The 52,997-nt window shown below is 72.2% G+C and carries 59 protein-coding genes and 1 pseudogene (1 of these 60 running past the window's edge); 37 read left to right on the top strand and 23 right to left on the bottom strand.

Annotated features, from left to right (window positions below; all coding sequences use genetic code 11):
• Window positions 1–11, top strand: partial view of an SAM-dependent methyltransferase gene (locus ACWEOZ_RS33365; RefSeq protein WP_451914684.1) — the 3' end only. It extends 772 nt beyond the left edge of the window; the window shows 11 of its 783 coding nt (coding positions 773–783); its start codon lies beyond the left edge, outside the window; its stop codon occupies window positions 9–11.
• On the opposite strand, the gene ACWEOZ_RS33360 is transcribed toward ACWEOZ_RS33365, so the two are convergent.
• Window positions 12–659, bottom strand: a complete 648-nt coding sequence (locus tag ACWEOZ_RS33360; RefSeq protein ID WP_451914656.1) for an alpha/beta hydrolase — start codon at window positions 657–659, stop codon at window positions 12–14.
• 107 nt (window positions 660–766) lie between these two features.
• Between ACWEOZ_RS33360 and ACWEOZ_RS33355 the strand changes: the two genes are divergently transcribed.
• The gene (locus ACWEOZ_RS33355) at window positions 767–1,531 is read left to right on the top strand and encodes an NAD-dependent epimerase/dehydratase family protein (protein WP_451914655.1); all 765 of its coding nucleotides are present in this window, start codon (window positions 767–769) and stop codon (window positions 1,529–1,531) included.
• 153 nt (window positions 1,532–1,684) lie between these two features.
• Here the strand turns inward: ACWEOZ_RS33355 and ACWEOZ_RS33350 are convergent, their stop codons facing one another.
• Window positions 1,685–2,593 (bottom strand): AraC family transcriptional regulator, encoded by a 909-nt coding sequence (locus ACWEOZ_RS33350; RefSeq protein ID WP_451914654.1) that lies wholly within the window; start codon window positions 2,591–2,593, stop codon window positions 1,685–1,687.
• 160 nt (window positions 2,594–2,753) lie between these two features.
• On the opposite strand from ACWEOZ_RS33350, the gene ACWEOZ_RS33345 reads away from it, so the two are divergent.
• The 4 genes from ACWEOZ_RS33345 to ACWEOZ_RS33330 all read left to right on the top strand — a co-directional run bounded on the left by ACWEOZ_RS33345 (window position 2,754) and on the right by ACWEOZ_RS33330 (window position 7,165).
• Window positions 2,754–3,527 (top strand): SDR family NAD(P)-dependent oxidoreductase, encoded by a 774-nt coding sequence (locus tag ACWEOZ_RS33345; protein ID WP_451914653.1) that lies wholly within the window; start codon window positions 2,754–2,756, stop codon window positions 3,525–3,527.
• A 404-nt stretch (window positions 3,528–3,931) separates the two neighbouring features.
• Window positions 3,932–5,068 (top strand): hypothetical protein, encoded by a 1,137-nt coding sequence (locus tag ACWEOZ_RS33340; RefSeq protein ID WP_451914652.1) that lies wholly within the window; start codon window positions 3,932–3,934, stop codon window positions 5,066–5,068.
• Between the two features lie 170 nt (window positions 5,069–5,238).
• On the top strand, window positions 5,239–5,460 hold the full coding sequence (locus tag ACWEOZ_RS33335; RefSeq protein WP_451914651.1) for a hypothetical protein: 222 nt from the start codon (window positions 5,239–5,241) through the stop codon (window positions 5,458–5,460).
• Window positions 5,461–5,986: 526 nt separating this feature from the next.
• Window positions 5,987–7,165 (top strand): amidohydrolase family protein, encoded by a 1,179-nt coding sequence (locus tag ACWEOZ_RS33330; RefSeq protein WP_451914650.1) that lies wholly within the window; start codon window positions 5,987–5,989, stop codon window positions 7,163–7,165.
• A 54-nt stretch (window positions 7,166–7,219) separates the two neighbouring features.
• Here the strand turns inward: ACWEOZ_RS33330 and ACWEOZ_RS33325 are convergent, their stop codons facing one another.
• Entirely contained in the window at window positions 7,220–7,975 is a 756-nt protein-coding gene (locus tag ACWEOZ_RS33325; RefSeq protein WP_451914649.1) for an NIPSNAP family protein, read from the bottom strand.
• 53 nt (window positions 7,976–8,028) lie between these two features.
• On the opposite strand from ACWEOZ_RS33325, the gene ACWEOZ_RS33320 reads away from it, so the two are divergent.
• Window positions 8,029–8,586: an Rrf2 family transcriptional regulator gene (locus ACWEOZ_RS33320; RefSeq protein WP_451914648.1), complete on the top strand. Its 558-nt coding sequence runs from the start codon at window positions 8,029–8,031 to the stop codon at window positions 8,584–8,586.
• On the opposite strand, the gene ACWEOZ_RS33315 is transcribed toward ACWEOZ_RS33320, so the two are convergent.
• Window positions 8,528–9,019, bottom strand: coding sequence for an Lrp/AsnC family transcriptional regulator (locus ACWEOZ_RS33315; protein ID WP_451914647.1), 492 nt, complete (start codon window positions 9,017–9,019; stop codon window positions 8,528–8,530). The genes ACWEOZ_RS33320 and ACWEOZ_RS33315 overlap by 59 nt on opposite strands.
• Window positions 9,020–9,130: 111 nt before the next feature.
• On the opposite strand from ACWEOZ_RS33315, the pseudogene ACWEOZ_RS33310 reads away from it, so the two are divergent.
• Window positions 9,131–10,177: pseudogene (locus tag ACWEOZ_RS33310) on the top strand (APC family permease); the annotation flags it as partial.
• Window positions 10,178–10,337: 160 nt separating this feature from the next.
• Here ACWEOZ_RS33310 and ACWEOZ_RS33305 read toward each other — a convergent pair.
• Window positions 10,338–11,180, bottom strand: a complete 843-nt coding sequence (locus tag ACWEOZ_RS33305; protein ID WP_451914646.1) for an alpha/beta hydrolase family protein — start codon at window positions 11,178–11,180, stop codon at window positions 10,338–10,340.
• A gap of 74 nt (window positions 11,181–11,254) precedes the next feature.
• Here ACWEOZ_RS33305 and ACWEOZ_RS33300 point away from each other — a divergent pair, with 74 nt between their 5' ends.
• Entirely contained in the window at window positions 11,255–12,202 is a 948-nt protein-coding gene (locus tag ACWEOZ_RS33300; protein ID WP_451914645.1) for an LLM class F420-dependent oxidoreductase, read from the top strand.
• A 24-nt stretch (window positions 12,203–12,226) separates the two neighbouring features.
• Here ACWEOZ_RS33300 and ACWEOZ_RS33295 read toward each other — a convergent pair whose 3' ends face one another.
• Together ACWEOZ_RS33295 and ACWEOZ_RS33290 are read right to left on the bottom strand one after the other, a co-directional pair.
• Window positions 12,227–12,784 carry a hypothetical protein gene (locus ACWEOZ_RS33295; protein WP_451914644.1) on the bottom strand — a complete coding sequence of 186 codons (558 nt, stop codon included), beginning with the start codon at window positions 12,782–12,784 and terminating at the stop codon, window positions 12,227–12,229.
• Between the two features lie 9 nt (window positions 12,785–12,793).
• Window positions 12,794–13,003: a hypothetical protein gene (locus tag ACWEOZ_RS33290; protein ID WP_451914643.1), complete on the bottom strand. Its 210-nt coding sequence runs from the start codon at window positions 13,001–13,003 to the stop codon at window positions 12,794–12,796.
• A 185-nt stretch (window positions 13,004–13,188) separates the two neighbouring features.
• Here ACWEOZ_RS33290 and ACWEOZ_RS33285 point away from each other — a divergent pair, with 185 nt between their 5' ends.
• Window positions 13,189–13,584, top strand: a complete 396-nt coding sequence (locus ACWEOZ_RS33285; RefSeq protein ID WP_451914642.1) for a (R)-mandelonitrile lyase — start codon at window positions 13,189–13,191, stop codon at window positions 13,582–13,584.
• A 100-nt stretch (window positions 13,585–13,684) separates the two neighbouring features.
• Here ACWEOZ_RS33285 and ACWEOZ_RS33280 read toward each other — a convergent pair whose 3' ends face one another.
• A complete protein-coding gene (locus tag ACWEOZ_RS33280; protein WP_451914641.1) occupies window positions 13,685–14,326 on the bottom strand; it encodes a hypothetical protein in 642 nt (213 codons plus the stop codon).
• A gap of 177 nt (window positions 14,327–14,503) precedes the next feature.
• On the opposite strand from ACWEOZ_RS33280, the gene ACWEOZ_RS33275 reads away from it, so the two are divergent.
• From ACWEOZ_RS33275 to ACWEOZ_RS33265, 3 genes are all read left to right on the top strand, one after another.
• Window positions 14,504–16,585, top strand: a complete 2,082-nt coding sequence (locus ACWEOZ_RS33275; protein ID WP_451914640.1) for a sensor histidine kinase — start codon at window positions 14,504–14,506, stop codon at window positions 16,583–16,585.
• Complete coding sequence (locus ACWEOZ_RS33270) at window positions 16,582–17,232, top strand: response regulator (protein ID WP_451914639.1); 651 nt, start codon at window positions 16,582–16,584, stop codon at window positions 17,230–17,232. The genes ACWEOZ_RS33275 and ACWEOZ_RS33270 overlap by 4 nt, the downstream gene beginning before the upstream one ends.
• 119 nt (window positions 17,233–17,351) lie before the next feature.
• Window positions 17,352–17,780, top strand: coding sequence for a hypothetical protein (locus ACWEOZ_RS33265; protein ID WP_451914638.1), 429 nt, complete (start codon window positions 17,352–17,354; stop codon window positions 17,778–17,780).
• Window positions 17,781–17,935: 155 nt separating this feature from the next.
• Here ACWEOZ_RS33265 and ACWEOZ_RS33260 read toward each other — a convergent pair whose 3' ends face one another.
• On the bottom strand, window positions 17,936–18,646 hold the full coding sequence (locus ACWEOZ_RS33260) for a DUF5317 family protein (RefSeq protein ID WP_451914637.1): 711 nt from the start codon (window positions 18,644–18,646) through the stop codon (window positions 17,936–17,938).
• Between the two features lie 150 nt (window positions 18,647–18,796).
• Between ACWEOZ_RS33260 and ACWEOZ_RS33255 the strand changes: the two genes are divergently transcribed.
• From ACWEOZ_RS33255 to ACWEOZ_RS33235, 5 genes are all read left to right on the top strand, one after another.
• Window positions 18,797–20,851 carry a prolyl oligopeptidase family serine peptidase gene (locus tag ACWEOZ_RS33255; RefSeq protein ID WP_451914636.1) on the top strand — a complete coding sequence of 685 codons (2,055 nt, stop codon included), beginning with the start codon at window positions 18,797–18,799 and terminating at the stop codon, window positions 20,849–20,851.
• A 136-nt stretch (window positions 20,852–20,987) separates the two neighbouring features.
• On the top strand, window positions 20,988–21,452 hold the full coding sequence (locus tag ACWEOZ_RS33250) for a hypothetical protein (protein WP_451914635.1): 465 nt from the start codon (window positions 20,988–20,990) through the stop codon (window positions 21,450–21,452).
• Between the two features lie 199 nt (window positions 21,453–21,651).
• Window positions 21,652–23,211, top strand: a complete 1,560-nt coding sequence (locus ACWEOZ_RS33245) for a pectate lyase family protein (protein WP_451914634.1) — start codon at window positions 21,652–21,654, stop codon at window positions 23,209–23,211.
• 86 nt (window positions 23,212–23,297) lie between these two features.
• Window positions 23,298–23,885 carry a hypothetical protein gene (locus tag ACWEOZ_RS33240; RefSeq protein ID WP_451914633.1) on the top strand — a complete coding sequence of 196 codons (588 nt, stop codon included), beginning with the start codon at window positions 23,298–23,300 and terminating at the stop codon, window positions 23,883–23,885.
• Window positions 23,886–23,909: 24 nt separating this feature from the next.
• Window positions 23,910–24,695 carry a hypothetical protein gene (locus ACWEOZ_RS33235; RefSeq protein ID WP_451914632.1) on the top strand — a complete coding sequence of 262 codons (786 nt, stop codon included), beginning with the start codon at window positions 23,910–23,912 and terminating at the stop codon, window positions 24,693–24,695.
• A gap of 12 nt (window positions 24,696–24,707) precedes the next feature.
• Here ACWEOZ_RS33235 and ACWEOZ_RS33230 read toward each other — a convergent pair whose 3' ends face one another.
• Both ACWEOZ_RS33230 and ACWEOZ_RS33225 read right to left on the bottom strand, forming a co-directional pair.
• Window positions 24,708–24,836 (bottom strand): hypothetical protein, encoded by a 129-nt coding sequence (locus tag ACWEOZ_RS33230; protein WP_451914631.1) that lies wholly within the window; start codon window positions 24,834–24,836, stop codon window positions 24,708–24,710.
• 88 nt (window positions 24,837–24,924) lie between these two features.
• Window positions 24,925–25,395 (bottom strand): DUF4262 domain-containing protein, encoded by a 471-nt coding sequence (locus ACWEOZ_RS33225; RefSeq protein ID WP_451914630.1) that lies wholly within the window; start codon window positions 25,393–25,395, stop codon window positions 24,925–24,927.
• Window positions 25,396–25,563: 168 nt separating this feature from the next.
• Here ACWEOZ_RS33225 and ACWEOZ_RS33220 point away from each other — a divergent pair, with 168 nt between their 5' ends.
• A complete protein-coding gene (locus ACWEOZ_RS33220; protein ID WP_451914629.1) occupies window positions 25,564–26,091 on the top strand; it encodes a YsnF/AvaK domain-containing protein in 528 nt (175 codons plus the stop codon).
• Here ACWEOZ_RS33220 and ACWEOZ_RS33215 read toward each other — a convergent pair.
• A complete protein-coding gene (locus ACWEOZ_RS33215) occupies window positions 26,067–27,164 on the bottom strand; it encodes a PQQ-dependent sugar dehydrogenase (RefSeq protein ID WP_451914628.1) in 1,098 nt (365 codons plus the stop codon). The two genes, ACWEOZ_RS33220 and ACWEOZ_RS33215, sit on opposite strands and share 25 nt — an antisense overlap.
• 59 nt (window positions 27,165–27,223) lie before the next feature.
• Entirely contained in the window at window positions 27,224–28,012 is a 789-nt protein-coding gene (locus tag ACWEOZ_RS33210; RefSeq protein WP_451914627.1) for a DeoR/GlpR family DNA-binding transcription regulator, read from the bottom strand.
• Between the two features lie 109 nt (window positions 28,013–28,121).
• Here ACWEOZ_RS33210 and melA point away from each other — a divergent pair, with 109 nt between their 5' ends.
• From melA to ACWEOZ_RS33185, 5 genes are all read left to right on the top strand, one after another.
• Entirely contained in the window at window positions 28,122–29,414 is a 1,293-nt protein-coding gene (gene melA, locus ACWEOZ_RS33205) for an alpha-galactosidase (protein ID WP_451914626.1), read from the top strand.
• An 82-nt stretch (window positions 29,415–29,496) separates the two neighbouring features.
• Window positions 29,497–30,384 carry an SIS domain-containing protein gene (locus ACWEOZ_RS33200; RefSeq protein WP_451914625.1) on the top strand — a complete coding sequence of 296 codons (888 nt, stop codon included), beginning with the start codon at window positions 29,497–29,499 and terminating at the stop codon, window positions 30,382–30,384.
• Between the two features lie 17 nt (window positions 30,385–30,401).
• Entirely contained in the window at window positions 30,402–31,718 is a 1,317-nt protein-coding gene (locus tag ACWEOZ_RS33195; protein ID WP_451914624.1) for an ABC transporter substrate-binding protein, read from the top strand.
• On the top strand, window positions 31,718–32,662 hold the full coding sequence (locus ACWEOZ_RS33190) for a carbohydrate ABC transporter permease (RefSeq protein WP_451914623.1): 945 nt from the start codon (window positions 31,718–31,720) through the stop codon (window positions 32,660–32,662). Before ACWEOZ_RS33195 ends, ACWEOZ_RS33190 begins: the two co-directional genes overlap by 1 nt.
• On the top strand, window positions 32,662–33,504 hold the full coding sequence (locus tag ACWEOZ_RS33185) for a carbohydrate ABC transporter permease (RefSeq protein WP_451914622.1): 843 nt from the start codon (window positions 32,662–32,664) through the stop codon (window positions 33,502–33,504). Before ACWEOZ_RS33190 ends, ACWEOZ_RS33185 begins: the two co-directional genes overlap by 1 nt.
• On the opposite strand, the gene ACWEOZ_RS33180 is transcribed toward ACWEOZ_RS33185, so the two are convergent.
• The 3 genes from ACWEOZ_RS33180 to ACWEOZ_RS33170 are packed head-to-tail and all read right to left on the bottom strand — an operon-like array spanning window position 33,485 to window position 35,590.
• Window positions 33,485–33,961, bottom strand: a complete 477-nt coding sequence (locus ACWEOZ_RS33180) for a DUF3291 domain-containing protein (RefSeq protein ID WP_451914621.1) — start codon at window positions 33,959–33,961, stop codon at window positions 33,485–33,487. The genes ACWEOZ_RS33185 and ACWEOZ_RS33180 overlap by 20 nt on opposite strands.
• 32 nt (window positions 33,962–33,993) lie before the next feature.
• The gene (locus tag ACWEOZ_RS33175; protein ID WP_451914620.1) at window positions 33,994–34,653 is read right to left on the bottom strand and encodes a helix-turn-helix transcriptional regulator; all 660 of its coding nucleotides are present in this window, start codon (window positions 34,651–34,653) and stop codon (window positions 33,994–33,996) included.
• Between the two features lie 37 nt (window positions 34,654–34,690).
• Window positions 34,691–35,590 carry a carbohydrate kinase family protein gene (locus tag ACWEOZ_RS33170; RefSeq protein ID WP_451914619.1) on the bottom strand — a complete coding sequence of 300 codons (900 nt, stop codon included), beginning with the start codon at window positions 35,588–35,590 and terminating at the stop codon, window positions 34,691–34,693.
• Between the two features lie 252 nt (window positions 35,591–35,842).
• On the opposite strand from ACWEOZ_RS33170, the gene ACWEOZ_RS33165 reads away from it, so the two are divergent.
• The 4 genes from ACWEOZ_RS33165 to ACWEOZ_RS33150 are packed head-to-tail and all read left to right on the top strand — an operon-like array spanning window position 35,843 to window position 39,744.
• Window positions 35,843–36,673, top strand: a complete 831-nt coding sequence (locus ACWEOZ_RS33165; protein WP_451914618.1) for an endo alpha-1,4 polygalactosaminidase — start codon at window positions 35,843–35,845, stop codon at window positions 36,671–36,673.
• Window positions 36,674–36,677: 4 nt separating this feature from the next.
• Window positions 36,678–37,637, top strand: a complete 960-nt coding sequence (locus ACWEOZ_RS33160) for a 1-phosphofructokinase family hexose kinase (protein WP_451914617.1) — start codon at window positions 36,678–36,680, stop codon at window positions 37,635–37,637.
• 13 nt (window positions 37,638–37,650) lie between these two features.
• Entirely contained in the window at window positions 37,651–38,502 is an 852-nt protein-coding gene (locus ACWEOZ_RS33155; protein ID WP_451914616.1) for a class II fructose-bisphosphate aldolase, read from the top strand.
• Entirely contained in the window at window positions 38,503–39,744 is a 1,242-nt protein-coding gene (locus ACWEOZ_RS33150) for a Gfo/Idh/MocA family protein (protein ID WP_451914615.1), read from the top strand.
• A gap of 4 nt (window positions 39,745–39,748) precedes the next feature.
• Here ACWEOZ_RS33150 and ACWEOZ_RS33145 read toward each other — a convergent pair whose 3' ends face one another.
• Entirely contained in the window at window positions 39,749–40,393 is a 645-nt protein-coding gene (locus tag ACWEOZ_RS33145; protein WP_451914614.1) for a hypothetical protein, read from the bottom strand.
• A gap of 153 nt (window positions 40,394–40,546) precedes the next feature.
• Between ACWEOZ_RS33145 and ACWEOZ_RS33140 the strand changes: the two genes are divergently transcribed.
• From ACWEOZ_RS33140 to ACWEOZ_RS33120, 5 genes are read left to right on the top strand one after another with little or no spacing between them, the layout of a single operon-like run.
• The gene (locus tag ACWEOZ_RS33140; protein WP_451914613.1) at window positions 40,547–41,524 is read left to right on the top strand and encodes a metal ABC transporter substrate-binding protein; all 978 of its coding nucleotides are present in this window, start codon (window positions 40,547–40,549) and stop codon (window positions 41,522–41,524) included.
• Between the two features lies 1 nt (window position 41,525).
• Window positions 41,526–42,296 (top strand): metal ABC transporter ATP-binding protein, encoded by a 771-nt coding sequence (locus tag ACWEOZ_RS33135; RefSeq protein ID WP_451914612.1) that lies wholly within the window; start codon window positions 41,526–41,528, stop codon window positions 42,294–42,296.
• A complete protein-coding gene (locus tag ACWEOZ_RS33130) occupies window positions 42,293–43,141 on the top strand; it encodes a metal ABC transporter permease (RefSeq protein WP_451914611.1) in 849 nt (282 codons plus the stop codon). Before ACWEOZ_RS33135 ends, ACWEOZ_RS33130 begins: the two co-directional genes overlap by 4 nt.
• Entirely contained in the window at window positions 43,138–43,950 is an 813-nt protein-coding gene (locus ACWEOZ_RS33125) for a metal ABC transporter permease (protein WP_451914610.1), read from the top strand. Before ACWEOZ_RS33130 ends, ACWEOZ_RS33125 begins: the two co-directional genes overlap by 4 nt.
• Complete coding sequence (locus ACWEOZ_RS33120; protein ID WP_451914609.1) at window positions 43,947–44,240, top strand: ArsR/SmtB family transcription factor; 294 nt, start codon at window positions 43,947–43,949, stop codon at window positions 44,238–44,240. Before ACWEOZ_RS33125 ends, ACWEOZ_RS33120 begins: the two co-directional genes overlap by 4 nt.
• A 13-nt stretch (window positions 44,241–44,253) precedes the next feature.
• On the opposite strand, the gene ACWEOZ_RS33115 is transcribed toward ACWEOZ_RS33120, so the two are convergent.
• Together ACWEOZ_RS33115 and ACWEOZ_RS33110 are read right to left on the bottom strand one after the other, a co-directional pair.
• The gene (locus ACWEOZ_RS33115; RefSeq protein WP_451914608.1) at window positions 44,254–44,697 is read right to left on the bottom strand and encodes a GTP-binding protein; all 444 of its coding nucleotides are present in this window, start codon (window positions 44,695–44,697) and stop codon (window positions 44,254–44,256) included.
• Window positions 44,634–45,362 carry a hypothetical protein gene (locus ACWEOZ_RS33110; RefSeq protein WP_451914607.1) on the bottom strand — a complete coding sequence of 243 codons (729 nt, stop codon included), beginning with the start codon at window positions 45,360–45,362 and terminating at the stop codon, window positions 44,634–44,636. The genes ACWEOZ_RS33115 and ACWEOZ_RS33110 overlap by 64 nt, the downstream gene beginning before the upstream one ends.
• Before the next feature lie 344 nt (window positions 45,363–45,706).
• Here ACWEOZ_RS33110 and ACWEOZ_RS33105 point away from each other — a divergent pair, with 344 nt between their 5' ends.
• Window positions 45,707–47,023, top strand: a complete 1,317-nt coding sequence (locus ACWEOZ_RS33105) for a cytochrome P450 (protein WP_451914606.1) — start codon at window positions 45,707–45,709, stop codon at window positions 47,021–47,023.
• Window positions 47,024–47,417: 394 nt separating this feature from the next.
• On the opposite strand, the gene ACWEOZ_RS33100 is transcribed toward ACWEOZ_RS33105, so the two are convergent.
• Genes ACWEOZ_RS33100 through ACWEOZ_RS33090 form a run of 3 tightly spaced genes read right to left on the bottom strand, consistent with a single transcriptional unit; the run spans window position 47,418 to window position 49,041 of the window.
• Window positions 47,418–48,389, bottom strand: a complete 972-nt coding sequence (locus ACWEOZ_RS33100) for an NAD(P)-dependent alcohol dehydrogenase (protein ID WP_451914605.1) — start codon at window positions 48,387–48,389, stop codon at window positions 47,418–47,420.
• Window positions 48,386–48,619, bottom strand: coding sequence for a helix-turn-helix transcriptional regulator (locus tag ACWEOZ_RS33095; RefSeq protein ID WP_451914604.1), 234 nt, complete (start codon window positions 48,617–48,619; stop codon window positions 48,386–48,388). Before ACWEOZ_RS33095 ends, ACWEOZ_RS33100 begins: the two co-directional genes overlap by 4 nt.
• Complete coding sequence (locus tag ACWEOZ_RS33090) at window positions 48,613–49,041, bottom strand: hypothetical protein (protein WP_451914603.1); 429 nt, start codon at window positions 49,039–49,041, stop codon at window positions 48,613–48,615. Before ACWEOZ_RS33090 ends, ACWEOZ_RS33095 begins: the two co-directional genes overlap by 7 nt.
• Window positions 49,042–49,207: 166 nt before the next feature.
• Between ACWEOZ_RS33090 and ACWEOZ_RS33085 the strand changes: the two genes are divergently transcribed.
• Window positions 49,208–50,233: a sigma-70 family RNA polymerase sigma factor gene (locus tag ACWEOZ_RS33085; RefSeq protein ID WP_451914602.1), complete on the top strand. Its 1,026-nt coding sequence runs from the start codon at window positions 49,208–49,210 to the stop codon at window positions 50,231–50,233.
• Complete coding sequence (locus ACWEOZ_RS33080) at window positions 50,217–51,098, top strand: PhzF family phenazine biosynthesis protein (RefSeq protein WP_451914601.1); 882 nt, start codon at window positions 50,217–50,219, stop codon at window positions 51,096–51,098. The genes ACWEOZ_RS33085 and ACWEOZ_RS33080 overlap by 17 nt, the downstream gene beginning before the upstream one ends.
• Before the next feature lie 71 nt (window positions 51,099–51,169).
• Here the strand turns inward: ACWEOZ_RS33080 and ACWEOZ_RS33075 are convergent, their stop codons facing one another.
• Window positions 51,170–51,766: a DUF4360 domain-containing protein gene (locus ACWEOZ_RS33075; protein ID WP_451914600.1), complete on the bottom strand. Its 597-nt coding sequence runs from the start codon at window positions 51,764–51,766 to the stop codon at window positions 51,170–51,172.
• A gap of 465 nt (window positions 51,767–52,231) precedes the next feature.
• Between ACWEOZ_RS33075 and ACWEOZ_RS33070 the strand changes: the two genes are divergently transcribed.
• On the top strand, window positions 52,232–52,876 hold the full coding sequence (locus ACWEOZ_RS33070) for a DUF4360 domain-containing protein (protein WP_451914599.1): 645 nt from the start codon (window positions 52,232–52,234) through the stop codon (window positions 52,874–52,876).
• The last annotated feature ends 121 nt before the right edge of the window (window positions 52,877–52,997 follow it).

Here is a 52,997-nt window from a genome sequence, read left to right as displayed (position 1 = left end):
TCCGCCGCTGATCACCCGTACGACGCCAGGCGTTCCGCCAGCTCACGGGGACGGCTCAGCGCCGGGGTGTGTCCACCGTCGATCTCGTCCGGGATGATGGCCAGGCGTTCCCGGGCGACGCGGCGAAGATAGCCGGGCGGGAGCAGCCGGTCGTCACGGCAGATCAGCACCCGGGTGGGTACGGCGGGCCAGGCCTTCAGCGGCGACGGTTCACCCATCCGGGTCTCGGACTGGCGGCGGCCCCGGCGGAGGGCCTCGGCGGCCAGCCCCGGTGGGACATCGTGGTAGAAAAGGGCAATCTCGTCGTCGTATCGGCCGGTGACCTCGTCGCTGTAGCCGGTGTGCTCCCAGTAGTCGGCGGGTGCCTCACCCGGGGCGGGGATCATGGGCGCGACCAGCACGAGCAGGCGCGCCGCCACCCGCTCGCAGACGAGCGGGGCGACGAAACCGCCGGCTGACTGGGCGACCACGATCAGGTCGCCGCGGTCACCGATCGTGTGGACCACCGCGTCCACGTAGTCGGGCAGGCCGGCGGAGTCGTCATCGCAGGGCAGGTCGGGGGCGACGGTGTCGTGGCCGAGGGCTCGTAGCTCAGCCTCGACCAGGTGCCAGTACCAGCCGACGTCGCCGGCACCGTGGATCAGGACGAAGGTGGCCACGACCGAAATCTACGCCCCGCTGGTCGTGCTGGGTCCGGTGCGTTTCCCGGATCTGGCGGTCTTTCTGGACCTGGCATGGGATGGCGTCGGGTGGGCACACCTCGGCCATGGCAGTGATCCTCCTGACCGGCGCGTCCGGCTCCATCGGGCACATGCTTCGCCGGCGACTGGGCCGCCACGAGCTGCGCCTGACCGACGTGCGGGCCGGCGAAGGGGTCGAGGCGCTGGATGTCACCGACGCGGCCGCCGTCGAGCGGGCGTGCCGGGGCGTCGACGCGGTGGTACACCTGGGCGGGATCGCCGGCGAGGGGCCGTTCGAGGACGTGCTGGCGGTCAACGTGCGCGGCACCGAGCGGGTGCTGCAGGCCGCGCACGACACCGGGGTGCCGCGGGTGGTGCTGGCGTCGAGCAACCACGCGGTCGGGCTGTACGACCGTGCCGAGGCCGGCCCGGAAGGCCTGGCCGACGACGTGCCGCCGCGGCCGGACTCGTACTACGGCTGGAGCAAGGCGGCCATGGAGGCGCTGGGCCGGCTCTACCACGACCGGTACGGCCTGCACGTCAGCTGCCTGCGGATCGGCTCGTGCACCGAGCAGCCCGGCGACCCGCGTGACCTGTCGGTGTGGCTCTCGCCCGATGACGTGGCCCGGCTGGTGGAGGCGTCCCTCACGGCGACCGGGTGGCGGCTGGTGTGGGGAGTCTCGGCGAACACCCGGCGGTGGTGGTCGCAGGCGGGCGGCCAGGCGATCGGCTACGAACCGCGCGACGACGCGGAGCCGTGGGCAGCCACGGTGGGGGAGCCGGACCTGACCCTGCCGGAGCACCGGCTCGTCGGGGGAAGGATGGCCGAGAAGCCGCTCGGAAAGCCGTGACTTCCGGAGGCGGCCGCTCAGGGAGCGGGGCCACCGCCGCAATGCGGTCCGGGCAGGACGGCCTCGGCGTGATTTCCCGGGATGCCCGCACCTGCTCGCCGACCGCGGCTGCCCGGGCCGAGCGTCGGAACGGACAGGTCAGCGCTGGACAGATCAGGGCATGGACAGCTCGGAAGGCTGTGTGGAGCCACGGAGGCGGGCGGCGTCCTGGCTCGGTGGAGCGCCGAACTGGCGGCGGTATTCGCGGCTGAACTGCGACGGGCTGTCATAGCCCACCTGGTGGCTGACCGCCGTGACATCGCCCGGCTGGGTCGCCAGCAGGAGCCGGGCCTGCTGGAGCCGGAACTGCTTCTGGAACTGGATCGGGCTCATCGCGGTGACCGCCTGGAAGTTGCGGTAGAACGCGGACACGCTCATGCCGGACATCCGGGCCACGTCCTGCACGCGGAACGATTCGCGGTAGTTGTCGCGGATCCATCGCACCGCGCGGGCCACGTGGGCCAGGCTGCTGTCGGCCAGGCCGAGCTGGCGTACCGTGGCGCCCTGCTCGCCCGTGATGAGCCGCCACAGGATCTCCCGGGCGATCAGCGGGGCCAGCACCGGGATGTCGCGGGGCCGGTCGAGCAGGCGCAGCATCCGGACGGCCGCGTCGATGAGCTCGGGTGGTGCGTCGCTGACGGCCATCGCGGACGGTGTGCCGCCGCCGGGGGCCCGGGGCAGGTCGCCGGGCGGTGCGTCGAGCAGCAGCTGGGCGATCGCCGACGGTTGCAGGACGAGGCCGAAGCCGAGCGCCGGCCGTTCGGGGCTGGCCTCGGTGTAGTAACCGGTGACCGGCAGGTCGACCGAGGCGATCAGGTACTGCCCGGCGCGGTACTCGTACACCCGGTCGCCCAGCGCGAGCATCTTCGCGCCCTGGGCGACCAGGGCCAGCACCATGCCGGACATCGAGGTGGACGACTGGAAAGCCTGTTCGGCCCGGCCGATCAGCACACCGTCGATGGGGGTGGTCCCGTCTTCGCGGGCATGGCGGGCCAGCAGGGCGCGCAGTTCGTCGAGGGGCACACTGCGATTAGAGCATCCCGCCGCACTCCTCACAAGAAGAGGATCAGGCAAGGGTACGGGAGCATCACTCTACTGTTCGAGCTGCTCACGATGGTGTGATGGATCCATCGAGATCGCAGGAAGCCGAACACGGCTCCACGAATGAACAGGTGGGCACAGCATGAAGGTCGCCATCGTCATCGGCGCCAGCTCGGGCATCGGGCAGAACACAGCGATCCAGCTGGCCAAGCGGGGGACGGACGTCATCCTCACCTACAGCGGCAACGAGGCCGGCGCGCGGGACACGGTCGCCGCGATCGAGAAGGAGGGTGGCACCGCCGTCGCCCTGCGGCTCGACATCGGCCGCAGCGAGACGTTCCCGGCGTTCCGTGAGCAGGTCGTGGCCGCTCTGCGCGACACCTGGCAGCGGGAGACGTTCGACTACCTGGTCAACAACGCCGGGTTCGGTGGGATGTCCATGTTCGAGGACACCACCGAGGAACTGTTCGACCAGTTCATGCGAGTGCTGCTCAAGGGACCGTACTTCATGACCCAGACCTTGCTGCCGCTCCTGACCGACGGCGGCGCCATCGTCAACGTGAGCAGCAACTCGGCGCTGCCGACCGGGCTGGTGGATGCCGGCTTCTCCGCGTACGCCACGATGAAGGGCGGCCTGAACGTGCTGACCCGCTACCTGGCCAAGGAGTTCGCGCCGCGGGGCATCCGGGTCAACGCCGTTTCGCCCGGCCCCACGCGGACCCGGCTCTCCGACTCCTCCGGGGTCGCGGCCTTCGAGGCGTACCCGGAGGTCATCCCGGCTCTCGCGGCCAAGACCGCTCTCGGCCGCATCGGTGAGCCCGACGACGTCGCCATGGTGATCGCCACCCTGCTCGGCGAGGACGGCCGCTGGATCACGGCACAGAACATCGAGGTCTCCGGCGGCTACGACCTCTGATCGAGCCGAGCAGGCCCTCGGCCGCGGCCGGGCCAGGTGCGCCGGGTCCGACCCCGAACTGGCTGCGCATCCGGCCGCCAGGAACGCCGCCGGGACCGGACGCCTCGGCGTCCCGGCGCCCCGGCGTCCCGGCGTCCCGGCGCCCCGGCGTCCCGGCGTCCCGGCGGCTGGCGTCCCGGCTCCGTACGGTCGCGGCCGACGAAGGCGGCGTGCGCCGCCTGATCGACCGTGCGACGAGCCGCGGCGCCTACATCGACGCCAACCCGGCTGCGGAAGGCACGCCTTCGACGACTGACCCAGGGTCCCGGTCCGCTGAGTCGGCGAAGCGACAGAGCGTTCCGTGAACAGAACCGCCGCCGGCGGTGACGAACAAGGTGACATGGCCACCGACCGAGGAGCCGACCTTGTACGCGATCCGAAGACTGAGTCTCGTCCTGACCGCCGGCACCGTGGTGCTGGCGGCCGCTGCTGTCCCGTCCATGGCGACCGCGGCCGCGCCACCCGCCGCCGGCACGGGGCGGCTGATCCAGCTGCGCTCGTTGGGTGGCGTGGGTTCGTTCGCCACCGCCATGAACGAGCGTGGCGACATCATCGGCGCCAGCGTCGACGCCGCGGACAACTACCGGGCCGTGGTGTGGTGGCACGGCCGGCGTACCCCCACCGCCCTGCCCGTCAAGGGTGCCACCGCCGGCGACATCAACGAGAAGGGGCACATCGTCGGGGGTGTCGAGGGTGGACTGTTCCTGTGGCGTGGCCGGTCCGTCAGCTATCTGAAGCGGCCCGCCGGGACCTCGTTCGGGGCGACCGTCGTCAACGAGCGCGACCAGGTCGCCGGCACCGCGACCGACGGCAACGACACCACCCGCGCCTTCGTGTGGGCACGCGGACGGATGACCATGCTGGCGACTCCGAAGGGAATGGACAGCCGGGCCGTCGGGATCAACAACCGGGGTCAGGTCATCGGTGTCCTCACCACGCCCGGCGTCTCCACCGAGCGGGCGGTGCTGTGGCAGCGGGGACGGATGACCGAGTTGGGCACCCTGGGTGGCGGCAGCAGCACGCCGGTGGCGATCAACGACCGGGGTCAGGTGGCCGGCACCAGCGCGGTCGCCGGATCCGCCGGTGACCATCCGTTCCTCTGGCAGCGTGGCCGGATGACCGATCTGCTGGCCGGTACGGCCGCCACGGCCGGCCGGGTCGAGGACCTCAACGAGGCCGGGATGATGACCGGCGCCGCCACCTTCGGCACCGGTGACTCGCGGCCGGTGCTCTGGCGGGCCGGCCGGATGCTCGACATCGGTCTGACCGGGCACGTGGGCGGGGCCATGGACATCAACGAGCGTGGCGACGTCACCGGTTACACGTGGGCGGACCCGCAGAGCTTCGCGGTGCCGTTCCGCTGGCGCAAGGGGCAGACCACGCTGTTCCCCGAGCCGGCCACCGACATCGCGTTCACGGTCATCGGCATCGACCGGCGCGGCGTCATCGGGGTGGACCAGGAAACCTCGCAGTTCGGCAACATCGTCCTGCGGTCAGCCTGATCAGGCGAACCCACGCCGGGTGCTCAGCGCCCGGCGTGGGTCGTGCGCGCCGGAACCGGTCAGGAATCGAGAAGCGGCCGCCACCGCACGACAAATAGCGTGACCGCCGTGAGATCCCATCGCGGCGGTCAGCCGCACGTTGGGGTCAGCCACTTCAGGAGGAGGTCCCCATGAACAAGTGGATCCGGCAGTTCCACCGCTGGCTCGCCATTGCCTTCACGGTGACGGTCATCGTCACTTTCGTCGCGCTCGCGCAGGAGGACCCGGTGGTGTGGGTGTCCTACGTGCCGCTCCTTCCGCTGGCGCTGCTGCTGTTCTCCGGCCTGTATCTGTTCGCGCTGCCGTATCTCACCAAGCGGCGCACCAGACGGCACCTCACCGCCGAAAGCTGACGCCACGCGCGGTGCCTCGCCGTTTAAGGCTGAGGCCACGGGCGGTGCCTCGCCGTTGAATGCTGAGGCCACGGGCGGTGCCTCGCCGTTCAAGGCTGAGGCCACGGGCGGTGCCTCGCCGTTGAACGCTGAGGCCACGGGCGGTGCCTCGCCGTTCAAGGCTGAGGCCATGCGCGGTGCCTCGCCGTTGAACGCTGAGGCCATGCGCGGCGCCTCGCCGTGGAAAGCGAGGCCGCGTGCGGCTGCTCACCGCTGAAGCTGAGCTGCCCCCGAAGGTCAGCGGCTGGCAGCGTCCCTGAGCGCCCGCTCCACCGGAACAGGCCGCCCGAGAAAGAACCCCGCCGAGCGGCACCCCCACTCAACCAGCGCATCACGCTGCTGAGCCGACTCCAGCAACCGACCGACCCGTGGCAGCCGCTGTTCACGGTGCCGGGTGAGCCTCCGACGAACTGACTCCTCCAGGCGTGGCATTCTGCTCCTTCGATGTGTTCGATGCGCGCCGGGTACTCATGGGGGAGGAGCTCGTATGCTTGCGGTTCGGGTGGCGAGGGTGTTCGACGGCGAACGGATGCACGACGGTGGCGCGGTGGTGCTCGTGTCCGGCGGCCGGATAGCTGAGGTGCGGTTCGGGACGGATGCGGTGCCCGACGGTCTGACAGTGTCCGAAGCGCCGGACGGCACGTTGCTGCCGGGGCTGATCGACGCCCATGTGCACCTGTGCGCGGACAGCGGGCCGGGTGCGCTCGACCAGCTCGCCGCTCGGCCGGATGCCGAGGTGTCCGGGGTGATCGAGGCGTCGTTGCGGGCCCAGCTGGCTGCGGGCGTGACCACGGTCCGAGACCTAGGGGACCGCCGCGATGCGGTCCTGCACTGGCGGGCCTCGGCGGTTGCCGGGCTGCCCGCCGTGGTGGCGTCGGGCGCCCCGCTGACCACGGTCGGCGGGCACTGCTGGTCGCTGGGCGGCGAGGTCAGCGGCGCGGCCGAGGTCCGTGCGGCGATCAGGCAGCGGGCTGCCGCGGGCGCCGACCTGGTGAAGATCATGGCAAGCGGTGGCGTGTTCACCCCGGGGACGGACACGACGAGGCCGCAGTTCACCGACGACGAGCTGGCCGCGGCCGTACGGGAAGCTCACGACCACGGCTTGCCGATCACGGCGCACGCGCATGCCACCGCCGCCGTCCGGCAGGCGGTGCGGGCCGGGGTCGACGGCATCGAGCACTGCACCTGCGTGACGGCCACCGGCACCCGGGTCGAGGACGACCTGGCGACCGCGCTCGCCGAGGCGGGGATCGCGGTGTGCGCCACGCTCGGCTCGGATCCCGCCGTGGTGGTGCCGCCGGCCGTGCTGGCCATGGCCGAGCGCGCCGGCCTCACCCAGGCCGGCCTCCAGAACGGGGTGGCGCGGCTGTATAGGGCCGGGGTGCGTCTCGTGGCCGGCTCGGACGCCGGGATCGGCCCGGCCAAACCGCACGGCATCCTGCCGGTCACCGTCGCTGAATATGTCGACTCCGGCGTCGACCCGGCCGCTGCCCTGGCCGCGGCCACGTCGGTCGCCGCGGAGGTCTGTGGCCTGGGTGAGCGCAAGGGCCGCATCCGCCTGGGCTTCGACGCCGATCTGCTGCTCGTGGACGGCGACCCCACCCGGGACATCGCGACCCTGGCCCGGCCGCGGGTGGTGTACCTGGCCGGGGAGCCGGCTGCCTGAACCTCAGGTCGTCATGCCCCGGCCGGCTCCACCGGATCGTTTCCGCACTGCGGCTCAGGCCGGCCCCGGCCGCGGATGACGCGACGTGGCTGTCGGCTCGAGACGCATCAGCTCGGCGGTCACCCCGGCGTTCCCGAGCCGCTCACCGAGACGCTGCCATTCGGCGTCGGCGCCGAGCCGCTTCTCCGCCTGCGACCACTGCTCTCGATCGCCGAAGGCCGCCAGCGCTACCACGTGATCGCCGTCGCGCACCGGCAACCGCGGGAACGTGTTGGCGCTCGGCTCGGTGCGCCACATGGCCACCGGCACGCCGAGTGCCCGCTGGAGCACCTCGTGTCCGTGGGAGGTCAGCGCCGGCTCCAGGTCGGAGCCGGCCGGGAGCGACCACGCCAGAGCGATCACCCACGCCGGGCCGGCCGTCGGTCCGGGAGCTCCGGCGGTGACCGCGGGACCCGGGCGGTGGGCCGGCTCGGTCGGGCGCAGCAGCAGCACGTCATCACTGTCGATCATGGTGGCGTTGGCGACGTCCCGATGCTCCTGCCACACCGGCCCGAGGTAAAAGTCCTCCAGTGCCGCATGGCGTTGCGCCATGGACGTGAAGCCGCGGAACCAGACGAAGCGATCCGGGTCGTCCCGGTCCCGGAACTGCCCGCCCAGCCGCATGCCCGACCGCTCCTGGCCGTCGACGAGCCACCGCTGGAACACCTCCTGGAGCTCGTCGAACGTGCCCGGCCGCAACGTGTAGCGGCGCATCTCGACGATGTCGCAGCCGGCCAGGTCGGCAGCCACGGTGTTCGACTGATTCGGCACGGGTTCCCCTTTCTGTAACAATGAGTGTTACTCATTATGAGGGGAGGCCGGTCATGGCCGGCAACAGTCGTCTCACCGTGGCCGTGCATGCCCTGTGCTGGCTCGCGTTCGCCCGCCGGCACGGCCACCCGGGGCTGACCAGCGACCAGATCGCCGCGAGCCTGGACAGCAACCCGGTCGCCGTACGCCGGGCCCTCGGGCCCTTGCGCGACGCCGGTCTGGTCACCGCCGGCCTCGGCCCCGGCGGTGGCTGGTCGCTCGGCCGGCCGGCCGCCGGGATCACGCTGGCCGACGTGTACGCCGTGGTCGAGCCGGGCGCCGTCTTCGCCCTGCACCCGCACCGGCCCAGCCAGGAATGCCCCGTGGGCTACGGCATCGGGCCGGTCCTCGAGGGCGTCTACGACGAGGTGGCCCGGGCGGTGGCCGCCGAGCTGTCCCGGCACACGATCGACCACCTGCTGGACACCTTGCTGCGCACGCACCCCCTGCCCACCGAGTGGGCCGGGATACCTGACGCCGGCGGCCGACCGGCCACCGCAGCGGCCGGCGTGTCTAGCGGTCGTCCCGGCGCGGCGCGAGGTGGTCCAGCGGCAGCGGTCCCCGGCTCTTGACGGTACGGATCGCGAAAGTGCTGCGCGCGTCGATGACGGACGGGATCGCGAGGATGCGGTCCAGCAGCAGCCGTTCGTACGCGGCGAGGGTCGGCACCGCCACCTCCACCAGGAAGTCCGAGTGGCCGGAGATGACGTGACAGGCCACCACGCCAGCGATGGCGGTCAGCGCGCGTTCGATCCGCTCGGAGGTCTCCTGCGAGTGCCGTTCGGCCTTCAGCTCGACGAAGACGGTGAGCTCCAGCCCGAGCCGGGCCCGGTCCAGCTCGGCCCGGTAGCCGGCGATGATCCCGGTCTCCTCCAGGGCCCGCAGCCGGCGCAGGCACGCCGACGGTGACAGTGACACCGCATCGGCCAGGTCGACGTTGGCGATGCGTCCGTCCTGCTGGAGCCGCTCCAGGATGGCGCGGTCGGTGGCGTCGTACAGAGGCATTCGCACATTATGGCGTGACCTAGCCCTCTGACGACATAATCGTGCACCAGCGGCCCACGGACGCGGCATCTTTGCCATCGCGTGCGGTCCGGTACGGAACAAAATTGCGGCATGAAGCTCAGCGTCACCCGGGGCGTGGCCCTCTACGTCGGTGCCCTGCTCGGCCCCGGTCTGCTCGTCCTGCCCGGACTGGCGGCGGGGGCGGCCGGCCCGGCCTCGATCCTCGCGTGGATCGGTCTGCTGGTCCTGTCCGGCCTGCTCGCCGTGGTCTTCGCCGCCCTGGGCGTGGCCCGGCCCTCGGACGGCGGGGCCGCCACGTACGTGCGGGCCGGGCTCGGGATGCGGGCCGGCCGCGCCGCCTCCTGGTGCTTCCTCGCCGGCATCGTCACCGGAGCACCCGTCGTGTGCCACATGGGCGCCGGCTACCTCGCCGCCCTGCTCGGCGCCGGGCGGGAGGCCACCGCGCTGGCCGGCGCGGCCCTGCTCCTGGTCGTGCTGGCCGTGACCATGTGCGGAGTGCGGGCCTCGACGACGGTGCAGCTCGCGCTGATCGGTGTGCTCGTCGTCGTGGTCCTCGTGGCCGTCGCCGGCGCGGTGCCGAGCTCGGCCGCCCGCAACTGGCAGCCGTTCGCGCCGCACGGCTGGCTGGCCGTCGGGTCGGCGGCCGCCCTGCTGATGCTGTCCTTCGTCGGCTGGGAGGCCATCGCCCCGCTCACGGCCCGGTTCACCGATCCACGCCGGCAGCTGCCCAAGGTCATCGGTATCGCGTTCGCGGTGACGACCGTCGTCTACCTGTCGCTGGCGGCCGTCACCGTCGCCGCGCTCGGTCCGCGCGCCGGTACGGAGGTGCCGCTGGCCGCCCTGCTGTCGCTGTCCTTCGGCTCCGCGGGCTCAGCCGTGGCGGCGGGTGCCGCGATCGCCCTGACCGTCGGCACGACGAACGCGTACTTCACCGGCGGCGCCACGCTGGCCCGGACCCTCACCGCCCGCGGCCACCGGCGCCGGGCCGATCGCCTGGTCATCCCGCCGTGGCTGCTGACCGTCATGCTGGCCGCCGAGCTCGTCGCGACCTGGCTGCTCGGCACCGGCACGGTTCCGGTGTCGGCCATGGTCACCGTGCCGAGCGCCTTCTTCCTCGCCGTCTACCTCGGCTGCACCGTCTCCGGCTGGCGCACCCTCACCGGAACCCCGCGCACGGTCGCCGCCGTCGCCACGGTGGCCGTCGCCGCCGTCCTGCTCCTCACCGGATACGCCCTGATCCCGGCCCTGATCGTGACGGCTGTGACAACGATGTGGCCGGCCGGCGGAACGGGTGCGGTCACGCCCCGGCCCGCAGCTGCCGGTCGAGGAAGTCGACGACAGTGCGAGCCAGCGCGGTCCGATGATCGGACAGCGCGTGATCGGTATCGAAGAGCCGGTGTTCCAGCCGGTCGATCGGAAACTCCCGGTACTGCCGTACCAGCGGATGGTGATGCGTGTCGGCGGGCGTGACGGGATCGCGGCCCGTGCCGACGAGCAGCACCGGCCGGTCGGCCAGCCGCGGCGCGAGGCCGCCTAGGCGCCACGCCGGGCCGGCGGCCTCCATCTCCCGCACGAGCGCCTCGCCGCTGGTGTCCGTCAACGGCAGCAGATCGTCGTCGAAAGCTTCGACGTAGCCGGCCCGGACCGCCGGGTCCTGGCCGGCCGCCGCGGCGGCGCCGAGGTCGAACCCGGCGATCGAGGCCACCGCGCCGACTCGCGGGTCCGCGGCGGCGGTCATCAGCGCGGCGAACCCGCCGAGGCTGTGACCGGCCACGGCGACCCGGGAAGGGTCCAGCCGGTGGGCCCCGGCCATGGCGTCCCCGCGTACGGCGTCCACGACGGCGGCCGCGTCCTCGAGCACGTGGTGCCAGGACCAGGAACCGCCCGCGCCCCAGGAGCCGCGGTAGTGGAACACGAGGGCCGCGTAGCCCGCCCGCCGCAAGGCCTGGGCCAGGTCGAAGTTGCGCTCGTTGCCCGGGAACCCGTGCAGGAGCACGACCACCGGGTGGGGGCCGGGCCCCGCCGGCAGATGCAGCACGCCCGGCAGCGTGTGGCCGCCACTGGCGAACCGCACCGCGGGCGTGGTGGCCGCCGGCTTGAGGGACGACGGAAAGTCCGCCTCGGAAGAAGGGGCTGTCATGGCGATTCCTTTCCGGTGCGCGCTCGGTCGGTACTACGCAACCACCGGCATCCGAGCGGAAGGACCGTCGTACCGTGGCCCTGACTTTCAGTATCTTTCTTCCCACCGGTTTCGGGCAGGAGTTCGCCCGCTTCACCGACCCGGTCCAGGCCTACGCGACGCTGACCCGGATCGCCCGCACGGCGGACGAGCTCGGCTACGGGACGCTGTGGGCACCCGACCACCTCACCACGATCCCGCCGTCGGCGGAAATGCTCTTCGAGTCCTGGTCCGTGCTGACCGGCCTGGCCCGCGACACCACCCGGATCCGGGTCGGGCAGCTGGTCACCGGCAACAGCTACCGCAACCCCGCCCTGCAGGCCAAGATGGCGTCCACCGTGGACGTGCTCTCCGGCGGCCGGCTCACGCTGGGGATCGGCGCGGGCTGGTACGAGCCCGACTACATCGGGTACGGCTACGAGTTCGGCACCGCGGGCGACCGGCTCCGGCGGCTCGGTGAGGCAGCGCAGATCATCCTCTCGCTGTGGACCGAGAAGGAGACGACCTTCCAGGGCAGGTACTACCAGCTGCGCGGAGCGGTCAACGAGCCCAAGGGTGTCCAGTCGCCGCACATCCCGCTGATGATCGCCGGCGGCGGCGAGAAGGTCACCCTGCGGCTGGTGGCGAAGTACGCCGACGCCTGCAACGTGATGGACTCGCCCGCGGTCCTGGCGCACAAGTACGCCGTGCTGCGCGCGCACTGCGACGAGGTCGGGCGTGACTACGACAGCATCCTGCGTACGGCGACGACCGTGTGCATCATCCGGGACACCGACGCGGAGGCCCGGGCGGCGGTGCCGCCCGGCATCGATTTCGCCTACCCGGGCGACCTGGGCGGATACGGGCTCGTCGGCACGGTGGACACGATCCGTGAGCGGATCGCCGCCTACGAGGCCGCCGGCGTCCAGGAGCTCATCGTCGGCTTCGACGATCCGACCGACGTGGCGCAGGTCCACCGCTTCGCGGAGGAATTCCTCAGCTGACACAGGCGGGGATGCCGGGCGTGATCAGGCCGCCGACCGCAGCCACGCCTCGAACTCCCGCGGCGTGGCCACGCCGTGCTCCAGCACGGCGGTGTAGATCTCGAAACCGCTCACCTCGTCCGGATACTCCGGACGCCGGTGCCAGACGTCCTTGATGCGCAGGATGGCCAGCCGCTGGGCGGCGGTGAGGGAGGCGGCCAGGTCCCGGTGATACGCCGTCACGTTCGCGTGGTCGTCGTACAGCCAGACGGACAGGTCGACCCGCCACTCGCCGACGCGCAGCGGCACATGGAAACGCTCGTCGCGCTGCTCGCCGGTGGGTGAGCGTTCCCCGCGCTCGTCGGCGCAGGCGAAGCTGGTGAGGCCGGGCAGCTCGACCGCGTGCCCGAGCAGTTGCAGCACGTCGTGCGGTCCGAACGACGGCCCGCCCAGCAGCATCACGTCGAGGTCGCGCCACACCATCAGGCCGGATACGAAGCTGCCGGTCGGCGCGAGCGGTCCCAGGCGGTCGAGCCGAGCCAGCAGCTCGGCTCCCTCGGCCTGCAGGGCGGCCTGCCGCTCGAGCAGTTCCGGGTCACTCACGGTGTCGCCCTACACCTGGGGGCAGTCCCAGGCCGCCGGGGCGCTGTGCCGGTTCGGCTGCGGGGCCGCCCACGTCGCCGGGACGTCGTCCGGCTCGGTCACGATCACCAGTGACTGCGCGGCCTCGGGCTGCTCCGCCGGGCCGGGGCCGGCGACGACCATGGTGAGCACGGCGGCGAGGGAAACGAGTGCGGCACTGACGGCGGTTCTCATCCGCATGGCACAGCTCCTGACGTCTTCGGGCGAGGCGCGGTGGGCGTCAACCGTGCGTTCAAGGTTAGGCGGACCGCACGAGCGGCTGGGAGGACCTGATGGCAGAGGTACTGACAGACCCTCCCAGGCCGGCCGGCCGCGGCATAGCGTCGATCCCGGGACGACGAAGCGCACCGATCCAGGGGGAGACCGTGGAGATCCTGAGCAAGCAGCCGACCACCAAGGGCCCGGCGCAGATGTTCACCGGCGACGTCTGGTTCGACGTCGTCGCCAAGGGCGAGCCGCCGTCCCGGCTGCGGGTCAACACGGTGCGGTTCTCGCCCGGTGCGCGCACCGCCTGGCACTCGCACGCGGTCGGCCAGACGCTGTACGTCACCGAGGGCCGCGGCCTGGTCCAGGCCCGCGGCGGCAAGATCATCGAGATCTCCCCGGGCGAGTCGATCTGGACGCCGCCGGGGGAATGGCACTGGCACGGCGCGGCTCCCGGTCACTTCATGACGCACCTGGCGATGTGGGAGGGGCCCGGCCAGGGTCCGGAGTCCGAGTGGGGCGACCTGGTCACCGACGAGGAATACCTCGCCCACTGAGGACGGCGACGAGGAGGACGACCACGGCCGGCCGGTCCCGCGCAGCTGAACGCCCCGGGCGCCCGCGGTGGCGGGGGACCGGGGCGGGCCGGATCGGGGATCAGTCGCGGGCGCCGGTCAGGTGCGGGCGCAGCGCCAGGATCAGGCCGAGGCAGCCGTAGCCGAGCGCGGCGTGGGTGGCGCCGATGTACTGGCCCACCCCCATGCCGAGGATGGCGAAGGACGGCACGGTCACCACGGCCCAGCTCTCGGCGACCAGCGGCCACACCCGGGCCGGGCCCCGCCAGCGGCCGGCCACCGCGATCTTCACGCCGATCACGAACATGCCGACCATGGACAGCGGCCAGAACGCGTCCAGCACCGACAGCCACAGGTCGTCGCGGAAGGCGGGCACGGCCCCGTGCAGGATCGTCCAGAGTGTGGCCAGGGCGAGCAGCACGTACTCGACGCGCAGCATGCCCCGGGCGACCCGGGTGATCCCGGTGGCGCCGGTCCGCAGCTGAGCGGTGACCAGCGCGAACAGGCTGAACTGGAAGGGCAGCGAGCCGAGGTCGATGAGGGTGATGCCGCTCGGGTCGGTGGTCTGCGGGTTGACCGCGTACATGGTGGCGGCCCAGATCGCACCGCCGGCGGCGACGAACCAGCCGGTGCGGCGCACGCTCGCCGCGGAGGCGGCGGGCCGGTCCGGGCCGGCGGCGGAGACATCGGTACGGGCCGGCACGGCGCTGGTGCTGATCGACATGGTGAGTCCTCTCGGTGAGCGGCGGTGCGGTGTGCGCCGCGACGAGGAGAACTCTGTCCGGGACGCGTCCCGGGCCGGCAGGGCCGCGCGCCCCCGACCCGGTCCCGTCGGTTGTCCCGGGTCGCCCGGGACACCGGTCTCGGGACCGCGGGACGCCCGGCCTGCGACGATGAGCCCGTGGAAGAGCACGGACGCGCGCGTCCCGCGCACACCGCGGTCGGCGTGTCGGCCGTCCTGCTGTCGATCGCCGCCACCGTCATCGCAGCGGTGCTGGACCTCGCCGTGCCGGCCGCGCACCGGACTGTCACGGTGCTCGAGCCCGGCTCGATCTCCGGCATCCCCGGTCTGGCCCTGGCCGTGCCGGGCGCCCTGCTGCTGCGCCGCCGGCCCCGGCACCCGCTCGCCTGGGTGCTGCTCGTGACCGGGGTGCACTGGAGCCTCGACGGGCTCGCCTCGTCCTGGCTGGCCTACGCCACGCTCACCGATCCGGCCCGGCCCGGCGCCGCCCTCGCCTTCTGGGTCTACCAGCGGCTGGGTGCCGCGCTGCTGCTGTCGCTGCCGGTGGTGCTGCTGCTCTACCCGTACGGGCGGCTGCCGCGCGGCCGGTGGCGGATCGCCTCGCTGATCGGGCTGGCCAGCACCGCACTGCTGCCGGTGGTGCTGCTGCTGGTGCCGTCCGGCCTGGCCCAGGCCGACGCGGGCGGCCCGATCCCGCCGCCGTTCGCCGGGCTCGACCTCGACCTGACCACGGTGTGGCTGCCCGACGGCGTCTGGACCGCGCTGCTCGCCGTGGCCGGTGCGCTGGTGCCGGTCAGCCTGATCGTGCCGGTCGCGGTGGTGGTGGGCCGGTACCGCCGCTCGGCCGGCGACCCGCAGCGCCGGGCCCGGATGCGCTGGCTGCTGTGGGCCGCCGTGGTGGCCGCCCTGGTGATGCTGTCCACCCGGGTGCTGCCGGCGGCGTGGACGTCGATCGGGTTGACCACCTCGGTCGCGCTGACCGGGATCGCCCTGGTGATCGGCATCGTGCGCCCGCAGCTCGTCGACATCGACCGGCTGCTCGGCGCGACCGTGCTCTACGGCGCCCTGGCGGTCAGCGTGCTCGCCGTCGACGCCTGCGTCCTGGGCCTGACCAGTGCCGTGCTGGGTGAACGGCTCGCCGAACGGGACGCGGCGGTGCTGGCCCTGCTCGTGGTGGCCGCCGGGTACGGGCCACTGCGGCACCGGCTGTGGCTGCTCGTACGGAGGGTCGTGCTGGGCCGGCGCGACGACCCGTACGGTGTGGTCGCCGGGCTGGCCGAGCAGCTGGAACGCTCCGACAGCCCGGAGGACCAGCTGCTCGCCGTCGCCCGCAGCGTGGCCGAGGCGTTCCGGTCGCCGTACGTGTCGGTCGAGGTCGACCGGGCCGGCGGGGACCGGATCGTCGCCGCCCACGGGGAGCCGCCCGCGCAGACGCAGGTGCTGCCGATCACCTACCGGGGTGAGGCCGTCGGCCGGCTGGTGCTGCCCCGCGGTGGTGCCCGGGCCGTGCTGTCCGCGCGCGACGAGCGGCTGCTCGGTGACGTGGTGCGCCAGGCCGCTTTCGCCGCCCGCACCGCCCACCTGGCCCGTGAGCTGCAGCGCAGCCGGGAGCAGATCGTCTCCGCCCGGGAGGAGGAGCGCCGCCGGTTGCGCCGCGACCTGCACGACGGGCTGGGCCCGGCGCTGGGCGGGGTGGCACTGCGCATCGACGCGGCCCGCAACCTGGCGGCCCGTGACCCGCAGCAGGCCGACGGGCTGCTGCGGCAGGCCCGCGACGACGTCACGGCGGCCCTGGCCGACGTCCGGCGGCTGGTGCACGACCTGCGCCCGCCGGCCCTGGACGACGTGGGACTGCTCGGCGCGGTCCGGCAGCAGGCTGCCCGGCTGCGCGCGCCGGGACTCAGCGTCACTGTCGACGGCGGCGACGGGCTCGACACGCTGCCGGCGGCGGTCGAGGTGGCCGCGTACCGGATCGCCTCCGAGGCCCTGACCAACGTGGCCCGGCACGCGGGCGCGCGCACCTGCCGGGTCCGCCTGGAGGTCGCCGGCGGCGACCTCGTCGTCGAGGTGGCCGACGACGGTGCCGGCATCCCGGCCGGCACCCCCTCCGGGGTGGGACTCGTGTCGCTGCGCGAACGCGCTGCCGAGCTGGGCGGCGACTGCCGGATAGAGTGCCCCGACGAACAAGGCACGGTGGTACGCGCGCGGCTGCCACTCGCGGTCGCGGAGGTGGGGGCATGACCGAGGAACCGGTACGGGTGCTGGTCGCCGACGACCATCCGATCTTCCGGGACGGCCTGGCCATGCTGCTCACCTCGGTGGGCGGTGTCGAGGTGGTCGGCACCGCGGCCAACGGCGCCGAGGCGGTCGCGCAGGCGGTCCGGCTGCTGCCCGACGTGGTCGTGATGGACGTGCAGATGCCCGAGCTCAACGGGGTGGAGGCGACCCGGCGGCTGGCGCTGGAGGCCCCCTCGGTGGGCGTGGTCGTGCTCACCATGTCGGAGGACGACGGCACGGTGTTCGCCGCGGTCCGCGCCGGCGCGCGCGGCTACCTGGTGAAGGGCGCCGAGCAGGAGGAGATCGTCCGGGCCATCACCACGGTGGCCGCCGGCGGCGTGGTCTTCGGGGCCAGCCTCGCGGTGCGCATCGCCGAGTTCTTCGCCGCCGGCCCGCCCGCCCCCACGGCGGCGTTCCCGCAGCTCACCGCCCGCGAACGGGAGATCCTCGAGCTGCTCGCGGCGGGCCGGTCGAACGGCCAGATCGCCGCGGCGCTGTACCTGTCACCGAAGACGGTCCGCAACAACGTCTCCAACGTGTTCGCCAAGCTGCAGGTGGCCGACCGGGCCGAGGCGATCGTCCGGGCCCGCGAGGCCGGTCTCGGCCACTGACCCGGCACGCGGAACGTTCGACGTCCGTCGAACGGCTGGCGTCCCGTACGGCACCGCGGCGAGGCTGGACCGGCACTGTCCACCGAGGTGATTTCCATGGGGGAATGACGATGCGTTTCATGCGTAAGCGGATCCTGGCCGCCGCCGCTCTGCTCGGGATCCTGGGGTCGCTGGTCGCCGCCGGGCCGGCCCAGGCGGCGCCCAGCGTGCTCGACCTGAGCCAGGTCAACGAGACCACGAACCGGACGACGCCGGTGGGGCCGTACACCACGAAGTTCGGCGTCACCATCGAGCTGCGTGCCGGCTGGTACCAGGGCTACCAGTACGGCTGGGCCCGGGTCAGCGCGAGCAGCCGGTGGCGGGAGAACGACGTGATCTGGCTGCGGATCCTCAGTAACGGCAGCCGGGAGTTCGTGCACGGCACCCGTAACGACGGCAGCCAGACCTCCACCCACACCTTCGGGCAGATCACGCTGGCCGATCCCAACTACCGGTTCTCGGCCTGCCTGCAGCGCGGCAACGACTACGACTGCACCGCCGAGTGGTGACGCCGCCTGAGCGGGGAGCCGGCCCGGCCCGGGCCGGCTCCCCGTGGCCGGTCAGCCGCCGTGCTCGTGCGGTGCGCCGATGGTGAAGAGCAGCAGTGCCACGGCGGCCAGCGTGCAGCAGACGATGACGATCTCCCGCCACCGAACGGTCCGAATCATGGGTGTCCTCCGCTCGTCAGCTTCCTTCGGTCATCGGTGCGCCGATCGTGGTGAGCAGCGTCGCCAGGGCCGCCACCGTGAGGATCGCCAGGGCGATGCGCTGCCAGTTCCAGGTGTGGATCATCATTCACCTCCTCCGCGTCGCCGGGCCGGGGTACGGGACCGCCGCGCCGCTGCCGGTGCATCGCGAGCGCGATCAGCGCACAGGCTCCGACGCCGATCAGGATGTCGCCGGGGCTGATGACCGCGTGCAGCGGCGGGACGGGGATGGTGTCGCCGAGCGGGGCCAGCCGGGTGTGCTGGTGCGCCGGCTCGTTCTTGGCCGTGACGACACCGGCCGTGAGCCCGGCGGCCCGGGCGGCTGCCGGCTCGTAGGGCATCCGGCCGTTGCCGGCGATGGCCAGCCCGTTGAGCGCGGCGCCGATCAGGATCACGGCCCCGGCGGCCCGCAGCGGCCGCGGCCAGCCGGCGATGCCCGCGGCCAGCCAGGCCAGCACGGCGAGGAAGACCACCGCGAGCAACGGCACGCCGAGCAGCTCCTCGGTGACGGTGTACTGCATCACCTGCACGGCCGCCGCGATCCACACCAGCCACAGGGCCTTCGTCGCCAGAACGCGCAGACCGCTGAGGCGACCGCCGAGCAGATGGCCGAGGGCGACGCCGGCGGCGGGCGGGGCGGTCGTCAGCAGCAGCATCCGCATCGACATGATCGGGCCTCCTGGATCGCCGCGGGTGCCGTCGATCCTCGGCCCGCGTGGGCCCGGCGACCAGGCAGGCACCCGGCAGCCGACCGGCAATCCGCGCGGCGGCCGGCTGCGCCGGGCTGACGGCTCGTGCTCCAGCGGGGAGACTGGGGCATGACTTCTTCGTTCCCCGCGCTGGTCGCCCGCACCCAGGGATTCACGCTCGGCCGCCCGCGCCGGTTCGCGGTGGCCCCCGACGGCTCCCGGGTGCTGTTCCTGCGCTCGCGCGGCGCGACCGACCCCGTGGGCGATCTCTGGTCGTACGAGGTCGCGACCGGGACGGAACGGCGGCTGGTGGATGCGACGGCGCTGGGAGCGGCCGACGGTGGGCCGCTGTCCGAGCGCGAGCGCGCCCGGCGGGAACGGGCCCGGGACCGCTCTGCGGGCATCGGCTCCTACGCCACCGACGCCGCCGTCCGCACAGCGGTGTTCACCGTGGCCGGCCGGCTGTACGCGGTCGACGTGGCCTCCGCCGAGGTCACCGAGCTGGGCGCGCAGGAACCGGCTGCCGAGGCCCGGATCGACCCGACCGGCCGCACGGTCGCGTACGTGTGCGAGGCCGAGCTGCGGGTGGTCGGCCGCGACGGCAAGGACGACCGGCCGCTGGCCGAACCCGACGGCCCCGAGGTGTCGTGGGGTCTGCCCGAGCACGAGGCGTCCGAGTCGATGGACCGGTTCGAGGGCTACTGGTGGGCGCCGGACGGCCGCAGCCTGGTCGCCGCCCGGGTGGACGACACCCCGGTCCAGATCTGGTACGTCGCCGACCCGGGCCGCCCCGGGCAGCCACCGACCGCCCTGCGCTACCCGTCCGCGGGAACGCCGAACGCCGACGTCAGCCTGCACGTGCTCGGCCTGGACGGCAGCCGTACGCCGGTGGCCTGGGACCGGGCCGCGTTCGAGTACGTGACCCGGGTGGTGTGGGACGCGACCGGGCTGCTGGTGGTCGTGCAGAACAGGCGCCAGACGGTGATGCGCGTGCTGGCCGCCGATCCCGCGACCGGCGCCACTACGGTGCGGCAGGAGAACACCGACCCGGAGTGGACGACGATCGTCACGGGCATCCCCGCGCACACCGCGTCGGGGTCCCTGCTGTGGAGCGTGGACGACCGCGACACCCGGCGGCTCACCGCCGACGGCGTACCGGTCACGCCGCCCGGCCTGCAGCTGGACGAAGTGCTCTCGGTCGACGGCGACACCGTGCTGTTCGCGGCCAGACAGGATCCGGCCGAACGGCACCTGTGGACCTGGTCGGCGGCGACCGGCCCGGCCCGGATCACCACGGTCCCCGGACTGTACGGCGGGTGCCGCGCCGGCGGCGTGACCGTCGTGGACGCGCAGACCCTCGACGGCGAGACGGTCACGGTCGACGGCCGCGAGGTGCGCAGTCTCGTGGCTGAGCCGCCGGTGCGCCCGGCGCCGCAGCTCCTGACCCTGGGGGAGCGGGACCTGCGGACGGCGGTCCTGTTCCCCGCCGGTCACGAGCCGGGCGCGGCCCGGCTGCCGGTGCTGATGGACCCGTACGGTGGCTCGGCCGCGCAGCGGGCCGTCGCCGCCCGCTCCCGCTACTGGGCCGCCCAGTGGTTCGCCGACCAGGGCTTCGCGGTGATCGTCGCGGACGGCCGGGGCACGCCCGGGCGCGGACCTCAGTGGGAACGCGCCCGCGCCGGTGATCACGCCGGTCCCCGCCTGCAGGACCAGGTGGACGCGCTGCACGCCGCCGCCGGGCGGTTCCCCGACCTGGACCTGGACCGGGTGGGCATCCGCGGCTGGTCGGCCGGCGGCTACCTCGCGGCGCTGGCGGTGCTGCGCCGTCCCGACGTGTTCCACGCCGCGGTGGCCGGCGCCCCGGTGACCGACCAGCTGCTCTACAGCTCCCACTGGCAGGAGCGCACGCTGGGCCTGCCGGCCGAGAACCCCGACGGGTACGCGCACGGCTCGCTGATCGCCGATGCTCCGCGGTTGCGGCGGCCGTTGCTGCTGGTGCACGGCATGATCGACGACAACGTGCTGCCGGTGCACACGATGAAACTGTCGGCGGCGCTGGTGGCGGCGGGCCGCCCGCACACCGTGCTGCCCCTGCCGGGGGTCACCCACATGGGCGTGTCGGTGCCGGGCCTCTGGGAGTACGAGCTGGCCTTCCTCCGGCAGTCCCTCGGCATCGCTCCCTGACCGCCGGGAGCCGCCCCGGCGGACTCCTGCCCAGGGTGTGCCGGTGGCCTGACCAGGGGGTGTCACCGGCTCGGTGGATCTTCGGAACGGGCAGGCTGGTCCGGGTCAGCAGACAACCCGTTCCGAGGAGCACGTCATGGCCACGATCCACCTCAAGCAGACCACCACGGCGACACCGGAGCAGGTCGTCGCCGCGCTCACAGATTTCGGGCCGGGGCGTTCGGAGCTGTTCGGGAACAGCTCCGACGATTTTCTCAAGGTGCACGACCGGGGCGCCGACTGGGCCGATGTCACGGAGGGATCGGGCGGCATCTGGGAACGCCTGCGGTACGACTGGTCCGATCCGCGCCGCGTTGTCATGACGACTACCGATTCCAACATCTGGGGCGGTGCCTCGGGTCACACGTACACCCTGACCGGGCAGCCCGGCGGCGGGACCGACCTGGACGTCGTGGTGGTGCGCGAGGGCCGCAACCTCAAGGGGCGGGTGGTGGGGGCGCTGCTCGGCACCGTGGGCAAGGGCTTCCTCGCGAAGACCCTCGGCAACACCGTCAAGGCGATCGAGGCCCGCGCCGGCGCTCCGGGCGGTGGCCGCGGCTGACCCGGTGGCAATACCGCGGAAACATCACGGCCGTATGCCCGTAATCCGGACAGGACCTTGCCCTATCGATGAACGTCTCTCTATCCTCGCTCCAGGTAAGCGCTTTCCTGGCCCGAGCCGGCCGGCATCCTCGTCGGTGCCGTGGGGCGCTGCACCCTTCCCGGACCCACGGCACATGCGAGGAAAAGGTGAGACGAGAATGAGACGACCAGTTGCCATGCGACTCCTGGCCGCACTGGGCACGGCGGCCGTCGGTGGCGCCGTCGCGGTGGCCCTGCCGATGTCCCAGGCGTCGGCCGCGACCGGCGGCGTCACCGGCTACGCGACCCAGAACGGCGGCACCACCGGCGGCGCGGGCGGGCAGACGGTGCGGGCCACCACGGGCACCGCGATCCATGCGGCCCTGTGCGGCCGGGCCAGCAGCAGCACCCCGATCATCATCGAGGTGCAGGGCACCATCAACCACGGCAACACCACCAAGGTGTCCGGCGCCAGCTGCAACACCGCCGCCGACAAGATCGAGCTCAAGGGGATCAGCAACGTCACGATCATCGGGGTCGGCGGGGGCGCGGTCTTCGACCAGCTGGGCATCCACATCCGGGACTCCAGCAACATCATCATCCAGAACGTGACCGTCCGGAACGTCAAGAAGTCGGGCTCGCCCACCTCCAACGGCGGCGACGCCATCGGCATGGAGAGCACCGTCCGCAACGTCTGGGTCGATCACGCCACCCTGGAGGCGTCGGGCGGGGAGTCGGAGGGCTTCGACGGCCTGTTCGACATGAAGGACAACACCCAGTACGTGACGTTGTCCTACAGCATCCTGCGCAACTCCGGCCGCGGCGGGCTGATCGGCTCCAGCGAGAGCGACCGGTCCAACAGCTTCATCACGTTCCACCACAACTCGTACGAGAACATCGACTCGCGCACGCCCCTGCTGCGGGGCGGCATCGCGCACATCTACAACAACTCGTACGTGAGCCTGAACGAGTCCGGCATCAACTCCCGGGCCGGCGCCCGCGCCAAGGTGGAGAACAACTATTTCAAGAACTCCAAGGACGTCCTCGGCACCTTCTACACCTCCGAGGCCGGCTTCTGGCAGGTCAGCGGCAACATCTTCGACAACGTGACGTGGTCGGCCCCGGGCAGCGAGACCAACCCCGCCGGCCCGAACCCGCAGAGCAACACCAGCGTCAGCATCCCGTACGCGTACACCCTCGACGGCGCCTCCTGCGTGCCGGCGATCGTCAGCCAGACGGCCGGCGCCAACAAGGGTCTGCAGGTCTCGAACGGCAACTGCTCGCCGCAGCAGCCGACCCCGACCACGCCGGGCCCGACCGGCCCCACGCCGACCACCCCGGCCCCGACCACCCCGGCGCCGACCCAGCCCAGCGGCACGAACCTGAGCATCGGCGCCGGCTCGGACGGCTCCAGCAAGGCCGGCGGTACGGGCTACGGCAACGTCCGCGACGGCGACCTGAGCACCTTCTGGTCCCCGGCCGGCGCCACCGGCTCCATCTCGATCAAGTGGGGCTCCGCGACCACGGTGTCCCGGATCAACATCCGCGAGGCGTCGGGCTCGGCCGGCAGCATCGGCTCCTGGCAGGTCCTCAACCACAGCACCGGAGCCGTCCTGGCCTCGGGCAGCGGGGCCGGTGTCATCAGCTTCGCCCCGGTGGCACTGACCAAGATCACCTTCAACATCACCGGCTCGACGGGTACGCCCAAGGTCGCCGAGTTCGAGACGTACGCCGGCTGACGGCCGGCAGTCCATCGCCCGGGAACGGGGCCACCAGCATCGGTGGCCCCGTTCCTCGTACCCGCGGACATAGATGATGTGCGATGATGGGAGCGCTCCCACGGCTCTCCCGGGAGGTCTTCTTGACCGCCGTCAGTTCTGCTCCGCGCCACTTGCGGCAGCGTCGCCGCGTACCGTCCTATGTCGTTGCCTCGGCCCTCGCGGCCGGATGGGCCGCGATGCTGCTCGCCGCGCCGCACATGCCGGCCGCGACGGGCATCCGGCCGTTCGCGCTCTTCGTGCACCTGGCCGCGCTCGTGCTGGGCATGGGCGCGGTGCTGAGCCTGGACTGGTTCGGTCTGATGTGGCTGATCGGGCGTCAGGACCTGCTCTCTCTGGTGCGGGCCGCCCAGGTCGCACACACCCCGATCTGGCTGGGCCTGGCCGGCCTGAGCCTGAGCGGGGTGTTCCTGGCCCCGGACACCTCCGCGCCGCTCACCCTGGTCAAGCTGGTCGCCGTGCTGGTCGTGGCGCTCAACGGGCTGAGTGCCGCGACGGTCCAGCGCCGGCTGCTCGCGCTCAACGGCACGACCCCGCCGCGCCGGCTGCTGGCCCGCGCCGTCCTGGTGGCGACCATCTCCCAGGCCGGCTGGTGGACCGCCACCCTCGTGGGCTTTCTCAACGCCCAGCCCTGACTGTCCCGACCCCAGGAGGAACCATTGAAGTCCATCCGTCTGCTCACCGCCGTCTCCGCGCTGACGGTGTGCCTGCTCGCCGGCAGCGGTGCCGCCGGCGCGGCGGGTGCGTCCAGCGCCCGTGACTGTACGAGGCCAGGTGTGCTGTTCTGCGAGAACTTCGACCGGCTGCCGGTCGGCGGGGCCAGCAGCCTCGACTGGGGGATCGACACCCGCAACGGCACCCTGACCGTGGAACGCCGGGCAGCCGGCCGGCACGCCGGCAAGGTGCTGCACGTCCGCACGGTCGACAACGGGCGCGCCTTCCTGCGGGTCGACGATCTAGCCGTACCCGCGGGCGGTTTCTACGGCCGGATGCGGCTGCGCGTCGACGCGTTCCCCACCGCACCCGACTGGGCGCACTTCACCCTGGTCGAGGCGACCGGATCGGGCAGCGCCGAGGTGGTGCGCCCGCTCGGCGGGCAGTACGTGCCCACGGTGGACCGTTCCCTGTGGGGCATCGGCGCGGACGGCGGACCCACCGGCGACTGGACCGCCTGGACCGAATCGGCCCCCACCGCCGCGGACACCTGGCAGTGCGTCGAATGGCGCCTCGACGCGGCGACGAACACGGTGACCACCTGGATCGGCGACGACGTGACCCTGACCGCCGGCGAAGGAGCCCACGGCGGCAACCAGGTCCCGTTCGTGCTGCCGGCGGTCGACACGGTCAAGATCGGCTGGCAGCTGTACCAGGGCGGCACGACGCCGGCCGGCTTCGACCTCTGGATCGACGACATCGCGCTCTCCTCGCGGCGCCTGGGCTGCTGATCCGCCGGCGGCTCAGCGACGGGCATTCGACCGGATGACGGCCCGGTGCGCGGCCACGGTCCCGGGATGCTCCGGACCGAGGACGCGCACCAGCGCCGTGTACGCGGCGGCGGCGCCGGCCGGGTTCCCGGCATGCCTCATCGCCCTCCGACGTCGCGGCGAGCGACCGGATGCTGCTGTTCGCCAACCGCCCGTGTGCTGGACTGCACCCGCGCCCGGGGCGGGCAGGTCACCGGCCGGTGACCCCGGCGTGCTCGCCCAGCACCGGCATGTCGTGCACCCGTGTGCCCGGCTCCCACGGCCACCGGTGATACCTGTCCGGCCACACGATCTGCAGGGCCCGTAACGGCCTGCCGGTGCCGGCGTAGAACTGCGCGGCGACGGGCAGGTGGCGCTCCGGCTCGGTCACTGTCACGAAGGTGACCGGGTGTCCCTCGAGCACGTCGTCGGCGGTGCCGCCAGCGGTGACCTCCCGGCGCCCGGCGATGAGCCCCGCGGCCAGGGCGCGCAGGGCGGGGCGGGTGATGTCCGGCGGGAGCCCGAACAGGATCAGCTCCGGTTGGCCGTGGCCGGTCAGGCCGACCGTGTACCAGCAGGTCTCCAGGGCCGTCGGCTGCGGCTCGAACTGCAGGCACACCCCGGCTTGCTCGATGGTCGCGGCGATCGCGCTGAGCGCGGCGTCGTGGTTCCCGGCCGTCATCGGATCCGCCCTCCCGTGTGCTCCACCTGCCGCATACCCGGACGCCGACGAGATTACCGACCCGATCGGGTGGGGAAGCGCACAGCGCGTTTACGACGTAAACCTGCGGGCAGTTCTGCGGACCCCCGGTGCCGCAGGTCGCGGGCCGACGACGCTCATGGAGGAAGTGTGGACACCCACTTGGACGCGATGAGCGACGACCAGCTCCGGGAGCGGGTCCACGAGGCCGGCGTGCTCGGCGCCGCGGAGCTGTCCCGCGAGGAGCTGATCGCCACTCTGCGCGACGGTGCGATGACCCGGTCGGAGGAGCGGCTGGTCGTCGGGGCCGACGTGGTGGAGATCGGCCGGGCCCGGCTGCGCAAGCACGTGGTCACCGAGGACGTGCAGATCACCGTCACGATCCGCCGCGAGGAGCTGCGGCTGGAACGCGAACCGATCCCGTCCCACGCGCAGTCGCTGGTCACGGACCCGGATGTGTTCGGCACCGACGAGGACTTCCTGACGCCCGACGGCGGCACCATCTTCGAGGTCACCCTGCACGAGGAGCGCCCGGTCGTCAGCACCGAGATCGTGCCGGTCGAGCGGGTCCGCCTGCGCAAGGTGGTCCACACCGACCAGCAGACCGTCTCGGGCGAAGTGCGCAAGGAACGGATCGAGGTCCAGGTGCCGGGTCAGCCGCCGGCGACCGTGGACTGAGCCGGGAAGCGGATGACCCGGTCGTCGGCCGCCGCCGGAGTGCCTCGGCCGTCCCGGTTGCTCGTGGTGATCCAGAGCGAGCCGTCCGGCGCCCGTTCAGCGGTGCGCAGGCGGCCGTACCGGCCCTGCAGCAGCGCGGCCGGCGTACCGGCGCCGCCGTTGCCGTCCAGCGGGACCGACCAGAGCCGCTGGCCGCGCAGCGCGGCGACGTAGAGAGTGCTGCCGTCGATCGTGGCGCCGCTGGGCGAGGCCTCGGCGGTGCTCCACACGACGATCGGGTCACGGAAGCGCGAGTCGGTGCTGCGGCCCTCGACCGTCGGCCAGCCGTAGTTGCCGCCGGGCACGATCTGGTTGACCTCGTCCCAGGTGTTCTGGCCGAACTCGGCGGCGTACAGCCGGCCCTGCGCATCCCAGGCCAGGCCCTGGACGTTGCGGTGGCCCAGGCTGTAGACCAGCGAGCCGGGGAACGGGTTGCCCTCGGCGGGGACACCGCCGTCCGGCCGCATCCGCAGGATCTTGCCGTTGCGGCTCTGCTGGTTCTGCGCGTTCGCGGTCGTGCCGGCGTCGCCGACGCCCGCGTAGAGCATGCCGTCCGGTCCGAAGGCGATCCGGCCGCCGTCGTGGATGGTGGCCTTGGCCAGCCCGCTGAGGATCACCTGCTGGCCCTGCGGGGCGTCGAGCCGCAGGCGGGCGATGCGGTTGTCCGAGGCCGAGGTGAAGTAGACGTACACGTAGCCGTCCTCGGCGTACGTCGGTGACACGGCCAGACCGAGCAGGCCGGCCTCACCGGCCGGGACGACCCCGTCGACTGTGGCCACGACGGCCGGGGCGCTGCCCGGGCGCAGCTGCAGGATGCGGGCACTGTTGCGTTCGGCGACCAGGGCGCTGCCGTCGGGCAGGAACCCGAGCCCCCACGGAACGGTCAGACCCGTCGCGACAATCTCCGGATCGGCCAGATCGGGTGCGGGCAGCACGGCCGCACGGGTCTCCGAGTAGGCCTCGGTGGCCTGGGCCACGGCGAGGGTGCCGACACCGAGTATCAGCGTGCTGACCAGGGCGAGCTTGCGGCGCATGACTCCAACCTCCCACTGAGTGGAATTGAAGCATGTCAATGTACTCCGCCCGGGCCGATTCAGCTCGCGGCGCTGGCCACGATCACCTCGGTGCCGGCCCGGCGGATGGCCTCGATGCCGGCCGGATCCGCGCTCGTGTCGGTGACCAGCGTCGCCACGTCGGTGATCGCGCAGATGCCGGCCAGGCACACCTTGCCCACCTTCGAGCCGTCCGCCACCACGATGACCCGGTCGGCCCGCCGGATCATCACCGCGTTGGTGTTCGCCTCGATCTCGTCGTGGGTCGTCAGGCCGCCGCGGGCGCTGATGCCGTCCACCCCGACCACCGCCACCGCCATGTTCAGGCCGGCCAGCGCCTGGTCCGCGAGCGGCCCGACGAGCTCGTACGACTGCGTGCGGGACACGCCACCGGTCATGATCAGCTTGAGCCGGGGACGCAGGGCCAGCTCGGCGGCGATGTTCAGCGCGTTCGTCACCACGGTCAGGTCGACGCGCTCCGCCAGCAGCCGGGCCAGCAGGTGGGTGGTCGTGCCGCCGGTCAGGCCCAGGGTCAGCGGGCCCTTGGGCAGCAGCGCCGCCACCTTCTGCGCCACCAGGGCCTTCTCCTCGCGGTGCTGGCCCACCCGGTAGCGCACGGGCAGCTCGTAGGCGACGTCGACCGCCACGGCGCCGCCGTGGGTGCGCGACAGCAACCGCTGGTCCTCCAGGACCTGCAGGTCGCGGCGGATCGTGGCGGGGGAGACGCGGAACTCGTCGGCCAGGTGCCCGGCGTCGACGGAGCCGTGGCTGGCCACCCGCTCGAGGATGGCCGACACCCGGTCGGCGCGGCGCAGCGAACTCTGTGGCATGGGCCCTCATCAGGAAGGAATGATCAAACGCGCAGTCACTGTAGTTCGTTTCCAAGCGATACACCAGATTTCCTTGCGCGCTTGGGGCGTAACCGCCAACAATCCCGCCATGACAGTGATCGCTTTCCTCGGCGCGGGCAGCGTCGTGTTCACCCGTGAGCTGCTCGCCGACATCCTCTCCTTCGACGAGCTGCGCGGGGTCACCCTCGCCCTGCACGACATCGACGCCGAACGCCTGGAGACGGCCGAGGCGATCGCCCGCCGTACGGCCGAGCAGCTCGGCGCCCGGCCCGTCATCACCACGAGCCTGGACCGCCGGGCCGTGCTCGACGGCGCCGACTTCGTCATCAACGCCATCCAGGTCGGCATGCACGCCGCCACCGTGCGCGACTTCGAGATCCCGGCGAAGTACGGGCTGCGCCAGACCATCGGCGACACCCTCGGCGTCGGCGGCATCTTCCGCGCGCTGCGCACCTTCCCCGTGCTCGAGGGCATCGCCCGGGACATGCGCGAGCTGTGCCCGGGCGCGTGGCTGCTCAACTACACCAACCCGATGGCGATGAACGTCGGCTACCTCGCGGCCGTCGCCCCCGAGCTCAAGGCCGTCGGCCTGTGCCACTCGGTCTACTGGACCGTGCGCGACCTGAGCGAGCTGCTCGGCATCCCGTACGAGGAAGTCGACTACACCGGAGCCGGAGTGAACCACCAGGCGTGGCTGCTGCGCTTCGAGCACCGCGGCCAGAGCCTGTATCCACGGCTGGACGAGCTGCTCGCCCGGGATCCCGAGCTGCGCCGCCGCGTGCGGATGGACATGTACTCGCGGCTGGGCTACTTCCCGACCGAGACCAGCGAGCACTCCTCGGAGTACCTGCCCTGGTATCTGCACGACGACGCGGAGATCGAGCGGCTGCGCATCCCGGTCGGCGACTACCTGCGGATCAGCGCGGACAACGTGGCCGAGTACCACGCGGTGCGCAAGTCCGTGCTGGCCGGCGAGCCTCTTGATGTCAGCCGCGACGCCACCGAGTACGCCCCGCAGGTCATCCACAGCATGGTCACCGGGACTCTGCGCCGCATCCACGGCAATGTCGCCAACCACGGGCTGATCAGCAACCTGCCCGAGGACTACGCCGTCGAGGTGCCCTGCGTGGTCGACGCTCTGGGCGTACGCCCGGAACGGGTCGGCGCGCTGCCCCCGCAGTGCGCCGCGCTGAACCGCGGCTTTGTCAACGTGGGTCAGCTGACCGTGCAGGCGGCGATCACCGGCGACAAGCGCATGGTGCGGCAGGCGGCGATGGTCGACCCCAACACCGCGGCCACCCTGCCGGTGGAGCAGATCTGGGCATTGTGTGACGAGCTGACCGCGGCGCACGGCGACCTGATCCCCGAGGCGTTGCGGTGAAGGCTCCAAGACGCGCAGCGTGGAATGCTCGTTTGGACGCAGAACCTTGTGAAGCGAAAACAAACGAGCATAATCCTCGACCATGAACGACACGTCGGAGGAAATCGCCAGCCAGCCCGCCGTCTGGGAACAGGGCCTCGGCCTGACCGCCCAGGCCCGCCGCGAGCTCGCCGTGCCGGGACAGCGGATGCTGATCCTGGGCTGCGGCACCTCGTGGTTCGTCGCCCAGAGCATCGCCGAGCTGCGGGAGAGCGCCGGTCTCGGCGAGACCGACGCGGTGTGCGCCTCCGAGTACGTGCCCCGGCGCCGTTACGACCGTGTCGTGGCGATCACCCGCTCGGGCACCTCGACCGAGGTGCTCGACGCGCTGCGCCAGGTGCCGCGGGGCACCCACCGGGTGGCGGTCACCGCCGTCGCCGGTGAACCGGTCGACACGCTCGCCGAGACCCGGCTGCTGCTCGACTTCGCCGACGAGCGCAGCGTGGTGCAGACCCGCTTCCCGACCACGGTGCTGGCCCTGGCCCGGGCCGCGTTCGGGGCGGACCTGAGTCACCTGGTCGCGGACGGCACCGCCGCCCTCGAGGCGCCGCTGCCGGCCGACCCGGCCGACATCGATCACCTGGTGTTCCTGGGCACCGGCTGGACGGTCGGGCTCGCCCACGAGGCGGCGCTGAAGGTCCGCGAGGCGGCGCAGGCCTACTCGGAGTCGTACCCGGCGATGGACTTCCGGCACGGTCCGGTCGCGGTGGCCGGGTCCCGCAGCCTCGTCTTCTCGTTCGGCGACGTGCCGCTCGCGCTCGACGAGGTCGGCCGTACGGCGGGAGCCACCACCTACCGCGACGACCGCGACCCCCTCGCCCAGCTGGTCCTCGCCCAGCGTTTCGCTCTGGCCCTGGCCGCGCACCGCGGCCTCGACCCCGACCGCCCCCGGCTGCTCACCAGATCCGTCGTCCTCACCGACGCGGTGTGACGAAAGTAGGTACAGGGATGACCTCCACTCGGCGCGGCCGGCGGACCCGGCTGCTGGCGGCCGCGAGCGCGGCACTGCTCCTGAGCGCGGCCTGCACGGGCGGCGAGAGCGACGGCAAGGACGCGGCGGCGGGGTACGACCCCGCGGCGGCGGTGACCCTCACCTGGTGGACCGGGCAGACCTCGGAGGCCGAGAAGGTCGCCGAGGGCCTGGCCGCCGAGTACCACGCCGCCCACCCCAACGTCACGATCAAGACCTCGGCGGGTGCGCCCACCACGGACGACCTGCTCACCAAGCTTTCCGCCGGCTTCGCGGGCGGTAGTTACCCCGACATCTCGTACGCGTTCGGCAACTGGGCCGGCGACCTGGCCGCCAGCGGCAAGACCCAGGACCTGACCGCCTTCGTGGCCGACCCGACCTTCGCCTGGACCGAGATGCCGGCGGCCGCCCGTACGGTGGCCACCTCGGACGGCAAGGTGATCGGTATCCCGGCACTGGTCGACAACCTGGCCCTGATCTACAACAAGAAGATCTTCGACGCCGCCGGCGAGGCCTATCCCACCGACGACTGGTCCTGGGAGCAGTTCCGCGCCGCCGCCAAGAAGCTGACCGACCCGGCGTCGCGCACCTACGGCACCGCCTACTCGGTGTCCGGCAGTGAGGACACCACCTGGCACCTGTGGCCGCTGCTCTGGCAGAACGGCGGCAAGATCCTGGAGGGCACCAAGCCGACCTTCAACTCCGAGGCCGGCGTGAAGGCTCTGGAGACCCTGCGGGCGATGGCCGTCGACGACAAGTCGATGTATCTCGACCAGACCGACGAGAAGTACACCCGGCTGTTCAACAGCGGCCACGTCGCCATGATGCTCTCCGGACCGTGGTCACTGCTGGAGATCAAGGACGCCAAGCTCGACTACGGCGTGGCCGCGTTGCCCGGGGTCAACGGCGACCACCAGACCGTGTCCGGTCCCGACCTCTGGGTGCTCTTCGACCACGAGGACGCCAACCGGGCCGGCGCCTCGCGCGACTTCATCAAATGGCTGACCAGCGCGCAGATCGACGCCAAGTGGAACCTCGCCGTCGGTAATCTGCCGCTGCGGTCGTCCGAGCAGAGCACGCCCGAGTTCGCGGCGTACGTCAAGGAGTACCCGGGTGGGCAGAAGTTCTTCGACAACCTGGCCAATGCGAAGCAGGCCCGGCCGACGGTCGCCGGCTACGAGGTGATGTCGCGCAACGTCGGTGACGGCATCGCCAAGGTGCTGCAGGGCGCCGCCCAGCCGAAGGAGGCCCTCGACGAGGCGGCCCGCAAGTCGGCCGACGCCCTGGAGAACTGATGACACTCACGTTCGCCGCGACGCCGCGTACGCGCAGCCCCGAGGAACCCCGGCCGCGCTCGGCGCGCGGCCGGGCGGCCCGCCGCTCGCTGACCGGGTGGGGGTTCGCCGGGCCGGCGACCCTGCTGGTGGTCGGCCTGTCGATCTTCCCGGCGGTCTGGGCGTTCTTCATCTCGCGGACCAAGTGGAACGGGATCGCGCCGGCCACCGACGTCGGCTGGCGCAACTACCAGCGGATCGCGACCGACCCGGACGCGATCGCGGCGGCCCAGCACACCCTGGTGCTGACGGTGCTGTTCGTGCCGGGCTCGATCCTGCTCGGCATCCTGATCGCGGTGGCCCTGAACCAGAAGATCCGGCTCATCGGCTTCTACCGCACCTGCATCTTCGTGCCGTACGTGGCGTCGGCCGCCGCGACCGGCATCCTGGCCAGTTTCGTGTTCAACCCGCAGTTCGGCGCGGCCAACGAGGCGTTGCGCCGGCTGGGGCTGCCGGCCCAGCAGTTCCTGGAGAGCCCGGGTCAGGCGCTGATCGTCATCTGCCTGATCGCGCTCTGGGGCGAGGTCGGCTTCTGCGCGGTCATCTACCTCGCCGCCCTGCAGGACATCCCCAAGGAACTGGTCGAGGCGGCCACCGTGGACGGTGCCGGCAAGTGGCGCGTCTTCCGGCACATCACGCTGCCGGAGCTGCGCCCGGTGACCGTCTTCACCGCGATCTGGCAGACCATCACGGCGATGCAGTTGTTCGACCTGATCTACACCACGACCCGGGGCGGGCCGCTGAACAGCACCCAGACCGTCGTCTACTACATCTACGAGCTGGCCTTCCAGACCCAGCGGCTGGGGTACGGCGCAGCCGTCGCCTACCTGCTCTTCGCCGTGACGATGGTGCTGACCGTCGGCGTCATCTGGTACAACCGCCGTTCCGGATCGGGGGCCTTCTGATGTCGAGCCCGGTTTCCCTCAGGCAGCGCCGCCTGCCGTTCAGCCCCTGGCACCTGCTGCTCATGCCACTGGCGCTGGTCTTCGTCCTGCCGCTGGTGCAGATGGTGCTGACCTCGTTCATGACCGCTCAGGAGATCAACCAGTTCCCGCCGAGGTTCATCCCCACCAGCCTGCACCTCAGCGGGTACCGCGCGCTGCTGAACGAGTCGCACATCCTGCGATGGTTCGCCAACACCGTGCTGGTGTCGGCGATCGCGGTGGGCTCGCATCTGATCCTGTGCTCGCTGGCCGGCTACGGTTTCGCCCGCCTCAAGTTCGCCGGGCGTGGCCTGGCCTTCCTCGCCGTCGTGGCCACGGTGATGATCCCGATGCAGCTGCTGATGATCCCGACGTACCTGATGTTCGCCCGGGCCGGCATCGTCGACACCCTGGCCGCCGCGTTCGTGCCCTGGCTGGCGTCGGCGTTCGGCATCTTCCTGATGCGGCAGTTCTTCCTGTCGCTGCCGGTCGAGCTGGAGGAGGCGGCCCGCCTCGACGGTTGCAGCACGCTGCGCACCTTCATCAGCGTGGTGCTGCCGCTGGCCCGTCCGGCGCTGGCCACGCTGGCCATCTTCACGCTGCTGTCGAGCTGGAACGACCTGCTCTGGCCGCTGGTGGCGATCAGCGACGACAACCGGTTCACGCTGCAGGTCGGGCTGGCCAGCTTCCAGGGCACCCGGCGTACGGAATGGTCGCAGCTGATGGCCGGCAACGTGATCGCCACGATGCCGCTGATCATCGCGTTCCTGGTGGCCCAGAAGCGGTTCATCGCCACCATGACGTTCAGCGGTCTGAAGGGATAGCGCTCAGCGCCGGAGCGGGGAAGGCCTGCCGGAACGTGAACGCCTCGGGCGACGCTCCGGCGGCCACCAGCTCGAGCCGCTCGCACGCCTCCTCGACGGTCGGGACGTGGCCGGCCGGGATCCACCACAGCACCAGCGAGGCCGGCCGGTCGTGCGGCAGGAACCAGTCGCGGCGGCGGCGCAGGTAGTCCAGGTGGGCGCTCTGGTACGAGAATGCGCGCAGCGACTCGATCGAGTCCCACACCGACAGCGTGACGATGATGTCCGGGTCCAGGGGCCGGACGGCGGTGGCGTCGCCGTCCGGGCCCTCGGCCAGCCGCCACACGAAGCCGGGGGCCGAGTCGGCCAGGGCATTGATCAGTTCCAGCCCGACCACGAAGTCCACGTTGGACGGGTCGGTGAGCGGTGCCCGGAGGCGGGCGACGTTGAACTGGGCCAGCTGAAATGCGCTCGTCATACCAGCAGCACAGCAGACCCGTATCTGTACTGTCAATCAGATTTGTTTTTAGACACGACGACGCAGCAGCGCCCGGGAGCGGCGTCCATCCGGGCCTGCCAGCCGGCGGCCGCGCCGGAACCCTCCAGCAAACCGTTGACCAGGGCCAGGTTCATGCCGCAGATCAGCGGCGGGAACTGCTCGGCGAGCCGGTGGAACGGGCAGTTGGTCAGCTGGATCCCGGCCGGCGTCTCCACCGGCAGATAGCCGTGCGCGGTCAGCAACTCGCGGACATCCGTGCCGGGCGGCGTACGGCGGCCGTGCTCGCGCGCCACGTCGAACAGGGCGGTGTCGGCGCCGCTGCGCTCCACGGACTCGGCCAGCAGCTCGGCGGCCGAGCGGTAGTCACGCGGCGGCACACTCACCGCGTGCTCGGCGGCCGAAGCCCGGTAGAGCTTCGCCGGGCGGCCCGCGCCCGGTCCGGTGCGGCCGGTGCGGCGGGCGTAGGAGACCTCCAGCAGGCCGGCGTCGACCAGCTTGTCCAGGTGGAACGCCGCCAGGGTGCGGCCGACGCCGAGCGCCTCGGCCACCTCGTCGCGGCCGACCGGGGCGGTGCCGGCGGCCAGGACCGCCCGGTAGGCCGCGCGGCGCACTCCGTCGGTCAGCGCGCTCAGCGCCGCCAGGCCGGAATCGAGGTCATCGGGGGCCGTCATCCCGCCATCGTATTGCCAACCAGCGTTGATTTAAGACTCAGCCCAGCTCGTCGCGGGTGGCCTGGGCGGCTGTCCCGCCGGCGGCCCGGGTGCTCAGGGAGCCGGCCGCGGCCGCCCACCCGATCGCCTCGGCCACCGGCAGTCCGGCGAGCCGCCCGGCCAGGAAGCCGGCGTTGAAACTGTCGCCCGCGCCGGTCGTGTCCACCACCTCGACCGCTCGCCCCGGCGCCGTGGCCTCGCCGCCCGGCCACCACGCCCGGGCCCCCGCCGCGCCGTTCTTCATCACCACGGTCGTGCCCGCCGCGACCAGGCCGGCCGCGGCCACCTCGACGTCCTGCTCGCCGGTGACCGCGCGCAGCTCGTTGGCGTTGGGCAGGAACACGTCGGTGTGGGCGAGCACGTCCGCGATCGACTCCCACTTCTCGGCCGGGTCCCAGTTGGTGTCCAGTGACGTGCCGACCCCGCGCGCCCGGGCCCGTTCGAACACGCCGGCCAGCCCGGCTGCCAGTTGTGGCTGCAGGTAGAGCGACGCCACGTGCAGGTGCCGGGTCGCGGCCAGGTGCTCGTCGGTGACGTCCTCCGGCCGCAGTGTGGGGATCGTGCCTGGCAGGGTGAGGATCGCCCGGTCGTCCTCGGGCGGGGTGAGGATCACGCTGAGCCCGGTGGGCAGGCCGGTCGCCGTGCGCGGCTGGATCAGCCGCACGCCGCGCTCGGTGAGGCGCTCGCGGGTGATGTCGCCGAACACGTCGTCGCCGATCGCGGTGAGCAGCGAGGTCGTCAGGCCCAGCCGGGCGCAGCCGGCCGCGGTGATCGCCGCCGATCCGCCGAGGACCAGGTCCGCGCCGGTCAGCAACTGCTCGGCCTGGCCGAAGCGCGGGCGTACGTCGCCGCGCAGCACCAGGTCCGGGTTGGCGTCGCCCACCACGAGCACGTCCATGAAGTCCTCCGCTCCTCGACGACTGTCCAAATGAACAATCTGAATTGCGCACTTGCCTTTTTCCACCCCTGGAAGGCGGCCCGACAGCACCATACGCGCACAAACGACTATTGACACGTGTGCGTTCGATCAGTTGAATCGCTGACAACGATCGAGCCCAGCCGGTAACCAGCCCGGCACCTCCTGCGCCAGGGTGGCCCGCACCGCACCCGAGGCGGGGCAGATCCCTGAGCATCGCCGGGAGTCTCAGTCGTGATCACCCGTACCGTTCGCCGCTGGATCGTCGCCGGAGCGGCCGCCCTCACGGTCGCCATCGGGTTCACCCTGCACGCCGACGCGGGCACCACCGCCCGGATCGCCGCGGCGTACACGCTGCCGCCGGTCAACGCCGCCTTCGACTACCAGATCGGCCAGGCCTACACCCCGCCCGCCGGGGTCCGGGTCGTCAGCCGCGACCGCGAGGCCGCGCCGGCCGCCGGCCTCTACAACATCTGCTACGTCAACGCCTTCCAGGTGCAGCCGCAGGAGGCCACCTGGTGGCAGCAGCACCACGACGACCTGCTGCTGCGCGACGCCAAGGGCCGGTACGTCATCGACGGCGCCTGGGACGAGATGGTGCTCGACATCCGCACCCCGGCCAAGCGCACCGCCCTGGCGGCCATCGTCAACGGCTGGATCGACGGGTGCGCCGCCAAGGGCTTCCAGGCGGTGGAGCCGGACAACATCGACACGTACGACCGGTTCGCGGGCCTGCTCACCCGCGACCAGGCGGTGGCGTACCTGCGGCTGCTCGCGCCGCACGCGCACAGCGCCGGACTGGCCATCGCCCAGAAGAACACCACCACCCTGGACGGACAGGGCAAGGCCGCCGGGCTCGACTTCGCGATCGCCGAGGAGTGCGGCCGGTACGGCGAGTGCGACGCCTACACCGACGTGTACGGCGCCAACCTGATCGTGATCGAGTACACCAGCGGCGCCTTCAAGAAGGCCTGCACGGCGGTCGGCGCGCGCGTGTCGGTGGTACGCCGCGACGTCGACGTCACCGCGCCCGGCAGCGGCACCTACGTCTACCAGTCCTGCTGACCCGATGATCGTCACGGTCACCCTGAACCCGGCGCTCGACCTCACGTACCAGGTCGACGCGCTGGTGCCGCACGGCACCCACCGCGTCTCGACGGTCGCCGAGCGGCCCGGCGGCAAGGGGCTCAACGTGGCCACGGTGCTGCACGCGCTCGGCGAGCCGGTGCTGGCGACCGGCCTGCTGGGTGGCCCGACCGGTGACCGGGTGACCGGCCTGCTGGCCGGCACCGGGGTGCCGGCCGCGTTCGTGGCCATCGCGGGCGAGACCCGCCGCACGGTCGCGGTCGCCGACCGGGACGACGCGACCGGCTTCTGGGAGCCAGGACCGCGGGTCACGGCAGGGGAGTGGGCCGCTTTCACCGAGCACTTCACCGGTCTGCTGGCCGGGGCGTCGGTGGTGGCGCTCAGCGGTTCGCTCCCGCCGGGTGTCCCGATCGACGGGTACGCCACCCTGATCCGTCTCGCCGCGGCGGCCGGAGTGCCCACGGTCCTCGACACCAGCGGCGAGGCTCTGCGGCACGGCCTCGCCGCCGGTCCCGACCTCGCCAAGCCCAACGCCGCCGAGCTCAACGCCCTGCTCGAAGCCCCGCGGCCCGTCCTGGCCGCGACCCGGAGCGCCGCAGGTGTGGCGGCGGACGGGCGGGAGGTCGCCGACGCGGCGGTGGCCCTCGACCACGGGGCCCGGGCCGTCGTCGTCTCCCGCGGGCCACTCGGCCTGCTCGCCCTCACCGGGCAGGGCGCCTGGCGCGGCGTACCCCCGGAGCGGTTCGCCGGAAATCCCACCGGCGCGGGCGACGCCTGCGTCGCCGCCCTGGCCCGCGGCCTGCGGGACCGCACGCCCTGGCCGCATCTGCTGGCCGACGCGATCGCTCTGTCCGCCGCGGCCGTCGCCGCGCCGCTGGCCGGCCGCGTCGACGAGGACACCTACCGCCGCCTGCTGCCCGCCGTGCGGGTCAGCGCGGCCTGAGAGGGGATCCACCTTGTACACCCCCACCGGCGAGATCGTCGCCCGGGCCCGGTCGGCCGGCGGTGGCGTGGGCGCGTTCAACGTCATCACCGTCGAGCACGCCGAGGCCATCGTCACCGGGGCTGAGCGGGCCGGCCTGCCGGTGATCCTGCAGATCAGCGAGAACGCCGTGCGTTTCCACCACGGCCGGCTCGCCCCGATCGCCGCGGCCGCCCGGGCCATCGCCGAGGCTGCCACGGTGCCGGTGGGCCTGCACCTGGACCACGTGGAGAGCGACGAGCTCTTCGACCAGGCGGCGGCCAACGGCTTCGGCTCGGTCATGTACGACGCGTCGAAGCTGGGCTACGGCGCGAATGTCCACGCGACCGCGGCCGCGGTGCGGCGGGGCCACGCGCAGGGGCTGTGGGTCGAGAGTGAGCTGGGCGAGGTCGGCGGCAAGGACGGTGCGCACGCGCCCGGCGTACGGACCGACCCGGTCGAGGCCGCCGCCTATGTGGCCGCCACCGGGGTCGACGCGCTCGCCGTCGCGGTCGGCTCCTCGCATGCCATGCACAGCCGGACGGCCCGGCTGGACCACGACCTGATCGCCCGGCTGCGGGCGGCGGTGCCGGTGCCGCTGGTGCTGCACGGCTCCTCCGGCGTACCGGATGACGAGCTGATCGCCGCGGTCCGCGGCGGAATGGTCAAGATCAATATCGGCACGGCCCTGAACAGTGCTTTCACCGGCGCGGTCCGGGAGTCGCTGGACGGCAACGCCGCCCTGGTCGATCCGCGCCGGTATCTGGCGTCGGCGCGCACGGCGATGGCCACGACGGTCGACGGCGCGCTGCGCCTGCTCACCGCGACGACCACCGCGGCGCGCTAGATGGTCACTCTCGCCCTGGTCGGGGCCGGGCTGCGCGGTCAGACGTACGCCCGGCACGCCGTGGCCACCGGTCAGGGCCGGATCGTCGCGGTCGCCGAGCCGGACCCGCGCCGCCGGGCGAGTGTGGCGGCCGAGTTCGAGATCCCCGCCGACCGGGTCCACGCGGACTGGACGGAGCTGGCCGCCGCGGGCCGGCTCGCCGAGGCCGCGATCCTCGCGACCCAGGACCGTCTGCACCTCGCCCCGGCGGTGGCCCTGGCCGACCTCGGCTACCACCTGCTGCTGGAGAAGCCGATGGCGCCGACCGAGACCGAGGCGGCCGAGATCGCCGCGGTGGCGGTCCGCAACGGCGTCATCCTCGCGGTGTGCCACGTGCTGCGGTACACGCCGTACACCAAGCTGGTGAAGGGCCTGCTCGACGAGGGCCGCATCGGGCGGCTGGTCAGCGTGGAGCACCTCGAGCCGGTGGGCTGGTGGCACCACGCGCACTCCTTCGTGCGCGGCAACTGGCGCCGGGAGGACGAGTCCGGGCCGATGCTGCTGACCAAGTCCTGCCACGACATCGACTGGCTGGTGCACCTCTTCGGCGGCCTGCCCGAGCGGGTCAGCTCCTTCGGCAGCCGCACCCACTTCCGGGCCGAGCAACGCCCGGAGGGGGCCGCGGACCGGTGCCTGGACTGCCCGGTCGAGCCGGTGTGCCCGTACTCGGCGAAGCGGCTCTACCTCGGCGCGCTCGCGGATCCGGAGCAGCACTTCTGGCCGCTCGGCGCGGTGACCCCGGAGCCCACCGAGCGGGCGGTGCTGGAGGCGCTGCGCACCGGCCCGTACGGCCGCTGTGTCTACACCGCCGACAACGACGTGGTCGACCACCAGGTGGTGACGATGGAGTTCACGGGCGGTGCGACCTGCTCGTTCACGATGAGCGCGTTCACCCCGATGGAGCACCGCCACACCCGGCTGATGGGTACCCACGGCTACCTCGACGGCGACGGCCGGACGCTGCGCCACGTCGACTTCCGCACCGGTGCCGAGACGACGATCGACTCGGTGGAGGCGGGCGGCCCGTCCGCCTCGGACGGTCACGGCGGTGGCGACGAGGGGCTGGTGGAGGCGTTCCTGGCCGCGGTCGCGGCGGGCGACCCGAGCCTGGTGTCGTCGGACGCGGCCGCGAGCCTGGCGAGCCACCGGGTGGTGTGGGCGGCCGAACGGGCCCGCCGCACCGGCCAGGTCGTCAGCCTCTGACGACTCAGCGCGACTCGCCGTGGCCCCGGCGTTCGATGTCAGCCTGGATCTCCGGGTCCCAGCGGCCGGCGTCCCGGTCCTCCGGTCGCGGCTCCGGGGACGGTGAGCCGTTCCACGATGGCGCCGCCACCGTCTCGGCTCCGGCGCCGGACGGCCGGTCCGCGCTCGCGAGCCACGACTCGATTTTCGCTCGTGCGACAGCCACGCCGACGAGCAACAGTGCCGCGGCAGCGACCCGGACAAGGTGGAACGGCGCCGTGTCCGACGACAGCACGAGGGACACCACGACGAGGACCGCCGCGCCGGACAGCGCCCGGTTGCGGACCACGGCGGTCGTGCCGCCGTGGGCTTCGACGATGGCCTTCGTGAGGCGGGCCCAGACCACGAACGTCACCACCAGGGCAGCCGCCAGGGCAGCGGAGAGCACGACGGGAATCTGTCTGCCGGACGACTCGAGCACATCGGCGGCGATCGCGGCCTTGGTCAGGGAGCGGGTGCCGAGTGCCGCGGTGAGCAGCAGCAGTGCCCACCATGCGATCTGCCACCGTAGCGGCAGCACCACCTGCGGCACCGTGCCGCCCATGCAGCGGTGGCCCTGGCCGGCGTGGGTGAGCCGGACGCCACACGTCGAGCAGTTCATCTCGTTCATCCCCGTACCGCCCCGTTGTCGTCGGCGCACGCTAGCAACGCGACGACAGGCCCGCAGCCCGGTTTCCGCGCGGCACGCATGGTCACTTTGCCATTAGACGATTCTTAGTGAAAACGATTACCGTTCCGGTTCTTGCCGACAGGAGCGTTGATCATGCGAACCCCCCGGAAATTCTCCCTCGCCGCAGCCGCCGCGGCAGCCCTGCTCGCCGCCGGATGCGGCTCAGACGGTGCCGGCGCGAGCGGCGGCACCGCGTCGAGCGGCACGTCCCTGGCCGTGGTCGCCACCACCCCCGAGGTCGCCGATTTCGTCCGCACCATCGGCGGCGCCGACGTCACCGTGACCCAGCTCATCAAGCCCAACGTCGACCCGCACGAGTACGAGCCCACCCCGGCCGACATCCAGGCCATCGGTGCCGCCGGGCTGGTCGTCAAGAACGGCGTCGGCCTCGAGGCCTGGCTCGACCAGACCATCGAGTCGTCCGGCTTCCGGGGCACCATTGTGGACGCGAGCCAGGGTGTGACCCTGCGTGAGGGCGGCCACGAGGAGGGAGAGGGAGGGGAGCCCGAAGCCGGGCACGCGGACGAGGAGCACGACCCGCACATCTGGCACGACCCGCGCAACGCGAAGATCATGGTCACCGGCATCGAGAAGGGCCTGGCCGCGGCCGACCCGGCCCACGCGGCCACCTTCGCGGCCAACCTCACCGCCTACGCGGCCGAGCTCGACAAGCTGGACGCCGACAACGAGGCCGCCTTCGCCAAGCTGCCCGTGGCCCAGCGCAAGCTGGTCACCAACCACGACGCCTTCGGGTACTACGTGGACCGGTACAAGCTGGAGTTCGTCGGCTCGGTCATCCCCAGCCTGGACACCTCGGCCGAGCTGTCCGCCAAGCAGCTCACCGACCTGGTCGCGAAGATCAGGGCGACCGGCACCCGGGCCATCTTCACCGAGAGCTCGCTGCCGCCCAAGACCGCCGAGGCCATCGCCAAGCAGGCCGGGGTCAAGGTGGTCGGCGGCGAGGACGCCCTGTACGGCGACAGTCTCGGCGCACCCGGCACCCCGCAGGGCACCTACCTCGGCGCCGAGGAGCACAACACCCGGGTCATCGTCTCGGCACTGGGCGGCTGACATGAGCGATGTCGCGGTGGCCGGCGCCGCCCTGCGGTTCTCCGGCGTGACCGCCGGCTACCGCGGCACGCCCGTGCTGACCCACGTCGACCTGGACCTGCCGGCCGGGCAGCGCCTCGTCCTGGTCGGCCCGAACGGCGCCGGCAAGTCCACTCTGATCAAGGCCGTGCTGGGTCTGGCCCAGGTGCTCGGCGGGACGGCGTCCGTGCTCGGCCGCGCCCCGGCCCAGGCCCGCGGCCTGACCGGCTACGTGCCCCAGCTGGACACCCTGGACGCCGGCTTCCCGGTCACCGCGGCCCAGGTGGTCCTGATGGGCCGGTACCGGCGGATCGGCTGGTGGCGGCCCACCCGCGCCGCCGACCGCCGGATCGCCCGGGAGGCGCTGGACCGGGTCGGCCTGGCCGACCGGGCGGGCCGGCCGTTCGGCGTGCTCTCCGGCGGGCAGCGCCAGCGCGTGCTGCTCGCCCGCGCGCTCGCCGCCGAGCCGCGGCTGCTGCTGCTCGACGAACCCTTCAACGGCGTCGACGCGATCAGTCAGGAGGCCATCGTGGCGGTGCTGCGCGAACTGACCGCGGCCGGCACCGCGCTGGTGCTGAGCACCCACGACCTCACGGTCGCGCGCGACCTGGCCGACCAGGTCTGCCTGCTCAACGGCCGGCAATGGGCGGTGGGACCGCCGGGCGAGATCCTCACGGCCGGGCCGCTGCGCCGCACGTACGGCGGCCACGCGGTCGATCTCGCCGACGGCCGTACGGTCCTGGTCGAGACATGATCGCGCCCTTCACCACGCCGTTCATGGGCCGCGCCCTGGCCGAGCTGGCCCTGCTCGCGCTCGTCTGCGGTCCGGTCAGCGTCTTCGTCTTCGCCCGCCGGCTGTCGTTCGTCTCGGACGCGCTCACCCACACCGTCTTCCCCGGCGTCGTCATCGGCTTCCTCGCCGGCGGCGTCGAGGGCATCTTCGCCGGCGCCCTGCTCGCCGCCGTGCTCACCGCGGGCGTGCTCACCCTGCTCACCCGGGGCGGGGCGCTGTCCGACGACGCGTCCACCGCCGTCGTGCTCACCGCGATGTTCTCGATCGGGGTGGCGCTCGTGTCGCGCCGGTCGTCGTACACCAATGACCTGACGACGTTCCTGTTCGGGCGGATCCTCACCGTGACGCCGCGGCAGATCGCCGAGACCGCGGTCCTCGCGGTCGTGATCCTCGCTCCGCTCGCCCTCGGCGCGCGGGCGCTGCTGTTCCGCACGTTCGATCCGGCCGGGGCCGCCGCCGCGGGCTACCGGGTCGGCTGGCTCGACCTGTGGCTCAACGTGCTGGTCGCCCTGGTGGTGGTCGCCGCGGTCCGCGCGGTCGGCACGATCCTGGTCGTGGCCCTGCTGATCGTGCCCGCGGCGGCGGCGCGCATGCTGACTCACCGCCTCGCGGCGATGGCTCTGGTGGGCACAGTGCTGATTCTCGCGGCCGGCTACGGGGGACTGCTGCTGAGCTGGACGGCCTCCGTCGACCACGGGATCAACCTGACGTCCGCCTCGACGGTGGTGCTGCTGCTCGTGGCCGCGTACCTGATCCTCCTGCCCGTCGGTCTGCTCCGGGCCCGGATGCGCCGGTCGGTGTCATGAACTGGTGGGACGACGCCCTGCACCGCGCCACCGCCGAGGTGATCCTCGTGGGCGCGCTGGCCGGCCTCATCGGTGTGCAGGTCGTGCTGCGGCGGCTGTCGTTCTTCACGATGGCCCTGACCCACGCGACCTTCCCCGGAGTGGTGGCCGCGTCGATCATCGGCGTCAACATCTTCGTCGGGGGCGTGGCGGCGGGCGCCGTCGTGGCCCTCGTCGTGGCCGCGCTGAGCCGCCGCCCGGGCCAGAACGCGGCCGCGGCCACCGGCGTGGTCCTCTCCGGCGGCTTCGCCCTGGGCGCCGGACTCGTCGCCACCCAGAACGGCTTCAGCCGCGACCTGTCGTCCTTCCTGGTCGGCTCGGTGCTGACGGTGAGCCCGCAGGACCTCGTGACGACGGCGGTGGTGCTCGTCGTGGTCGCCGGCGTCCTCGCGATCGGCGCGCGCCCGCTGCTGTTCACCGGCTTCGACCGCACCGGCGCCCGGGCGGCCGGCTTCGCCACCACGGGCTGGGACGTGGTGCTGCTGTTCACGATCGAGGTGGTCGTGGTGACGGTCGTACCGGCCGTCGGCACGATCCTCGCCCTCGCCCTGATCGTCGCCCCGGCCGCGGCGGCCCGGATGTGGTCGCACCGGCTGCCGGTCATCACCGCGCTGGCCATGGCGTTCGGCGTGCTCAGCGGCCTCGGCGGCCTGTACGTCTCGAGCCGGTGGAACCTGGCCGCCGGGGCGAGCATCACGCTGGTCGCCACCGTGACACTGCTGCTGTCGTCGCTGCTGGTCCGGATCCCCGGCCGGGTGGTGCCGGCATGAGCGAGATGGAAGTCGCGCTGGAACGGGCGGTAGCCGTCCTGCGGGGCATGGCGTACGAGCACCGGCTGCACATCCTCGTGCTGTTGCAGGCGGGGGAGTCCACCCCGGCCGTGCTGGCCGAGGCGATGCGTACGGACGTCACGGGAGTGGCCCACCACTTGCGTTTCCTGCGCGACGCCCGGCTGGTACGGCGGGAACGCCGGGGCCGCCACGTCTACTACACACTCAGTGGCGACCCGACCAAGCGGCTCGTCCAGGAGGTCCTGCACTACGCCGAACGCCTGACCTGAACCCCCGGTCCGCTCAGGCTGGGCTGATGTCGTCGGTCAGGAGGAAGAAGCCGGCAAACGGGTCGGTCCAGCCGGGCCACGTCTCGAAGCCGTCGACCGGCTCGTCGTCGGTGAGCAGGCACCCGGTCAGCCGGGCGATGACCGCCGCGGCGTCGAGGTCGAGGCCGACCAGCGCCAGCACCGTGCGGCGATCGCCGTAGTAGGGATCCCAGTCGACGTCGGCCGCCATCCGGCGCAGCACGCTGGTCTCGGGCCACCGTTCGGCCGGCAGTGCGGCGAGCCAGTAGCCCAGGGTGCCCAGGCTGACGCCGCCACCGGCGGACTCCCAGCCGTTGGCGGCGTCCGGCTGGCTGGCGATCCACAGCTGGCCCCGCCCGCGCAGCGTCCCGGTGGTCAGCTCGCCCAGGGCCGCGTGCAGCCGTACGGGGTGGAACGGGCGCCGGGAGCGGAACAGCACCGAGCTCGCCCCGTGCTCACCGGCCGGGTCGTCGATCCCGATCGGGAAGTCCTCGAGGGCGCGGCCGAGGATGCCCGGGGTCCGCGGATCGTGGCGGCCGGTGCGGCGCAGCCGGGCGGCCAGGGCGGTGCAGTCGATGGTGCCGCTGTCGCCGACGCGGAGGTGGGTGGCCCAGGGGGCGAGCCGGGCGCGTCGTCGAGGGCGTCGTGCTGCGGGAAGCCCCAGACGACGATCGTGTCGGCGTACTCGACCTGCCGGACGACGACGTCGGCCACACCCCGCCGGTCCTCGGCGCCGGCATGCGCACACACGGCCGCGACGTTCCCGGGCTCGACGACCGGCGGCAGCGCCAGCAGGATGTTGCTGTCCGGCCGCTCCCGGGCCAGGCGCAGCGATGTGGGCAGCACGTCCTCGCGCAGGGTGCAGGACACGCAACCGTGGACCAGCTCGATCACCTCGTATTCCAGCACGGCGTCCGCGGTCCGCACCGTACGGCGGGCCAGGCCCTCGCGGAGGCGGCTCACGTCGTGCGACACCAGCAGCAGCCGCCAGTCCGTGACCAGCAGGCTGCGCCCGATGGCGGCGGTGGCCCCGGCGGAGAAGCCGGCCGGCACGGTGACCCGGGCGACACGCTGCGGATATCCGTCGCGCCGAGCATTTCGCATCGACTGAACTGAATGACAATTACCGTGACACCCACCTGAACGCTTGTTCAGATGATGACAATTGCCGGTTCTGCGGGCGACCGTTCCGATGGTCTTCCCTACGCTGATCGAGGTCGCGACGCCAGACGTCGGACGCGATTCCGCACGCCGCGCAATCGCCCTGTCGACACGGGAGGAAACCATGAAGACGTACGCGAGGCACCTGACTGCCCGGCTCTTCGGCCGGACCCGCATGGGCGGCCTGTACCTGTACTGGACGTTCGGCAAGTAGGCGTCCGGCTCGTCGGGAAGCAGCGGGCCGGCGGGCGCACCCCGCCCGCCGGCCCGCGCCAAGGGGGTTCCGCATGACGACTGTCCCTGCTCTGCCGGTCCGGCCGCCGGGTCCGCGCGGTCATCGATTCTTCGGTAACGTCGTCGATTACGACCAGGACCGCGTCGCATTTCTGGAAAGGTGCCGGCGCGAATACGGCGACGTCTTCTCCTTCGATCCCCGTACCGTGGTGATTGCCGATCCGGCGTTGATCCACGACATTCTCAGCCGCACGAACGACGACTTCCTGGCCGAGACCGTGCCGCTGGCGGTGCGCACCGACGAGGAGGAGACCGCGGCGGGCGCGGAGCTGTGGATGAGCGCCCGGCGTCGCGGCTGGCGCGGGCTGAACAGAACGGTGGCCGAGGCTCACGCACTGCGGCTGCGCGCCATCTTCGACCGGTCCCTGCGGCAGGCCGGGCCCGGCGACGTCGACGTGCTCGCCGTGATGAAGGACTACTTCGGCCGGGCGATCGCCGACTTCTGCGTCAGCCGCGACGCCGAGGGCCTGCCCGCCGTCATCGCGGAGAACACCGAAGCGCTGGACCCGCTGTCCCGCAGCTCCTACATGGTGCCGCAGTGGTGGCCGTCGCGCCGGGTGCGGCGTTTCGTCCGGGCACGGGAGGCCACCGTGGCGGCGATGACCGAGGTGGTGCGCCGGCGCAAGGCCGCCGGCCCGCCCGCGGCCGGCACCGCGCCGGACCTGCTCGACGTGCTGCTGGCCGCGGACGCGCCCGCGCTCAGCGACCTGCAGGTCGAGCGGCTGATCCGGGGCATCATGCTGGCCGCGTACGGCGTCCCGGCGGCCGCCCTGACCTGGATCGTGCACGACCTCGTGGCTCACCCGGAGGTGCGGCGCGCGGTCGAACGGGAGGCCGCCGCCCACGACACTCAGGTGGCGCCGGCGACGACCTCACTGCCGTACACGGAGGCGTTCGTCAAAGAGGTGCTGCGGCTGCGCCCGCCGACCTGGCTGATCGGCCGGACCGCCCGGCGGGCGACCACCCTGGGCGAGTGGCGGCTCGACCGGGGAGACCAGGTCCTGTTCAGCCTGTACGCCTTGCACCGCGACGAACGGTGGTGGCGCGACCCGGAGACCTTCGACCCACAACGGTGGCTCGAGCCGCGGGCCCCGCTGCAGCGCCACACCTACCTGCCGTTCGGCGCGGGGCCGAGGGTCTGCGTGGGCACGCAGCTGGGGATGATCCAGCTGGTGCTGAGCACCTTCTGGCTGGTGCGGGAGTACGACGTGAGCATCGCGCCCGGCAACGGCGGCACCCCGGACTTCGGTGGCCTGCTGACACCGCAGGGTCTGACCGCGTCGTTCCGCCGCCGTGCCGGGCAGCGGTGAGGCTTCAGCCGATGAAGGTCGGCGGGGTCTCCAGTGGAGGCTCGACCGGAGGCGGTGTCGTGGTCGTGGTGGGCGGCGTGGGCTTGGTGATGGTCGGCGTGGGGGTCGGCGATGTCGTGGGCTCGGGCGGGGACGGCTTGGTCGGGGCCGGAGGGGTCGGTGGAGTGGTGCCGACCGCCGTGGTGCCGAGGGGGCCGCAGTTCGTCGCGCCGGTGCCGCGGAATTCGGGGTGGTGGCCTCGGCCGGCAGAGCGACGGCCACGGTGCCGAGGACAGCGGCGCCGGCTGCGGCGGCCACGGAGTAACGAAGACGGCGGTTCATGGCAGACAGGCCAAATGCGACAGTGCCGGACACCCCTCCTGCGAATGGTCATGATCGGACAGCCGTGCGGCTGTCAGATCGTGATGACGAGCTTGCCCGGGTAGCTGCCCGCCGACAGGTCGCGGATCGCCCCGGCGGCCCCGGTCAGCGGGTAGCTGTGGCCGATCACCGGCGTGACCTGGCCCGACTCGAGCAGCGGGCTCAGCTCGGCGAGCTCCTCGGCGCGCACCCGGGCGGTCACGCCGCACAGCCGCTGGCTCATGAAGGACGACAGCAGTGGCGCGGCCATCTGGCGCTGGAAGCCGCCCATGATCCGGCCCTGCGCGTGCCCGCCCCCGACCAGGGCGATGGTGCCGGGCGGCGTGGCGGCCCGGCGCAGCAGTGACAGCGGCCGGTTGCCCGCGGTGTCGATGACGACGTCGTACACCGGGCCGTCGCGGTCGACCTCGTGCCGGGTGTAGTCGATGACATCGTCGGCGCCCAGGGAGCGGACCAGGTCGGCCTTGGCAGTGCTGCAGACGCCGGTGACGCTCGCCCCGTACGCCTTGGCCAGCTGGACCGCGAAGGTCCCGACGCCGCCGCCCGCACCGGTGATCAGCACCCGCCGGCCGGCCCGCACGCCACCGTCGCGCATGCTCTGCAGGGCGGTGACGCCGGAGACCGGGGTCGCCGCCGCCTGCGCGAAGGAGAGCGCGGCCGGTTTGACGGCGAGCCGGTCCTCCTTCGCGGTCGCCTGCTCGGCGAACGAGCCGGTCGCGCAGGTCCCGTAGACCTCGTCGCCCGGCCGGAAGCGGGTGACCCCGGCGCCGACCGCGGTCACCACGCCGGCGACGTCCAGGCCGCGCACCGCCACGTGGGGCCGGAGCAGCCCGAAGGCCAGGCGCGCCGCGTACGGCCGGCCGGTCATGTAGATCCACACGCCCGGGTCGACCCCGGCCGCATGCACCTCGAGGAGCACCTCCCGGTCGCCGGCCGTCGGCGGGTCGACCTCGCGGAGCTGGAGGACGTCGGCTGAGCCGTACCTGTCCTGGGCTATGGCTTTCACTGCTTCTCCTCGGGGTCGTCGGGATACTGGAACACGTCGTCGAGCGGCGCCCGGAACACCCGGGCGATCCGGAAGGCCATCTCCAGCGAGGGCGAGTAGCGCCCCTGCTCGATGGCGATGAGGGTCTGCCGGGTCACGCCGATCCGGTCGGCCAGCTCGGCCTGGGTCATCTCGCCGTGCGCGAAGCGCAACGCGCGGATGCTGTTGGTGACCTGCGTCGGCTTCACCATTGCGGCAGGCTCCGGCGGTAGACGACGACCTTGGTGATGCCGCCGAGGACCGCCGACAGCACGAAGCACAGGTAGATCACGTTGGCGATCCAGAACGGCTCCCACCGGGCCATCGCCATGCCCATCGCGGCGACCGCGCCGAGCACGACGAACGACTGCCCGACGTGCTCGCCGAGCCGGCCGATCTCCCGGTCGCGGTCGTCGGTGAGGCGGGAGGCGCGCGGGTTGCCCACGGCCATCACGATCTCGGCGATGATCGAGGTGACGATGGCCGCGCCGATCGTCCACAGCAGAAGCCCCGCGTACGGCACCGAGGCCAGGGGGCGCCCGTCGGCGCGGCCGGCGATGACGACGACGTAGACGGCGTAGCCGAGGACGGCCACCACCAGCCTGATCCACGCGCGTTTCTCCTCGTGCGTCACGAGCGGCCCCCTCGATGTACAGAATGTTTGACATGCCGAAGGTAGCAAATCTTTGACACGATGTCTAAAAAGTTTTACATCCGATTCCTTCGGGCCGACCGCGAGGTCTGTCACTGTGGGCCGGAGTGTGCGCTCGCGGCCAGCCACCGGTACGGAAGGACGACAAATGCCGAGCACCAGGGACAGTGGGGGCGCCGATGACGAGTTCACCGCCCGGGCCGAGGCGTTCCGCCGCGAGCTGCTCGCCCACTGCTACCGCATGACCGGTTCGGTCGACGACGCCGAGGACCTGGTGCAGGAGACGTACCTGCGGGCCTGGAAGTCGTACGGCGGCTTCGAGGGGCGGGCGTCGCTGCGCACCTGGCTCTACCGGATCGCGACCAACGCCTGCCTGACGGCGTTGCAGCACCGCGAGCGCCGCGTGCTGCCGTCCGGGCTCGGCGCGCCCAGCGACGACCCGTACGCGCCGCCCGTGCTCGGGGCTCCCGGCACCAGGTGGATCCAGCCGGTGCCCGACGCGCTGTTCGCCGCCGCGCCCGACGACCCGGAGGCGACGGTGATCTCCCGCGACTCGCTCCGGCTGGCCCTGATCGCCAGCCTGCAGTACCTGCCGCCGAAACAGCGGGCCGTGCTGATCCTGCGGGACGTGCTGGCCTGGCCTGCGGCCGAGGTGGCCAGGAGCCTCGACACCACCACGCCTGCCGTGAAGAGCCTGCTGCAGCGCGCCCGGCGCCGCATCGAGGAGGTCACGCCGAGCATGGACGACGTGGTGGAGCCGAGCCATCCCCGGGCGCGTGAGCTGCTGCGCGGATATCTGGCCGCCTTCGAGGCCGCGGACATCGACGCCATCGAGCGGCTGTTGCGGGCGGACGCCGTGCTGGAGGCCGTACCGGTGCGCAGCTGGTACTCCGGCAAGAAGACCTGCCTGCGGTATCTGGCCCACCAGGCCCTGGGCTCGCCGGGCGAGTGGCGCATGCGGCCGGCCGGCCTGAACGGGGAAGCGGGTTTCGCCGCCTGGCATCGCACGGCCGACGGCTCGTACGAGGCCTTCGGGGTCGGCATGATCACGACGACCGCGACGGGGATCGCCCGCATCGTCGTGTTCGCCGACCCGGCCACCGTGCACCGGCTCGGCGGTCTCGACTTCGCGCGCCGCACCGCCGAGACTTTGCCGGGTGACCCCACCCGATGATCCGCACCGGCTGCGCTACCACCACGTCGATGTCTTCGGCAGCCGGGCCTGCAGCGGCAACAGTCTCGCGGTCTTCGCGCAGGCCGCCGGTCTCGGCGGCGAGCAGATGGCGGCGATCACCCGCGAGCTGCGTCACTTCGAGTCCATCTTTCTGACCCGTGACGGCGAGGGCTGGGTGGCCCGGGTCTTCGATCTGCTGGAGGAGCTCGACTTCGCCGGTCATCCGGTGGTCGGGGCGGCCTGCGTGCTGCACGCACTGCACGGCACGGCCGACAGCGAGACCTGGACGCTGCGGCTGCCGGCCCGCACGGTCCGGGTCACGACCCGGCGGCACTCCTCCGGACGGTACGCCGGTGTGCTGGAGCAGGGCGCCCCGGACTTCCTCGGCACTCCTGAGGTGGCGGACCTGCTCTCGTTGTTCTCGCTGGGTCCGGAGGATCTCGACACCGGCCTGCCCGCCGAGGTGGTCAGCACCGGGCTGCGATACCTGATCCTGCCGGTGCGGCCCGACGCCCTGGCCCGGGCCCGGATCATCGAGGATCTCGAGGTGCCACTGGCCGGAGCCGGCGCCCAGTTCGCCTACCTGCTGGACGGGGCCGGTCTGGAGGGGCGGCACTGGAACAACGACGGCATCGTCGAGGACGTGGCCACCGGAAGTGCCGCCGGCTGCGTGGCGGCCTATCTGCGCCGGCACGGCCGGATCGCCGACGGCGTCCCGGCGACTCTGCGGCAGGGCCGCTTCGCCGGCCGCCCGAGCGGGATGACCATCACCGCGTACGGCCCGAGCGACGCCGTGCGCACAGTGGCCGTCGGTGGTGACGTCTTCCTGATCGGCACCGGCGAGCTGTGGCAGCTGCCGGAGTGAGCCGCGGTCACGAAGGATTCCGGGGGAGTCCTTCGTGACCGGCCGAGGTGCCGAGACGGCTCGTTACGGCATCAGCACCGGATCCAGCTGAAGTTGAACAGGGTGTCCACGTCGCCCTCGCTGGACCGCATCGACATGGTGCTGCGGCCGCTGGACGTGCCGGGGTCGATGCGCAGCTCGGTGTTGACGTTCAGGACCCGCTGCTCCGAGCAGGGGGCGTAGACCAGCACGGGGGCGACGTCCCTGGTCGACCAGAAGCCGTTGAGCGGACCGGCGAACGTCTCGTCGTTGTTGTTGTTCGCCGACGATCCCTGCCAGTAGTAGTTCGTGCGCTGCAGGGCGGTCGCGCCGGAGTAGAGCCGGGCGCGGCCCCGGTAGTCCGCCTCGGCGACGGCGAAGGTCCAGCCGGCCGGCACCGTGACCAGCACGCCGACCTGGCAGTTCTTCCGGCGGTCGGTGGGGTCGGCGCTGCCGCCGGCTTCAGCCACGAAGTCGTGGTACCTGATCCGGAAGCCTGTCTTGTCGGAGTCGGCGATCACGGTGGCCGTGCCGGGCGCGCACCCCGACCCGTTGGCGGCTATCACCTCGAAGGTGACGTTGCCGTCCGGGACGGCGGCGGCCTCGGCGTGCGCCGGCGTGGACAGCGACAGCGCAAGAACTGTGCCCATTACGGCGAGAGCCGTATGTCTTACGCCGACGAGGCTCTTGATCATGGTATTCCTCTCGTTTCTGACGGTGCATTCTGGAAGGCTTCCAATATTTGACCCTGAACTGCTCAACGCGGTCGGACGGCGTTCGGTACGGAATGTTAGTCAGCTGTCATGCTCCAGACAAGCATTGGTGTTCATCTATCTGAGTTGATGATCCGCCGTTCCTGGGTGGATGCGGTCTGCATGCTGCAGGTGCCCAGCTAAGCGGATAATTCGGGGCTATTCGCCACCACCTTCCGCCCGAATAATCCTGAAGATGTGGTGTGCGGCTTTGCGCGGTCACGCGTAATCACCTAACCACCTGTATGACGCCTCCCAATTACCGCACAATGAGACCGGACAACGTTTTATTGACGTTCCTCAATGTCCGCCCATAACATCGGTCCCGCGTGTGCATTGTCGTCGTTACTCGAAGGGAGTTCCATGCGTAAATTGCTGGTGCGTGGGGGAGCGGTGCTGGCGTTGATCGCCGCCTCGTTGACCGCGGCCTCGCCCGCCTCCGCCGGAAACCCGCTGGAGGATCCGCCGTCCGACCACATCGTCATCGACCTGGTGGCCATGGCCGGATCCGGCTGCCGGCCCGGTACGGCGGACGTCGCCGTCTCACCGGACAACACCGCCTTCACCGCCATCTACAGCGAGTACCTGGCCCAGGCCGGCCCGGGCATCGCCACCACCGAAGGCCGCAAGAACTGCCAGCTCAACGTGCTGGTGCACGTGCCCCAGGGCTTCACCTTCGCGATCACCAAGGTCGACTACCGCGGGTACGGCCTGCTCCAGCGCGGCGCCACGGCCTCGCAACGGGCGAACTACTACTTCCAGGGCATGAGCCAGAGCACCTTCACCACGCACCCGGTCACCGCACCGCTGGACGACAACTGGTTCGTCAGTGACGAGGTCCCCGTCGCGGCCGTCGTCTGGCACCCGTGCGGGGAACTGCGCAACCTCAACATCAACACCGAGCTGCGGGTGGCCAAGGGCACCTCGACCGACGCCAGCTTCCTGACCATGGACTCCACCGACGGCAGCATCTCCACCACCTACCACTTCGCCTGGAGGCAGTGCTAAGCACCAGCTTCCCCAGCCCGTGTCGAGGGTCGCCGGACCGGGGCCGGCGCCCACCCGCCAGAAGCCCCCGGCGGAGACCCGGCCGGCCGCGCCCACCGCCCCCCAAACCACCCACACGGAA

The organism is Actinoplanes sp. NPDC004185 (assembly GCF_053603475.1).
Note: the sequence above shows the minus strand (reverse complement) of the source record. Positions and strands in the feature narration are given on the sequence as shown.

Coding starts and splice junctions, on each gene's coding strand:
- ACWEOZ_RS33355 (WP_451914655.1), top strand. CDS start 767: ATGGCAGTGATCCTCCTGACCGGCGCGTCCGGCTCCATCGGGCACATG.
- ACWEOZ_RS33345 (WP_451914653.1), top strand. CDS start 2,754: ATGAAGGTCGCCATCGTCATCGGCGCCAGCTCGGGCATCGGGCAGAAC.
- ACWEOZ_RS33335 (WP_451914651.1), top strand. CDS start 5,239: ATGAACAAGTGGATCCGGCAGTTCCACCGCTGGCTCGCCATTGCCTTC.
- ACWEOZ_RS33330 (WP_451914650.1), top strand. CDS start 5,987: ATGCTTGCGGTTCGGGTGGCGAGGGTGTTCGACGGCGAACGGATGCAC.
- ACWEOZ_RS33320 (WP_451914648.1), top strand. CDS start 8,029: ATGGCCGGCAACAGTCGTCTCACCGTGGCCGTGCATGCCCTGTGCTGG.
- ACWEOZ_RS33315 (WP_451914647.1), bottom strand. CDS start 9,019: ATGCCTCTGTACGACGCCACCGACCGCGCCATCCTGGAGCGGCTCCAG.
- ACWEOZ_RS33305 (WP_451914646.1), bottom strand. CDS start 11,180: ATGACAGCCCCTTCTTCCGAGGCGGACTTTCCGTCGTCCCTCAAGCCG.
- ACWEOZ_RS33290 (WP_451914643.1), bottom strand. CDS start 13,003: ATGCGGATGAGAACCGCCGTCAGTGCCGCACTCGTTTCCCTCGCCGCC.
- ACWEOZ_RS33280 (WP_451914641.1), bottom strand. CDS start 14,326: ATGTCGATCAGCACCAGCGCCGTGCCGGCCCGTACCGATGTCTCCGCC.
- ACWEOZ_RS33270 (WP_451914639.1), top strand. CDS start 16,582: ATGACCGAGGAACCGGTACGGGTGCTGGTCGCCGACGACCATCCGATC.
- ACWEOZ_RS33265 (WP_451914638.1), top strand. CDS start 17,352: ATGCGTAAGCGGATCCTGGCCGCCGCCGCTCTGCTCGGGATCCTGGGG.
- ACWEOZ_RS33260 (WP_451914637.1), bottom strand. CDS start 18,646: ATGTCGATGCGGATGCTGCTGCTGACGACCGCCCCGCCCGCCGCCGGC.
- ACWEOZ_RS33255 (WP_451914636.1), top strand. CDS start 18,797: ATGACTTCTTCGTTCCCCGCGCTGGTCGCCCGCACCCAGGGATTCACG.
- ACWEOZ_RS33250 (WP_451914635.1), top strand. CDS start 20,988: ATGGCCACGATCCACCTCAAGCAGACCACCACGGCGACACCGGAGCAG.
- ACWEOZ_RS33245 (WP_451914634.1), top strand. CDS start 21,652: ATGAGACGACCAGTTGCCATGCGACTCCTGGCCGCACTGGGCACGGCG.
- ACWEOZ_RS33240 (WP_451914633.1), top strand. CDS start 23,298: ATGGGAGCGCTCCCACGGCTCTCCCGGGAGGTCTTCTTGACCGCCGTC.
- ACWEOZ_RS33230 (WP_451914631.1), bottom strand. CDS start 24,836: ATGAGGCATGCCGGGAACCCGGCCGGCGCCGCCGCCGCGTACACGGCG.
- ACWEOZ_RS33225 (WP_451914630.1), bottom strand. CDS start 25,395: ATGACGGCCGGGAACCACGACGCCGCGCTCAGCGCGATCGCCGCGACC.
- ACWEOZ_RS33215 (WP_451914628.1), bottom strand. CDS start 27,164: ATGCGCCGCAAGCTCGCCCTGGTCAGCACGCTGATACTCGGTGTCGGC.
- ACWEOZ_RS33210 (WP_451914627.1), bottom strand. CDS start 28,012: ATGCCACAGAGTTCGCTGCGCCGCGCCGACCGGGTGTCGGCCATCCTC.
- melA (WP_451914626.1), top strand. CDS start 28,122: ATGACAGTGATCGCTTTCCTCGGCGCGGGCAGCGTCGTGTTCACCCGT.
- ACWEOZ_RS33200 (WP_451914625.1), top strand. CDS start 29,497: ATGAACGACACGTCGGAGGAAATCGCCAGCCAGCCCGCCGTCTGGGAA.
- ACWEOZ_RS33195 (WP_451914624.1), top strand. CDS start 30,402: ATGACCTCCACTCGGCGCGGCCGGCGGACCCGGCTGCTGGCGGCCGCG.
- ACWEOZ_RS33190 (WP_451914623.1), top strand. CDS start 31,718: ATGACACTCACGTTCGCCGCGACGCCGCGTACGCGCAGCCCCGAGGAA.
- ACWEOZ_RS33185 (WP_451914622.1), top strand. CDS start 32,662: ATGTCGAGCCCGGTTTCCCTCAGGCAGCGCCGCCTGCCGTTCAGCCCC.
- ACWEOZ_RS33180 (WP_451914621.1), bottom strand. CDS start 33,961: ATGACGAGCGCATTTCAGCTGGCCCAGTTCAACGTCGCCCGCCTCCGG.
- ACWEOZ_RS33175 (WP_451914620.1), bottom strand. CDS start 34,653: ATGACGGCCCCCGATGACCTCGATTCCGGCCTGGCGGCGCTGAGCGCG.
- ACWEOZ_RS33170 (WP_451914619.1), bottom strand. CDS start 35,590: ATGGACGTGCTCGTGGTGGGCGACGCCAACCCGGACCTGGTGCTGCGC.
- ACWEOZ_RS33160 (WP_451914617.1), top strand. CDS start 36,678: ATGATCGTCACGGTCACCCTGAACCCGGCGCTCGACCTCACGTACCAG.
- ACWEOZ_RS33150 (WP_451914615.1), top strand. CDS start 38,503: ATGGTCACTCTCGCCCTGGTCGGGGCCGGGCTGCGCGGTCAGACGTAC.
- ACWEOZ_RS33145 (WP_451914614.1), bottom strand. CDS start 40,393: ATGAACGAGATGAACTGCTCGACGTGTGGCGTCCGGCTCACCCACGCC.
- ACWEOZ_RS33140 (WP_451914613.1), top strand. CDS start 40,547: ATGCGAACCCCCCGGAAATTCTCCCTCGCCGCAGCCGCCGCGGCAGCC.
- ACWEOZ_RS33135 (WP_451914612.1), top strand. CDS start 41,526: ATGAGCGATGTCGCGGTGGCCGGCGCCGCCCTGCGGTTCTCCGGCGTG.
- ACWEOZ_RS33130 (WP_451914611.1), top strand. CDS start 42,293: ATGATCGCGCCCTTCACCACGCCGTTCATGGGCCGCGCCCTGGCCGAG.
- ACWEOZ_RS33125 (WP_451914610.1), top strand. CDS start 43,138: ATGAACTGGTGGGACGACGCCCTGCACCGCGCCACCGCCGAGGTGATC.
- ACWEOZ_RS33120 (WP_451914609.1), top strand. CDS start 43,947: ATGAGCGAGATGGAAGTCGCGCTGGAACGGGCGGTAGCCGTCCTGCGG.
- ACWEOZ_RS33110 (WP_451914607.1), bottom strand. CDS start 45,362: ATGCGAAATGCTCGGCGCGACGGATATCCGCAGCGTGTCGCCCGGGTC.
- ACWEOZ_RS33105 (WP_451914606.1), top strand. CDS start 45,707: ATGACGACTGTCCCTGCTCTGCCGGTCCGGCCGCCGGGTCCGCGCGGT.
- ACWEOZ_RS33095 (WP_451914604.1), bottom strand. CDS start 48,619: ATGGTGAAGCCGACGCAGGTCACCAACAGCATCCGCGCGTTGCGCTTC.
- ACWEOZ_RS33085 (WP_451914602.1), top strand. CDS start 49,208: ATGCCGAGCACCAGGGACAGTGGGGGCGCCGATGACGAGTTCACCGCC.
- ACWEOZ_RS33075 (WP_451914600.1), bottom strand. CDS start 51,766: ATGGGCACAGTTCTTGCGCTGTCGCTGTCCACGCCGGCGCACGCCGAG.
- ACWEOZ_RS33070 (WP_451914599.1), top strand. CDS start 52,232: ATGCGTAAATTGCTGGTGCGTGGGGGAGCGGTGCTGGCGTTGATCGCC.